Here is a 56947-nt window from a genome sequence, read left to right as displayed (position 1 = left end):
GTCGCCCGACAAGACCAGAATCTCGGTCTTCATGTCGAATGTACCGCGATCGCCGGTGGCTACCTGCGTGTTGGACTTGACGTAAACCTTGTCCTCGACCTCGAGCCGATCGATGTTGGACGAGCCGGTTGCGGCAGAACCGCCATCCTTGGCGTAGAAAACCGTCATCTTGCCCGATTTCAGGAGTGTCGGTCCCTGCACGACGGTAACGTTGCCGCTGAAAATCGCCTTGTTCTCGGATTCGCGAACTTCCAGCTTGTCGCTTTCGATCTGAATCGGGTCTTTGCCCGACAGGTTCAGGCCGGACAGGCGGCTCTGCGTGCTGTCTTGCGCGAAAACCTGACCCGGAGCCAGCGTCATCACCGCAAGGCCCAACACCGCCCCCAGCGGCAGCCTCATTTTATTGCCCCACATTCTGGTCTCCGCTCGCGTTCTCTGCCGTCTTCAACCGGCTGGAATCGATGTTCATGCGCACCCGCTTCTCGAATATCAAAACCTTGCCGTTTTCAAGGATCGTCATCGAATCCGAGTTGATTTTAGCGCCTTTGAGCTGAATATCGACGGGGTCGTCCGTCTTCATTCCACCCTTGCCGATATCCAGATACGCCGATTTGAGCTTCGCCACCATACCGTCAGAGGTGGTAATCGTCATAACGTCGGTGATCTCGAGCGTGTTCTTGTCACGATCGTAGACCCCGTGCGGGGCAACCACTGTCGCCCAGTTTTCAGCATCGACCGGCAATTTCGCGTCAATGCCTTCAAGCTTGACGATGCCCTCGTTCTGGAATTCCTGAATGGCACGCGCCGCGGTCATCTTGTAGGGCCGGTTGTCCTTGGTGAAGCCGTCGAGCTTGGGATTGGCCATCACCAGCTTGCCATCGGAGTAGGCCGAGCCATCGGCGCTGACAGCCACAGTCGCCGGCGTCGACATGTAGGAATATCCAACAAACCCGGTAGCCATCAGGACGGCGAGAACCGGCAATGCGATCTTGAGAAAACGCACCCTGTAGGAATGCCGCTGAGCAGTCTCAAACGCTCCGCGCCGGGGTTGTGATACCCCTGCTGCCGGAAGCGTGGACGCCGGCTGGCCATCGGTCGTTTTTGTCGGTCGCGCCAACATATTGCCTTCTTGTTTTTCCGGTTCGAAGCCGGACGTTGCCGTATCGCGAATATCCTGCGCGAAGCAGGAAGCATCAAACGATTGAAAACCACGGAATTGTGGCACTAAACTTAAAATCTTCTCCGCGTCGACCGGAAGGAATGGTATCCGGAAAGGCGTAAGTCTTCGTGAAACTATAGCAAATCCGGGCCTCGAAGCCCATTGAAACGCATAGTCACCACCTGCCGAAAGGCAGCGCCTCTCAGACCTACACAGCAATATGGTTACTTTAACGTGAAATGCCAGCCCATCCGGCTAACCAAAGCAAAACGAGCCGATCCGCCGCGGTGATGAAACCGGTAGCCCTGGCTGGCCGGTTGGATTAAAACGACGCTTTCCCGCCAACACGAGGCAAGCATGGCAACGAGAGCCGACGATCTGATCGACCGCCGTCATTTGCGGCGCAAGCTGACCTTCTGGCGCATCGCCGCGATCGCCATTGCAGCGATCTGCATCGCGGCAGCGTCCATGTGGTTTTACGACGACGAGTTCGGCGGCACTGCGGCCAACCACATAGCCAAGGTTAAGATCGAGGGCACGATCACCGAGGACGAGGAACTGCTCGAACGCCTCGAAAAAATCCGCAAGGCAAAATCGGTGAAGGGCGTCATCCTCTCGATCGATTCTCCGGGCGGGACTACGGCCGGCGGCGAAGCGATCTTCGACGCCGTCCGGGCGCTTGCCAAGGAAAAGCCGGTCGTAGCGCAGGTCGGCACGCTTGCCGCATCCGCAGGTTACATGATTGCTTCCGCCACTGATCACATTGTCGCGCGCAAGTCGTCGATCGTCGGATCGATCGGCGTCCTGATCCAGTATCCGGATGTCAGCGGCCTGATGGACAAGCTCGGAATCAAGCTGGAAGAAGTCAAATCCTCGCCGCTGAAAGCGGCACCGTCGCCGTTCAGACCGACCACGGAAGAAGAGCGCACGATGGTTCGCTCGATGATCCTAGACAGCTACGACTGGTTTGTCGGCCTGGTGGAAGAGCGCCGTTCGATGACGCGCGAGCAGGTTATTGCGCTTGCGGATGGCTCGATCTTCACGGGCAGACAGGCGCTGCAGAACAAGCTGATCGATGAGGTCGGCGGCGAGAACGAAGCAATCGACTGGCTCGGCACCAAGGGGGTCGACGTCGATCTCAAGGTCGTCGAATGGAAGCCGAAGGGCGGCGGCTCAAGCCTGTTCTTCAGCAGTTCCATGATGCAGGCGGCCAGCCGCGCCCTTGGCCTGCCCGACGGCGGCGAAGAATTGTTACGCAAGATCGGCGCGGATCGCTTGTTCCTTGACGGTCTCGTGTCGGTCTGGCAACCTTGAAGCTCCGGCGGGCCGGCTTAAAAACGAATAAAATCATCCGCATACCATTACAAACCATTGGCGGGGACCGCGCTCATGATCAAATCCGAACTCGTGCAGATTATTGCCACACGCAATCCGCATCTTTTCCTGCGGGACGTGGAAAACATCGTCAGCGCCATCTTTGACGAAATCACCGATGCCCTGGCGGATGGAAACCGGGTGGAACTGCGCGGTTTCGGCGCATTTTCGGTGAAAAACCGCCCTGCCCGCACCGGCCGCAACCCGCGCACCGGCGATTCGGTCGAGGTCGAGGAGAAGTGGGTTCCCTTCTTCAAGACTGGCAAGGAACTGCGCGAGCGGCTAAACGCCGGCAAGTAGGGCAAAGGCCGTTTCAATCGGAAAAGGCCGGCCGGCTCCAGGAATAGATATGCTCAATCGCTTCATGCTCATCGTGGTGTTCGTGCCGATCGCCATCATCCTGATCGCGCTGGCGGTGGCCAACCGCGCGCCTACCGCCTTCACGCTGGACCCGTTCAATCCGGGCAACCCGGCGCTGACGCTGCAACTGCCGCTGTTTTTCCTGTTGTTTGCGGCAATTGCCGTTGGCATGATCGTCGGCAGCCTCGCGACATGGCTCAAGCAGGGGCGCTACCGCAAGCTGGCGCGTGTTCGCGGGCAGGAATTGCAGACGATCGCCGATCCGCGCCTCACGCCCGGCCAAACGAACCTGCCGGCGACGAAGCGTTAGCCGCCCGGACTTCGCCGTTTCATGCAAGGACCAGCAATGCAGATGATCTCGGCGGGCGATGTCGACCGCGCCCTCACCTTTTCCGGACTTGTGGAAACACTGCGCAAGGCCTTTCATGACGGCGCGATCCAGCCGGTGCGCCATCATCACACGGTGGAGCGCCCGACGGGCGCGGCTTCGACGCTGCTTCTGATGCCGGCCTGGAGCGACTTCAATGCCGATGGCGTTTCCGACGGCGGCCATATCGGCGTGAAGATCGTCACCGTCTCGCCTGACAACAATGCCATCGCCAAGCCGGCTGTCATGGGGCTTTACCTGCTTCTCGACGGCACGACCGGCGAGCCGCAGGCGCTGATCGACGGGCAGCGGTTGACGCAGTGGCGCACGGCTTGCGCCTCCGCACTCGCCGCCAGCTATCTCGCCCGCGAGGATGCTTCGAAACTGCTGATCGTCGGCGCCGGTGCGCTGGCGCCATTCCTGGCCAAGGCGCATTCGGCAGTGCGGCCGATCAAGCAGGTCAGGATATGGAATCGCACGCCGGCCAATGCCGAAAAGGTTGCGGCAGATTTGCGTGCGGAGGGCATTGATGCCGCAGCGAGCGCCGACCTCGATGCCGATCTGGGCTGGGCCGATATCGTTTCCTCGGCCACGATCTCGACGACACCGCTGATCAAGGGTGCCTTGCTCAAGCCCGGTACACATGTCGACCTTGTCGGCGGTTTTACCCCGACCATGCGCGAAAGCGACGACGATGCCATCCGCCGGGCCCGCGTCTATGTCGATACCCGCGCCGGCGCAACCAAAGAAGCCGGCGATATCGTCCAGCCGCTGGCATCGGGCGTCCTGAAGGCAGAAGACATCGTGGCCGACCTGCATGAACTCGCCCGGGACCAGAAGCGTGGGCGCGAAAGCGACGACGAGATCACGTTGTTCAAGTCGGTAGGTGCCGCGCTGGAAGACCTGGCTGCGGGAATCGCGGTTTATGAGCGCAGCAAGGGCTGAGCGGACGCCATTTCTTGCGATGCGACGGATGCTGTGGCAGAAGCGCGGCTGCCGCATCTGGAGTGTGCATGAAATCTTCGCGTGACAAACGCCGCGACAAGCGCCCGCAGGCCGATCGCTCTTCGCCACCGGCTGGCCGAAGCGAACGCCCGGTCGCGCCGCGCCGCAACCCTGACACTCCCGACACCAAACCTGCCCCCGAGCCGAAGGCCGCACCTCGCGTGCTGAAGCGCCGCGAAGGCGCATTGCCGGCAGAACGGCTGCCGGTCATTCTGGAAGTTTCTCCCAACGCCGACTACGCACTGCTCGACAGCGGCGACGGTGAAAAGCTCGAGCAATACGGTCCCTACCGCATCGTTCGCCCCGAGGGGCAGGCGATCTGGCAGAAGGCACTGCCGGCGAAGGAATGGGCCAACGTCGACGCCGTCTTCACCGGCGATACCGACGAAGAAGGCATGGGCCGCTGGCGTTTTCCAAAAACGCCGCTCGGCGAAACATGGCCGATGCGTCATGACGGCATCGACTATCTCGGCCGCTTCACCTCGTTCCGCCATGTCGGCGTCTTTCCGGAACAGGGCTCGCACTGGGATCACATGGCGAGCCTGATCCGCAACGCCAAGCGCCCGGTCAAGGTGCTCAATTTGTTTGGCTATACCGGCCTCGCTTCGCTGGTGGCAGCGCGCGCCGGCGCCGAAGTCACCCATGTCGACGCCTCGAAGAAGGCGATCGGCTGGGCGCGCGAAAATCAGCTCATGGCCGGCCTCGGCGAAAAGCCGATCCGCTGGATCTGCGAGGACGCCATGAAATTCGCCGAACGCGAGGAGCGGCGCGGCAACGGCTACGATATCATCTTGTTCGACCCGCCCGCCTATGGGCGCGGGCCCAAGGGCGAGGTCTGGCAATTGTTCGAGGATTTGCCGGCCTTGACCGATATCTGCCGGTCCATCCTGACCCCGAAGCCGCTGGCGGTGGTGCTGACGGCCTACTCCATCCGCGCCTCGTTCTTCGCAATCCACGCACTGATGCGCGACACCTTCGCCGGCATGGGCGGCACCATCGAATCCGGCGAGTTGATCATTCGCGAGAAGGCCGCCGGGCGGGCATTGTCGACATCGCTGTTTTCACGCTGGGTGGCCTCATGAGCGAGCATCGCACCGGCGCGCCGGGTCAGGTCAAGGAGGTCACCAGCCTCGCCAACCCGCTGGTGAAAGACATCAAGGCGCTGGCGCTGAAGAAATTCCGCGACCAGCAGAACGCCTTCATGGCCGAAGGGCTGAAGCTCGTCATCGACGCGCTCGATCTCGGCTGGTCGATCAAGACGCTGGTGTTCGCCAAGGCCGGGCTCGGCAATCCGACAATCGAAAAGGTCGCCGCGCGCACGGTAGCTGCTGGCGGAACGGTGCTGGAGGTTTCCGAAAAGGTGCTTTCGGCAATCACCCGGCGTGACAATCCGCAGATGGTGGTCGGGGTGTTTTCACAGCGTTATCTGCCATTGAAGGACGTTCGCCCCAGGGATGGCGACGTCTGGGTGGCGCTCGACCGGGTGCGCGACCCCGGCAATCTCGGCACGGTGATCCGCACCGTGGACGCCGTCGGCGCCAAGGGCATCATCCTCGTCGGAGAGACGACCGACCCTTTCTCCGTAGAAACGGTCCGCGCCACCATGGGCTCGGTTTTCGCCGTACCGGTAGCACGCGCTACGACGGAGGCATTTCTCGCCTGGCGCAAGGGTTTTCCCGGCCTCGTCGCCGGCACGCATCTGAAAGGCGCGGTGGATTATCGCTCTGTCGATTTTTCCGGCCGGCCCGTTCTCTTGCTGATGGGCAACGAGCAACAAGGCCTTCCCGACAGTCTGGCCGAGAGCTGCGACAGGCTCCTGCGCATACCGCAGGCAGGCCGCGCGGATTCGCTCAATCTGGCCGTGGCCACGGGCGTGATGCTTTTTGAAATCAGGCGCGGCGCGCTGACACTCGGCGCGGAGGGCAATGCGTGACCTGGAAATCCTTGGCTCCCTACGGCTTGCTCGCTGCCGTCGCCGTGGCGTTCGACCAATGGATCAAGTTTCTGGTCGAAACCGAGCTCTTCATGCACGACCAGATCAACGTTCTTCCTTTCCTGGCGCTCTACCGCACCTACAACACCGGCGTCGCCTTCTCGATGTTTTCGTCGATCGGCGACAAGGGGCTGATCCTGCTTTCGCTCGCGGTGGTCGCCTTCGTGCTTTATCTGGCGTTTCGGACGGGACCGGGCCAAATTCTGGCGCGGGTAGGCTTCGCGCTGATCATCGGCGGGGCAATCGGAAACCTCATCGACCGCACGGTCTACGGCCATGTCATCGACTACATATTGTTCCACACGCCGGTCTGGTCGTTCGCGATCTTCAACCTGGCCGATGCCTTCATCACCGTGGGTGCCGGGCTCGTTCTCCTCGATGAGTTTTTCAGCTGGCGCCGCATGAAATCGGCGCCACCGTCGAGTGACTGATTTCGCGCAATACGCGTATTTTCGCGGCGAACGCTAAAATTCGAACGATCCGCCAAAAGTTTCCCTAAGGCTTCCTGTCTAGGGTCGACGCATGAGCGTGGATTCCGTCGAAACCGAATTGCGAAGCATCGAGCGCGGCGCGGAAACCGAACCGTCGCAGGCGTTGCGTCGGAGGCAGATCGTATCGCCGCCGATCGCCCCGGAACTGCCGCGGCGCGCTTCCCGTGTGCTGATCTATGCGACGTTTGCCGTCGTGCTCATATTCGCAGCACTCGCCAAGCTGGAAGGCGCCTCGGATTTCATCAGCGCCGGTCTTCTCGTCACCGGTGCCGTTGGCCTTGCCATCCTCACCAGGGCTTTTCGCAACGAACGCAGGGCGGTCTCGCTGGTCCGCGAAAGCACGGCCCGCAGCCGCGCCGAAATCGAGACCCTCGCTGACCGGATGTGGGAGCTGCAGGAAAGCGAGGAGCGCTTCCATGGGCTTATCGATGCCCTTGGCGATCTCGTCGTCCATCGCGACCGTGAGGGACACATCGTCTACGCCAACAAGGTTTTCGCCGAACTGATCGGCTCGGATCTGCGTAAAATCTCCGGCCACACGCTTTCGGAACTCGGCATCGAGGTCGGCATCGTGCCGGATGCGGCCTTCTCCGACGGTGAATGCCTGAGTTCGACTGATGTCGCCATCCGCGCGCCGGGCGGGCCGCGCTGGTTTTCGTGGATCGAACTTTCGGTGCGCGACAAGGAAACCGGCACCGTGTCCCACCGGGCTATCGCGCGCGACATCACGGCCCGCAAGCGCGCCGAGACGGCGCTCATCAATGCGCGCGAGCGCGCCGAATATGCCAGCCAGGCCAAGTCCCGGTTTCTGGCGACTGTCAGCCACGAAATCCGCACACCTATGAACGGCATCATGGGCATGGCCAAGCTGCTTGCCGACACCGGGCTCACGCCGGAACAGCGAACTTATGTCGGCGCCGTCTCGACATCGGCCAGCGCGTTGCTGGCGCTGATCGAGGATCTGCTCGATTATTCGAAGATCGAGGCCGGGCGGTTTGATCCGGAACCGCAGCCCATGTCTCCGCGCGATATCGCCGACAATGTCGTCGAGCTTCTGGCTTCCCGCGCATTCGCAAAAAACATCGGACTGGGTTGTCATGTCGCGCCCGAAGTGCCGCAGATGATCACCGCCGATCCCGGCCGTGTCCGTCAGGTTCTGCTCAATCTCATCGGCAATGCGATCAAGTTCACCGACGCAGGCGGCGTCCTTGTGACCGTTACGCGGGTGACCGACGAGAATTCCGACATGATCCGCTTCTCGATTGCAGACAGCGGCCAGGGCCTTCGCAAAGGCGACATGGAGCGGATCTTCGACGAGTTCGAGCAGGCCGACGGCACCTCAACGCGAACGCATGGCGGCGCGGGCCTTGGCCTGGCGATCTCCAAGCGCATCGTGCAGTCGATGGGCGGGGCGATCTCGGTGGAAAGCAGCTACGGCAAGGGGTCGGAATTCTCCTTCACCATTCCGGCTGCCGACGCAATCGACGGCGGCAATGTTCGCGGCATGGTTCTCGCGGGACGCCGCGTCGTCATCCTCTCGTCCAACCGGGTGGAGGCCGAGGCCATCGCTCGCTCGATCAGGGCGCATGGCGGCATGGTCGAGATCGCCGAGACACAGTCGCAGGCGATCGCGCTGGCCAAGAGCTGCGATACGCTGCTGATCGATGCCGCGCTCGAGAGAAACGACGGGCGCTTGCTCAAGCGGTTGCGGCAGGCCGGTTTTGACACCTGCCAGGCTGTCACGCTGATTGCGCCAACCGATCGCGGCATGCTCGGCGATTTCAGGAACAGCGGCTATTCGACATTCCTCGCCCGCCCGGTTCGTGGCGAAACCTTGCTGCGCGTTCTGCTGACCGCCGGTTCGGGCGCACTCGAGGCCTCGGCAGCCCCGAAACGCCGGGTGCCGTCCAAGCCGGGAAACAAGCGTCAGGTCGGATTGTCCATTCTGATCGCCGAGGATAATGATATCAACGCTATGCTGGCACGTGCCGCCTTGCAGAAGGCCGGCCATCGCGTCGATGTGGTGGGAAATGGCAAGGCCGCCGTCGAAGCAGTGACCGGCGGCACGCAAAAACACCGCTACGATGCGGTGCTGATGGATCTTCATATGCCTGTCATGGACGGTCTCGACGCGATTGCAGCAATCCGACGCCATGAAGAGGAAACCGGGACGACGCCGGTGCCGATCATGGTGCTTTCGGCGGACAGCCAGGAAAAAACCCGGCATGCGGTTCTGGCCCACGGCGCCAGCGGCTTCGTTACGAAACCGCTTGATCCGGCGGCATTGGTGCAGGCGGTGAGCGAACACGCCGCAGCCTGACCGTGCCAGGATTTGGCCACGCCAACCCAATCACTTAGCCGGCTTTGTTCTTTCCGAACGCACGGCAATGATTGCCCTTGATGACCGTTCAAGCTACAGTCACAATCCTGTTGCACTCCCCCTTTATCCCGCACATGTGGGATGGCTCGAAGGAGAATCACCCGTGCAGACAGCGTTGCCGGAGCGGGATACATTTCTGAACGCCAATGGCGCCGCGATCATCGCGCGGCTGGCCGATGACGTTTTCCGAAGCGAAGCCTTGGGCCGAATAGGCAATCTCGAAGTTCGCCTCGCGCGCGATCCGGCGGAAATCGCTGCGGCGCAGGAAGTGCGTTATCGCGTTTTCTACGACGAACTCGGAGCCAAGCAGAGCGTTGCGCATTCGCTTGACAGGCGCGATGCCGACCGTTTCGACGCGATTTGCGATCACCTCCTGGTGCTCGACATGTCGCTTCCAGGTCCCGCCCACAGCCGTATCGTCGGAACTTACCGGCTGTTGAGGCAGGAAAGTGCCGTTGCTGCCGGCGGGTTCTATTCCGAAGACGAATTCGAGTTGAAAAAGCTCATTACCCGCCATCCCGGCCAGCGTTTTCTTGAGCTCGGCCGCTCCTGCGTGCTGCCCGAATATCGGTCCAAGCGCACCATCGAGGTGCTCTGGCAGGGCATCTGGGCCTATATCAATCACTATGACGTTGGCGTCATGGCCGGTTGCGCCTCGTTCCACGGCACGGTGCCTGCGGCCCACAGCGAGGCGCTGTCTTATCTGGCTCATCATTGCCGGACCAGCAGCGCCTGGGACGTGCGTGCCATTCCCAGCCGCTATTGCAGCATGGACCTGATGCCCGCCGAGGCGATCAACGTCAAATCGGCGATCGCGGCCATGCCACCGCTGATCAAGGGATATCTGCGGATCGGAGCCCGGATCGGCGACGGTTGCGTGATCGACGAGGATTTCGGCACCGTCGATGTTTTCATCGTCATGCCGGTGAAGGAAATAAGCGCCCGCTACGTCAACTATTATGGCGGCGAGGGCCAGCGCTTCGCTGCCTGATCAACCGTGACGGCTTGATCAGGGAATGTCTTCCGGGCGGCGTCCGGGACGGCTTTTGTAGGCTGGGAAGGCCCAGCCAAATTTGAGTGCCCCTGCCCGCACGATGAAGGCGGCCGCAAACGCCAGCAGCGCGGAGACGGGCAGTGGCGCACCCGCCACGTCGGCAAGCGTGAACACAGCCGCTCCTGCCATCGCCGCCGTCACGTAGATTTCCGGGCGCAACAGCACCGAGGGTTCGCCGGCAAGAAGATCGCGCAGGATGCCACCCAAGGTGGCCGTGAGCATGCCGGTGACGACCGCGACGGTCGGAGAGCCAGTCACCGCCATGCCCTTTGCCGCCCCCATAGCCGAATAGGCCGACAGGCCGAGCGCATCCAGCCAGAGCAGGAGCTTGTAACGGGATTCGACCATGTGGGCGGTGAAGAAGACAAGTACGCCAATGACAGCGCAGATCAGCACATAGTCGGGATTGCGGACCCAGAAGACCGGCGCGCCGAGTATCAGGTCGCGGAACGTGCCGCCGCCTATGCCGGTTACGCTGGCCAGGAAGAGAAAACCGATGATGTCGAGCTGCTTGCGGGACGCTGCGAGCGCGCCGGTGGCCGCAAATACAGCCACGCCGGCATAGTCGAGAAGCAGAATCGGGTTCATCGCCACCGCCGCCAATATTTTGCCGGAGCATGGTCGATCCCGAAACGCCATGCAACGTCCGCGCCGACTTATGTTCTACGGCGTCCCGCGCGCATCCGATCGGCGCGGAGCGGTGTTCATGCACTTAGAGCGTCGGAACCGTTCTTTGGAACATCCAACGCTCTTATACTGCCAGGATCAGGCGTCTTTTTCGGCCTGCTCGTTTATCGGGCCGGGTTCAGCCTGCCCATCGGCGGAGCCGGTTTCGGCCTTGGCCTCAGCGGCAGGCTGCTGCTTGGGGCCACCCTTGGCAACGCCGACCATGGCAGGGCGCAACACGCGCTCGCCGATCGAATAGCCCGGCTGAACGACCTGAACCACCGTATTGGCCGGCACGTCGGGGTTCGGCACCTCGAACATCGCCTGATGGAAATGCGGATCGAACTTCGCGCCCTGCGGCTCCAGCTTCTTCACGCCGTGGCGTTCGAGAGCCGAAAGCATGGCGCGCTCGGTCATCTCGACGCCTTCGATCAAGGCCATGAAGCCCGCGTCTCCGGCAGCTTTCGCTTCGGCCGGGATGGCGTCCAGCGCGCGGCTGAGGTTGTCCGAAACCGACAGCATGTCGCGCGCGAAATTGGCCACGGAATAGGCTCGCGCATCCTGCACGTCGCGGGCAGTACGCCGGCGCAGGTTTTCCATGTCGGCGGCAATCCGCAGAGCCCGCTCCTTGAGCTCTTCGTTTTCCTTCATCAGCCGGACAAGCGCTTCATAGTCACCCTCATCGCGCGATTCGGCAGCAGCCTCGAGAGCTTCGTTCTCTTCGGGCGCACGTTCTTGTTTTTCCTGGTCGCTCATCGCCATGTCCCGTCATTCTCATAGGTTCGGAAGTTGGGCCCGATATCGAGGTTTGACAGGCAAAAATCAAGGGGTAAGGCCGTTGGAGGACACCCCGGAAGCGGTTTCGCCGGATATTCCAAGTCAGTCCTTCCATTGATTCCATTTTAATTAAACCTTTACCCTACCGATCGACGGCGGTTGCATAAGACCATCGATGGGGGAACCATTCCAACGCACAGGGAGTTCTTCACCCAACAAAAGGTATTGGGACGATGGCCCGCAGTGACGATGAAAAATACAGCGCCTTGGCTTTGGAGATCAGACGCCAGCTTGGAACCGAGCCGGTGAAAAGGTTCGTGCGGTCCTTGCCGGCGTTTGCGCCTGAACAAGAGGCTCCGCGCAAGCTTCGTGATCTTCTGGGCAGGCTGGAGCGCGCAGAGGCTGTGGCAGGCACCGCGACACGCCGCCGCTAGCGCCATCGCGCGCCACTTAAACTTCTTGCAACCGGCGCGGCGGCCTGTCTATGGTCGCCGATGAACATTGCCCCCGATCTCCATACTCGCTCCGGCGAACGCGCCTGGCTGAAAATTCTAGCTCGCTACAAAAAGCCTGACAGACGGCGAAGTGCTTTCGAACTCGCCGTTACGGCAATTCCTTTTGCCGGTTTATGGGCGCTTTCGTGGGCTGCGGTGCATTATGGCCATTGGTGGGGCCTCATTTTCATCATTCCGGCTGCCGGTTTTCTGCTGCGGCTATTCATGATCCAGCACGATTGCGGGCACGGTTCTTTCTTCGCTCATCGTTCTTCCGACGACTGGACTGGCCGGGCGATCGGCGTCCTGACGCTCACGCCCTATGATTACTGGCGCCGCGCGCATGCCGAGCATCATGCCTCTGCCGGCAACCTGGACGAGCGAGGCGTCGGCGACATAACGACGCTGACCGTTTCCGAATATCGCGCCCTGTCGAAGAAAGGCCGCCTCGCCTACCGGCTATACCGCCATCCTATCGTGATGTTCGGCATCGGCCCGATCTGGCTTTTCCTGTTCAAGCAGCGGCTGCCTTTCGGCATGATGCGGGCCGGCATGCTGCCGTGGGTTTCGACCATGGCGACCAATTTCGCGATCGCGGTTTTGTCAGCGGGCCTGATCTGGCTGATCGGCATCGTCCCGTTCCTGATCGTGCATCTGCCCATCGTCGTACTGGCGGGTGCGGCCGGCATATGGCTGTTCTATGTCCAGCACCAGTTCGAGGACACCCACTGGTCGGAAGGCCAGGATTGGCAGTTCCAGCATGCCGCGCTGCATGGCTCCTCGCATTACGATCTGCCGCGCGTTCTGCGCTGGCTGACGGGCAATATCGGCATCCACCATGTTCATCATCTGTCCAGCAAAGTGCCGTGCTACAGGCTTCCCGAGGTGCTGCGGGACTTTCCGGAACTGCGCAGCGTCGGGCGCATCACGATCATGGAAAGCTTTCGCTGCGTGAAACTGGTGCTGTGGGACGAGAACCGGAAGAAGCTCATTTCCTTCCGGGAAGCGCGCGCGGTCGCCTAAGGCATCAAGGCAAAAAGGCCGCTGCGGAATACACAGCGGCCTAGAATAAACCAATTCAAGCCGCTTGCCGCGTCTCCCTCATCATGGTCTTGCCGTGGGTGACTTCGCTGCCGAGAACTTTCAGACACTCACGCATGAAGGCTGCAAGCCCCGGCCAACCCTTGGCTGAAACGAGATTGCCATCGACATGCGCGCCATTGGGCGCGACGTCGATATAGATGCCGCCGGCCAGGGTCACTTCCGGCTCGCAATACTGCAGCGCCGCGACCTCCCTGCCGCGCACCACGCCGTCAACGGCGATCAATATCTGCACGCCATGGCAGATGGTGAAGATCGGCTTCCCGGTTTCGTGGAAATGGCGGACCATCGCCTGCACGCGCTTGTCGATGCGGATGTATTCCGGACCGCGGCCGCCGGCCGCGTAGACCGCGTCGTATTCGTCCAGCTTCACGTCCGAGAACGTCTTGTTGAGAATGTAATCGTGGCCGAGTTTTTCGGTGTAGGTCTGGTTGCCCTCAAAATCGTGAAGCGAGGTCTTTATCGCCTCGCCCGCTTTCTTGTCGGGACAGACGACATGCACCGTGTGGCCGACCGCATGCATCGCCTGTTCGAAAACAAAGATTTCGTATTCTTCGGAGAACTCTCCGACCAGCATCAGTATCTTCTTGCCCGGCATTGGTTTCCTCCCTGTGCCATCGATTTATTTCGTTGCTCGAAATAATGCCAGCATCTTAGGACGCGACCAGCGAAAGGAAAAGCCCAAATCACTCAACTGGTCGGACCAAGCATTTGAGGAGGTAGCGTGATCAGGTATTTCCCGGCAGGATCAGCCCGAAACGAGTCTAAGTGGTAAGGCCAATCAGGTGCCGGCTCTAATCATGTCCGCCGCCTTTTCGGCAATCATTATGGTCGGCGCATTGGTGTTGCCGCCGATGAGCGTCGGCATCACGGAAGCATCGACAATCCGCAACCGATCGAGCCCGCGAACACGAAGCTGCGGATCCACCACCGCCATATCGCCCTTGCCCATGCGGCACGTGCCGACCGGATGATAGATGGTGTCGGCACGGCTTCTGATCTGCTTCATCAACTCGGCGTCGTCGTCATTATCCACCGCATGGAGCGGCTTGTGCCTGTATCGCGCAAGCGCAGGCGACCCGAGGATTTTCTGCATCATCCTCGTGCCCTTGAGGAGAAGCGCTGCATCGCGCTCGTCCGACAGGAATCGCGGATTGATGCGCGGCGGCGCCATCGGATCGGTGCCGACAAGCCCGACCTCGCCGCGCGAATGCGGCCTGAGCACGCAGACATGGCAGGAGAAGCCAAAGCCATAACGCAGCGTGCGGGCGTGGTTTTCGACAAGCGCGACGACAAACTGCAGTTGCAGGTCCGGCCGATCCAGTGATGGGTCCGACTTGAGGAACGCCCCACCTTCAGCACCTGGCGAGGCGATCATGCCTGTTCCGTCACGGCGCCATTGCAGCATGTGCCGGATAAAACTCACCGCACCGCTAGGGCTCATGCCGAGCATGTCGGTCTGCCTCGACCGCCAGCCGATGACGAAATCGAGATGGTCCTGGAGGTTCCGGCCGACGCCGGGCAATTCATGGACCGTCTTTATGCCGTGAAGGGCAAGCTCGTTGGCCGGGCCGACACCGGACAGAAGCAGAAGTTGCGGAGACCCGAAGGCGCCGGCTGAAAGAATGACCTCCCGTTTTGCCGAAGCGACTTCTTCGCGGCCTTTGATGCGATAGCGAAGACCGGTGGCGCGCTTGCCTTCGAACACGATGCCGGTTGCATGAGCGTGCGTGATGACCGTGAGGTTGGGCCGATCCATCGCCGGATGCAGATAGGCCGCAGCAGCCGAGCAGCGTTCGCCGTTGCGGGCGCCACCGGCGAACTGCGTTACCTGAAAGACGCCCGCGCCCTCCTGCTCGGCACCGTTGAAATCGCCATTGGTGCGTATCTGGTTCTCGGCACAGGCTTCGATGAAAGCGCTGGTGATCGGACGCGGCGAGCGTTGGTCCGACACTTTCAGCGGGCCGTCGCCACCATGCAAGGCATCAGTGCCCCGCTCATTGCCTTCTGAACGCCGGAAATACGGAAGCACTTCGTCCCAGGACCAGCCGTCGCAGCCAAGCTCGGCCCATTCATCGTAATCGCGGCGATGGCCGCGAATGTAGAGCATGGCGTTGATGGCGCTTGAGCCGCCAAGCGCCTTGCCGCGCGGCTGATAGCCCTTGCGCCCGCCAAGGCCCTCCTGCGGCACGGTCTCGAACGCCCAGTTGTTGATCTTCGGCCTTCCCGGCAGCAGGGCTACAATGCCGGCGGGCGCGCGAACGAGAATGTCATTGCCGGCGCCGCCTGCCTCGATGAGGCATACCTTGATCGACGGGTTTTCGCTCAGTCGCGCCGCAAGCGTCGCGCCGGCGGAGCCGCCGCCGGCGATGACGTAGTCAAAGCCCATGGTGTTCTCCCTCGTATCCGGCGGATATTTCCGTCCGGCAACGAAAGAGAATGCCTAATCATCAAGGTTGTAAAGACCGCGCAGGACTACCGCAGCGTCAGCTGGCAGGCACGCGCCGCCAGGAATATTTCGGGCCCTTTTCGGCCGGCTTTGCGGTCGGCTGATAGTAAAGCGGGATGCCGCCCGTCTGCCCGGCTTCGATCCGCGCGATCAAGGTCGGGTGCGACACCTCGAATTCATTGAAGCCAAGCCGCAGCATATGCGGCAGCTGGTCGATGAGGACCTGCCCGGTGGCGCGGACGGCGCCTTCGAACTGATAGCGGCTTCTCAGCAGTTCGGCCTTGGAAAAACTGCGGCCATCGTTGAATGCCGGAAAGGCCAGCGCCACCAGTGAAAGCTGGTCAAGCAGATCGACGATCGTCTCGACGGCATCGCCGGGCTGCAGCAGCACCCCAAGGCGCTCCTTGGCTGATTTCCGCACTTCCGGATCGAGATCGAGAAAGGCCTGAAGCGGCAGGATGAAGCGGCCATTAGCCGACAGTGCCTCCGCACCTTCGGCATGGCTCCATTCTTCCTCGCGAAAGCCTTCAGGCGTCCACAGGCGCGTTTGCGCGTTGGTTTCGATCATTCAGGCGGTTCCTAAAGCGAAGAACTGTTCAGCGTCTGGTCGAGGCCTGGCAAATGAATGCCACATTCGGTTTTTGCCTGTCCAGCCCAGCGGCCACTGCGTGCATCCTCCCCCGGCTTGACAGGCTGCGTGCAGGGAAAGCAGCCGATCGACAGATAGCCATAGGCGACGAGTGGATTCTCGCGCAGTTTGTGGCTGCGCATGTAGTCGGCCAGATCACTGGTGGTCCAGCGCGCCAGCGGATTTATGCGGATGCGCGGGCCAACCGCCTCAAAGGCCGGCAGCGCCTGCCGGGTGGCAGCCTGAAACCGCTTGCGGCCGGTGAACCAGGCATGGAAAGGCTCGACGCCGCGCGCCATCGGCTCGACCTTGCGGATGGCGCAGCAGGCTTCCGTGTCGGACTGGTGAAGCAGGCCGGAAGGGTCAAGGCGGTCGAGTGCTGCCTGCTCCGGCGTGATGATGCGCACGTCGGTCAGGCCAAAGTCGGCGACCAATGCGTCGCGGTAGTCCAGCGTCTCGCCGAAATGCTTGCCGGTATCGAGGAAGATGATCGGAACGGACCGGTCGACCTCGGCAATCAGGTGCAGCAGCACGGCAGAATCCGCGCCGAACGACGACACGGCGGCGATGCCGCCCGTGAAATGCTCGCCAACAGAGTGCTCGATGATCTCGTGCGGCGTCAGTTCGCCATAGAGCCTTTCGAGCGAGGCAGCCGTGGCTTCCGCGTCAAGCGGCCTTGGCTTCGCTGCCATAGAGCGCCTCCTTGAACGGCGCGGCACCAACACGGCGATAGGCGTCGATGAACTTTTCAGTCCGGTCGTTCCGGATGCGCAGATAGGTGTCCACGACCGTTTCGATCGCGTCGGTGATCTCCTCCGGGCCGAAGCCACGGCCGACGATTTCGCCGATCGAGGTGTGTTCATCGCCGGAGCCGCCGAGCGTCACCTGATAGAGCTCCGCGCCCTTCTTCTCGACGCCGAGGATGCCGATATGGCCGACATGATGGTGGCCGCAGGCATTGATGCAGCCGGAAATCTTGAGCTTCAGTTCGCCGATATCACGCTGGCGCTCCAGCGAGGCGAAGCGCAGCGAAATCTGCTGCGCGACGGGGATCGAACGGGCATTGGCGAGTGCGCAATAATCAAGGCCGGGGCAGGCGATGATGTCGCTGATGAGGTTCGAGTTTGCCGTCGCCAGATCGATCTCGACCAGAGCGTCATAGACCGCCTTGAGATCGGCGCGGGCGACATGCGGCAGGATCAGGTTCTGCTCGTGGCTGACGCGCAGTTCGTCGAAACCGTATTTCTCGGCGATGTCGGCAACGGCCTCCATCTGGCTGTCGGTCGCATCGCCCGGCACTTCGCCTATACCTTTCAGCGAGATCGTCACCGCGGCATAGTCCGGGTTCTTGTGGGTGAGAACGTTCTGGTCGAGCCACTCGCCAAAGCTGCGGCTATCGAGACGCGCGGTCTTTACCGCCTCGTCGCCTTCCGGCCGAGCGACCAGTGCCGGCGGAGCGAAATAGGCCTCGATGGCGCGGACATCTGCTTCCGGCAGCTTGAGCTCGCCGTCCTTCAGTGCCTCCCACTCGGCCTCGACCTGGCGGGTCAGTTCCTCGACGCCGGTCTCGTGGACGAGGATCTTGATGCGCGCCTTGTATTTGTTATCGCGGCGGCCGTTGAGGTTGTACACGCGCAGGATCGCCGTCGTGTAGGACAGCAGATCCTCTTCTGGCAGGAAGTCGCGGATTTTCTTGGCGATCATCGGCGTGCGGCCCTGCCCGCCGCCGACATAAACGGCAAAGCCAAGCTCGCCCGCAGCATTCTTCTTCAGGTGCAGGCCGATATCATGAACCTGGATGGCAGCGCGATCACGCTCTGCGCCCGTCACCGCGATCTTGAACTTGCGCGGAAGATAAGAGAATTCCGGGTGCACCGACGACCACTGGCGCAGGATTTCCGCATAGGGGCGCGGATCGGCAACCTCATCGGCGGCAGCGGCAGCGAAATGATCGGCAGTGACGTTGCGAATGCAGTTGCCCGAGGTCTGGATGGCATGCATCTCGACGCTTGCCAGATCGGCAAGGATCGCCGGCATGTCGGACAGCGCCGGCCAGTTGTACTGGATGTTCTGGCGCGTGGTGAAGTGGCCGTAGCCCTTGTCGTATTTGCGCGCGATATGGGCCAGCATACGCAGCTGGCGCGAATTCAGCGTGCCATAGGGGATCGCGACACGCAGCATATAGGCGTGGAGCTGAAGATAGACGCCGTTCATCAGCCGCAGCGGCCGGAACTGATCCTCAGTGATTTCGCCGGCCAGACGCCGCTCCACCTGGTCGGTGAACTCGGCGACGCGGGCTTTCACGAAATCGTGGTCGAACTCGTCGTAACGGTACATCGTCTTCGTCTTTCAGGGCCCGTCGGCCCGTTCCATCATGCGGCGCGGGAAACTGCCGGGCGTGCCTGCTTGCCAAGATCGTTGCGGTTTGTCGGGCCGGCGGCCCTGATCTGCTCGCGCAGGCGCGTCGGGCGAATTTCGCCGTCGACCAACTGCACGTCGATCAGATTGACATCGACCACCTCGTTGTTGGCGAGGCCGGCATGACCGATGGCTTCAAGCCTCTCCTCGCCCGCCTTGTCGCTGGCGATCTCGGAATGATCGATCGTCTCGGCCCAGCGATGGTCGGTCGAGAACCACACGGCCTCGCCGTCGGTGAGGCGATTTGCGGTGAGTATCTTCATGCTACGGTCTCCCCGGTTCTTGCGGCCGCGCCGATATGGCGCTGTGCGGCGAGCGGTTCAGATTTCTCGAAATTGGCCCCGGCAACGGCATCGCCGATGATGGTCATGACCGGCCCGGTCAGGTCAGTGCGATCTTCCAGCGACGGCAGGTCGGCCAGCGTGCCATGGAATTTGCGGCGGCTGGTAAGGCTGGCGTTCTCCACCACGGCAACTGCCGTATCGGGAGAAAGCCCGGCATCGATCAGGCGCGATGCAACATCGGCAGCGACCGAACGGCCCATGTAGACGGCAACCGTCGCGCCGGAGATCGCGAGCTTGGCCCAATCCGGCAGCGACTTGCCCTTGAGGTCGTGGCCTGTGGTGAAGACCATCGACGAGGTGACGCCGCGCAATGTCAGCGGCAGTTCGAAATCGGCGGCAGCAGCGAAGGCGGCGGTGACGCCCGGAACGACCTCATAGGAGATTGCGGCATCGCGCAGCGCCTGCATTTCTTCGCCGGCGCGCCCGAACACCAGCGGATCGCCGGACTTCAATCGCACGACGCGCTTGCCTTGGCGGCCGAGGCTGACCAGCAGAGCGTTGATCTCTGCCTGCGACTTGGAATGGCAGCCCTTGCGCTTGCCGACCGGCAGGCGCTCGGCATCGCGACGGCCCATGGCAACAACCGCCTCCGGAACCAGCGCGTCATAGACGATGACGTCGGCTTCCATCAGATGGCGATGCGCGCGCAGCGTCAACAAATCTTCGGCACCGGGGCCGGCGCCAACCAGCGCGATGTGGCCTTCGGTCGGCTCCTGACGGCGGAGCAGCGCGGAGGCAACCTCTCGCGCTTCCTCCGGCTGTCCGTTTTCGAGCGCGCGTGCAGGTGCGCCGGAAAAGAACTCGTTCCAGAAACGGCGGCGCGGGTTGCCTTTCGGCAGAAGCTTTTCAGCACCCTCGCGAAACGAAGCGGCCAGCACCGCCAGCGAACCAAGCGATGGCGACAGCATGCGGTCGATCTTCGAGCGCACCATCTGGGCAAGCACAGGCCCCGCCCCTTCCGTGCCGATCGCCACCGCAAGCGGGGCGCGGTTGACGAGAGCGGGCGTGAAGAAATCGCACAGTTCAGGCCGGTCGACCGCATTGACCGGAATGCCAAGACGACGCGCGTCGTCAGAAATCACCCGGTCCTGCCCGGCATCGCCGGTGGCGGCGAAGACCAGAACCGCGCCTTCGAGATAAGCGGAATCGTAGAGCGCGTTTATGTGGCCGGCATTGTTGGCGGCTATCCAGTCGGCCAGCTCCGGCTCGACATGATCGGAAACGATCACCAGCCTGGCGCTCGACTGACCGAGTAAGCGCGCCTTGGCCAACGCCTCATCGCCACCGCCGACGATGACCACAGCTTCGCCCTCGACCCGCATGAAGACGGGGAATGCGTTGAGCTTGGCAGACGGCTGCGACATGGTGATCGGGGTGTCCTGAATTATGCTCTAGATATTTAGCGCTCAGGGCCGAAATTCAGAAGGAATGCACTCGCGTAGCCAATCCAGAGAAGCAATCTCTTTTCTGCCAACCTGCTTATCGGAAGAAAAATAATCCTCGGCTTTTGGACGGTATCGCCGGCGGCGGCGACTTTGCCGAACGGCAAGCTTCGTGCTCGCACCCTGTCTTTCTCCGACCGATATTAGAAAATAAATCTTGACGAGTAGGATTACTGGAAGATTTTTTCCAATGATCCCGCAGTCAAACGCACTGGATGTGACGTCCCTCCGCCGGCAAATGAAATGGCAACATTCTAAATTCTACCTTTTTTATAGAATTTAGAGAGCCGTCGTGACGCTGCGGCTGGTTCTTCGAACCGCGCCGAGCTTTCAACATGCATTTCAGCGCGACGAGACCCACTCCGCATTTTTCTCCAAAAGTTCTATTTCAGAGAAGATTCATGGACTTGCGGGGTTGCACGAAAGGCATCCGCTCACCCATATTGAAATCGGAGCGGCTTTCGCCGTCCCACCCCCATTTTGTTTAATTTTTTTGGAAGGCGCCCTCCGAACAATGCCGCATGACACGCCCCTCATCGCAACTATCGTCACCGGTCTGGGGCTGGCATTTGTTTTCGGCGCATTGGCAAATCGATTTCGCATCCCGCCTTTGGTCGGTTATCTCATCGCCGGCGTTCTGGTCGGCCCGAACACACCCGGCTTCGTAGCCGACCAGAGCCTGGCGCTGGAACTCGCCGAGATCGGCGTCATCCTGCTGATGTTCGGCGTCGGCCTGCATTTTTCGCTGAAAGACCTTCTCTCCGTCCGCGCCATAGCGGTGCCGGGCGCAATCGTGCAGATCGCGTTTGCAACCGCGCTGGGCGCAGCACTTTCATGGCTGATGGGTTGGACGATCGGCGCCGGGCTGGTTTTCGGTCTGGCGCTGTCTGTCGCCAGTACCGTCGTTCTGCTGCGTGCGCTGCAGGAACGGCGCATGATCGAGACGGAGCGCGGACGCATCGCCGTCGGCTGGCTGATCGTCGAGGATCTGGCGATGGTTCTGGCGCTGGTGCTTCTGCCGGCGCTGGCAGGCGTTCTGGGCGGGCAGGAACAGGCGGCTGAACACGCCAGCAGCCTTCTCTCGTTGCAGTTCGATCTCGGCCTTTGGGGCGTGGTCGGCCTGACGTTGGCCAAGGTTGTGGCCTTCGTGCTGGTCATGGTCATCGTCGGCCGCCGGGTCATTCCGTGGATCCTGCATTACGTCGCCCACACCGGTTCGCGCGAACTGTTCCGGCTTGCGGTGCTGGCCATCGCACTGGGCGTCGCCTTCGGTGCCGCAAAGCTCTTCGGCGTATCGCTGGCGCTCGGCGCGTTCTTCGCCGGCATGATCATGAGCGAATCCGAACTCAGCCATCAGGCGGCGGAAGAGTCGCTTCCGCTGCGCGACGCGTTCTCGGTGCTGTTCTTCGTCTCGGTCGGCATGCTGTTCGACCCGGCCAGCCTGATCGAGAATACCTGGCCCATTCTGGCGACGCTGTTCATCATCGTCATAGGCAAGTCGGTCGCGGCCTACCTTATCGTCATCGCTTTCGGCTATCCGATCGCGACTGCGCTCATAATCTCAGCCAGTCTGGCGCAGATAGGCGAATTCTCCTTCATCCTTGCCGAATTGGGGGTTGGACTGGACCTTCTGCCCGAGCAGGGCCGAGACCTGATCCTGGCCGGCGCGATCCTGTCGATCGTGCTGAACCCGCTGGTCTTTGCCGGCGTGGAGAGGCTGAAACCCTGGCTGGAGAAGCGCTCCGGCAAGACGCCAGCCGCAACCGAAACCAAGCCGATCGGTCCGGCGACGGAACCCGGTGTCGTTGCCACCGCCGCGCCAGTTTCAGCCAAGGCGGATGCGGACCTACCCCCGGCAACCAAGCTTACCGACCATACGATCCTGATCGGCTACGGCCGTGTCGGCAGCCTTGTCGGCAAATCCCTGAAGGAGGCGGGCCTCCCGTTCCTGGTCATCGAGGATGCGGACAAGACACTGGCCAAGCTCCACGCCGAAGGCATCGAAACCGTTGCAGGCAATGCCGCAAACAGCAACGTCTTCGCTTCGGCCAATGCCGCCGGTGCAACGCGGCTCATCCTGGCCATTCCCAACGCTTTCGAGGCCGGTCAGATCATCCTGCGCGCGCGCGCCGCAAATCCGGAAATCCGGATCATCTCACGCGCGCATTCCGACGCCGAGGTCGATCACTTGACCGGACTGGGTGCCGATGTCGTCATCATGGGCGAGCGCGAGGTCGCACGCGGTATCGTCGAGCAGGTCGTGAAGGACTCGACCAAGGACGATCCGCGCCCACCGCTGGCCGGCCCGTTGACCTCGGACAGTCCATTGACCGAGCTGAAAGGCTTGAAGCCAAGCGACGACGCTGAAGCGAGCGAAGAGTCTTCTACCGAAGACAAGCCGAAGGCTTAAGCCTCGGCACTCTTACCCATGGCGGTCAGACGTGCTGGCCGCCATTGATGTGGATTTCCGAGCCGGTCACGTAGGACGCCTGCGTCGAGCACAGGAAGAAGATGATGTCGGCGATTTCCGATGTCGAGCCTAGCCGGCGCAACGGTATCGTCTCGACGATCTTCTCGGTGCCCGGAGACAGGATCGCCGTATCGATTTCGCCGGGCGCGATGGCATTGACGCGGATGCCGTGCGGGCCAAAATCATGCGCCATCTCGCGCGTCAGCGAGCCAAGGGCTGCCTTCGACGTGGCGTAGGACGTGCCCGCGAAGGGGTGCACGCGGGTGCCGGCGATCGAGGTGACGTTGACGATCGAGCCCTTGGCCGCCGCCAATTCCTTGAAAAGTCCGCGCGCCAGCATGATCGGCGCGAAGAAATTGACCTGGAAGACATCGCGCCAGACATGCATCGGCGTGTCGATGGAGTTCATGCGGCTGCCGTCTTTCAGCTTGGGCGAGATGCCGGCATTGTTGACCAGCGCATGAAGCTGCCCGCCATGGGCTTCGAGCCGATGGCGGATTTCCGACACGGCGATGCCGACATCTTCCTGGTCGGCGAGATCGACCTTGATGTGGTCTTCCGGCCCGGCCGGCCAGGGGCAATCCTCGGCAAAGGCCTGGCGCGAACAGGTGATCACGCGCCAGCCCTCGCGCGAAAAACGCTTGACGGTGGCGTGACCGATCCCGCGGCTGGCGCCGGTCAGAACGATTGTCTTTCGTGTATCGGCTACAGCCATTGCGTGATCTCCAAGCCCGCTATGTAATGGATGAAGATCGCGCTGGCCAGCGGCGACGTGGCCGCAGGTGAATGATCGGCGAAGATCAGTTGCCCATAATCACGTCGAGGATCGAGGTCTGCCGCCTGACCACCGGTCCACCCACGTCAGCCTGCGGAACAGGTCGTCGGCCGATCGAAGCGGTTGGCGGTTCCTGCGGCATCGGCACGAAGCCTGCGTCGCCATCTGCAGCCCCGACATCGTCCATGGGAAGGTTGCGGCTGACGGGCGCCGCCGCCGGCGCAGCTGCCGGATGGTCCGGCTCCTCGATGCTCGCCATCGGCACCGAGCCAGGTTCTGCCTGCGGCGCGGATTTCCATGTTCCCGGCAGCGGCGCGATCGGAACGCCCTCGTGGGCTGCCACCATGAATTCGTGCCACGCCTGAGCCGGCAGCGCGCCGCCGGTTACCTTCTTCATCGGCTTGCCGTCGTCGTTGCCGAACCAAACGCCGGTCGTCAGATTGGCGGTGTAGCCGACGAACCACGCGTCGCGCGAGTTCTGGCTGGTTCCGGTCTTGCCTGCGGACGGCCAGTTGAAGGCAGCCTTTTTGGCGGTGCCGACCTCAACCGTTCCGGTCATCATCGAGTTCATCATGCCGACGATTTCCGGCCTGACGACGCGCGGTGCGTTGCCGCCGGCGCCTTCATAAAGCACGTCGCCGCCAGTCGTGGTGATGCGCTGGATGAAATGGACCTCCGGCTTGTAACCGCCATTGGCAAAGGGCACATAGGCCGCCGTCAGTTCCAGCGGGGTCACCTCGGAGGTGCCGAGCGCGATCGAGGTATTCGCCTGAAGCTGCGATTCGATGCCCATGCGATGGGCGACTTCGATCACCGCATCAGACCCGACTTCCATGGTGAGCTGGGCGGCAACCGAATTCAGCGATTTCGCCAGCGCGGTTGCCAGCGTCACGCGGCCAAAATACTTGCCGTTGTAATTATCGGGTTTCCATTTGCCGATGCTGATCGGCGCGTCGTTGCGGATGCTGTCGGGCGTGCGGCCGGCTTCAAGGGCGGCCAGATAGACGAACGGCTTGAAGGCCGAGCCGGGCTGGCGGCGCGCTTCGGCTGCACGGTCGAACTGGCTGTTGGCATAGTCGTAGCCGCCGACCATGGCGCGCACAGCACCCGAATTGTCGATCGAGACAAGCGCGCCCTGGCTGACGCTCAGCTTCTGGCCGTTTTCGTCGATCAGGCGGCGGATGGATTTTTCCGCGAGGTCCTGCAAGGTGAGATCGATCGTGGAATCGACGATGATATCCGAGCGCACCTCGCCGATGAGGTTTGGCAGTTCTTCCATGATGCGGTCGGCGACGTAGTGTTCGGAGCCGGTCCAGTAGGAGGCGGCGCGGGTTGCCGGCGCGCTCATCGCGGTCGCCAGTTCCTTCTCGCCGATCATGTTTTCGTCGCGCATGGCGGCCAGCACCAGCTGCGCCCGCGCCTCGGCGGCTTTGGGGTCGCGCGCCGGGGAAAGCCGTGAGGGGGCCTTGAGCAGGCCGGCAAGCAGGGCTGCTTCCGACAAGGTCACGTCGCGGGCCGACTTGCCGAAATAGCGCCGCGATGCGGCCTCCACGCCATAGGCGCCCGAGCCGAAATAGACCCGGTTGAGATACATTTCGAGGATTTGGTCCTTGGTGTGCTTCTGCTCCAGCCACAGCGCCAGAAGCACCTCCTGCACCTTGCGCTCGATGGTGCGGTCAGGCTTGAGGAACAGGTTCTTGGCGAGCTGCTGGGTCAGCGTCGAACCGCCTTGCGAGAAGCGGCCGCTGGTCAGGTTGCCCAGCAGCGCACGGCCAAGACCCATCGGATCGATGCCGAAATGCGAATAGAAGCGGCGGTCTTCGATCGCCATCACCGCTTGCGGAATGTAGGGCGACATTTCATGCAGACCGACTGCTTCGCCACCGGTCATGCCGCGATTGGCGAGCAGTTTTCCGTCAACGGAAACGATCTTCACATTGGGCGGACGATCCGGAATAGCCCACGTCGTGGCGCTCGGCATCTGCGCACCGTAATAGATGACGATGCCGGCAGCGGCGATGCCGCCCCATAGCGCCAGCACGAAGCACCAGTAGACGGCGCGCGTCAGCCCGCCAAAAAATCCGCGCTTCGGCTTCTTGCGGCTACGACGGGACGGCTGCCCCCTCTCCGCCTTCTCAGCCTTGCGCTTCGCGGCAGGCTGCTTCTTAGCCGAGGGCATGACACGATCATCTTCGCTGACGGAAAACCCGCCCGAGGCCTTGCGCTCGGCGGGTCCGTCGAAAGTCGGTTCGATGCGTGTCGTGGTTCTTTTCGCCATACCGTCCGCTGCTGCCCATTCCCCAATTGCGCGAGGGCTTCGAGTGAACAGTAAATGCGGCGATTTAAGGAGCCCTTAAGCGGGTTTTGGGCGGGAGTGTTATTGAGCAGTGGCCAAGCCGACTGCATTTTTCCGGAACGCAGTGTCGAGATTCATGAGTTTCACGAGACGCCGCTTGGTCTGCTCGGTCAAATTCCTGCGGATGTGATTGTTGTCTCGATAAATGAACTCGTCGCCGATAAATGAATGGCATCTTCCATTTTCGCAGAGGCCGTCGTCGACCGCCACAAGAGAAGCGCCCTTATTTCTGGCGACAACTTCGCGCAAAACCCGATCCGTCGCGCCTTGCCGTTTATGCATATCCGCTTCAGTGATAATCAGGTCGCGATCCTTGCACGGACGCCGCAAAAGCCCTGAAACACGACTGAACGCGCAGAAACTGGGATTTTTCTCGAAAGGCGGAACATCGCTCAAAATGACAACGGACCGCTCCTTAGGATCGATATCCTTTATCGTTTTCAGCAGGCCTGCCCTCATAAGCTCAGCCCCACGTTTTGCATTCCGCCTTTCAGGCGACTGCTGGTAGAGCGTACCCGGTATCAGCGACCAGGACGCCGCCAGAACCGCAATGTCGGCATCATTGTCCTTCATCCATTTCAGTGCCTGCATGCGGCTTTCAGCACATTCGGACGAATAGGCCGGGTCGTTCCTGACCAATCGCTTCACCACCTCGTTGTCGATAAAAGGCGGGCAGGCATGCCAGACCACCAATGCCACATTCTGCCGCCGAGCCGCCAAGTCCAGAAGGGGCGCGAAGTGCAGCACATGGCTATCGCCCCATAAAATACCTTTGCGCTCAGCTTTCGCCCACGGCGCGCCGAGGACACAAAGCGGCTTATTCCCGAGGCCTGGCGTCTTTATGTTCTGCGGGCAGTTCCATTCCCACATGACCTCAACGCTTCGCATCGGCATTGCGGCAGGCGGAAGCCTGTTGAGGAATCCGGCCGTGGAGATCAAGACAAGCCCCAGACAGGCGGTGGCAAGCATTGATACAGCGCCGGTGCCTATCACGATCAGAGGCTTGCGCGGCTTGCGCAATGGCTTTTCGACGTAACGCCAGCTTGCATAGGAAACCACCCCAACGAGCGCGATGAGTGCAAGGGCTTCACCCGCGGTCGGGGCCGCACCATTGGCATAGTTGCGGAAGAAAACCAGGATCGGCCAGTGCCAGAGATAAAGCGAATAGGAAATCAGGCCAATGAATACCACGGGGCGCAACGACAGAACCCTGGCGACAAACGTATCGCCCACCTTTGGCCAGATGATGAGCGCCGCCCCAACGCAAGGATAGAGCGCATTCAGACCCGGGAAGGGATCGTTCTCGCTCAAGGCGAGCATTCCGTAGGCAATGAGCCCGACACCCAACAGGCCAGACGCTTCGGCGGCCAAGCGATTTTCCTGCTTCGGCAAGAAGACCAACAAGGCGCCTAAAGCGAGTTCCCAAGCCCGCGTATGCAGCATGTAGAAGGCGACGCTAGGATTTTTCTCTACCGTATAGATCGCCAGACCAAGACTTATCGCGATCAGAAGGCCAAGGAATGCCGCGATGGCGCGCTTCGACTTGCGAAAGATATAGGCCATAGCCGCCAAAGCCAGCGGCCAGACCAGGTAGAATTGCTCCTCCACGCCGAGCGACCACATATGCAGGAGCGGCTGCATTTCCGCCGCCTGGTCGAAATACCCGGTATGCCAAAGAAAATAGAAGTTGGCCGCGCCGAAAGCGGAGTAAATGCTGCTTCGGCCTAAATCCTCATAGTCGCCGGGAACAAGGATGAAATACCCGACCACCATCGAGACCAGCAGGACGAGCAACAGCGCCGGCACGATCCGGCGGATTCGCCTGTTGTAGAACTCAACCAGCGAAAACCGGTCGGCATCTACCTCTTTGGCCAGAGCCGCCGTGATCACAAAACCGGATATGACGAAAAACACGTCGACACCGGTAAAGCCGCCGGAGAGTGCCGAAAAACCATAGTGATAGAAAAGTACCGACAGTACTGCGACGGCGCGCAGGCCATCTATATCCGCGCGATAGTCAAATTTCATGCTCAACAGACAGCCTATCCCAACGATGGCCCGTCAATTGCATATCAGATGGCAATTTTCAATCTAAGGTCACGGACCCTTCCGAGAGGCGCCTTCGATTTGCGTGAGGCGTGACTTTTATAGCACCGCTTGAAAACCTACCCGGCGCTACCTCACGACCAGAACCGGAACGGCGCTGTGGGTGAGGACCTCGAATGTCTGGCTGCCGAGCAGCAGGCGGCCGATGCCGCGGCGGCCGTGCGAAGCCATGACGATGAGATCACTGCCTCGTTCCTTGGCGGTCGCGACGATGGCGTCGGCCGGGGTGCTGTCGTCGATATGCAGGACTTCAGCCTTCACACCTGCCTTGTCGGCAGCGGCCTTGGCTGCAGCAAGAACCTTTTGCGCGAATTCCTTGCTGCCATTCTGGTAGCTCTCGACATCGGCGGGGCTGCCGACCCAGCCGAACTCACCGGCCATGCCATAGACCGGGAAGGGTTCGGTCACGGTGATGATCGTGACCTTGCTGCCGAGGCTTTTCGCCAGCGCAAAGCCATGGCTGACGCCCTTCTGCGCCAGTTCAGAACCATCGGTGGCGATGAGTATATGCTTGTACATTTCGGCGTCCCTTTCTGCTTTGGCATTGCTGAGATGGCTCAACGCAAACGAGCCATCTTTGATCCCTTTCAATCTAGATGGGAACGCCCGGAAGGCCGGTCATTATGCCAAGCCGGGCAGGACGCCGGTTCAGCTGTGAGCGAAAATATCGTCTTCGGGCCAGCCGAGAAGGTCGAGCTTGGACCGCGTCGGCAGGAATTTGAAGCAGGCATCCGCCTCGCTGGTCCTGTTCTCGCGGGCAAGACGGCCAACAAGAACATCGCGCAACCGGTGCAGGTAAAGAACGTCGGAAGCCGCGTATTCGAGCTGTTCCGGCGACAGCGTCTCGGCAGCCCAATCGGACGATTGCTGCGCCTTGGACAGGCTGACGCCGAGCAGTTCGTTGCAAATGTCCTTCAGGCCATGGCGGTCGGTGTATGTGCGGGTCAGGCGCGAGGCGATCTTGGTGCAGAACACCGGCTCGGGCATGACGCCGAACGCATGATAGAGCACGGCAAGGTCGAAGCGGCCGAAGTGGAACAGCTTGGTGATCTTGTCGTCGCCCAGCAGCTTGACCAGATTAGGGGCCATTTTCTGACCCTGCGCGATCTGGATAACGTCGGCGGTGCCGTCGCCCGGCGATATCTGGACGACGCAAAGGCGGTCGCGATGCGGGTTCAGGCCAAGCGTCTCGGTGTCGATGGCGACGGCGTCGACATTGTAGTTCGAAAGGTCCGGCAGGTCGTTCTTGTGAAAGCGGATGGTCATTGTATTTGCCCCAGAATTAACGTGTCAGCGCGTCGAGAATGCGCGCCCAGGAGCGTTGCCCCTTGTGGAATGATGACAGGTCGTATTTTTCGTTCGGCGAGTGGATGCGGTCGTCGACCAGCGCGAAGCCGGCAAGCAGCGATTCCATGCCCAGAAATGTCTGGAAATCACCGACGATCGGGATCGAGCCGCCCATAGCAAGCATCACGGCAGGCTTCGGCCATTCGTCGGACAGCGCCTGCTTGGCCTTGATCAGAAACGGCGAGTCATAGGAAAGCTGGATCGCCGGCGAGCCGCCATGTTCGTGGAATTCCACCGAACAATCGGCCGGAATCCGGGCGCGAACGAAATCGCGGAAGGCAGCGCGAATCCTGGCCGGGTCCTGCTTGTGGACCAGGCGGAACGAGACCTTCGCAGAGGCCTCGGCGGCGATGACCGTCTTGAAACCCTTGCCGGTGTAGCCGCCATTGATGCCGTTGAACTCGGCGGTCGGGCGCGCCCAGGTGAGTTCAAGCACCGACCGGCCTTTTTCGCCCGATGGAATGGACAAGCCGACTACGCCGAGAAAATTTTCGTCCGTTTCGCCAAGTGCTTCCCATGACTTCAGTATCTGCGACGGGGTTTCCTCAACACCGTCATAGAAGCCGGGAATGGTGACGCGGCCGGTGTCGTCGTGCATGTCGGCCAGCACCTTTGACAGGATGCGGATGGGGTTTGCGGCGGCACCGCCGAATTCGCCCGAATGCAGGTCGCGATCGGCGGCATGGACGGTAATCTCCTCGCCCACCAGGCCGCGCAGGCCGACGCAGATGGCCGGCGTATCCCGGTCCCACATGCCGGTGTCGCAGACCATGGCGAAGTCCGCCTTCAGCTCGGCCGCATTGGCTTCAAGGAAGGGTTTCAGCGACGGCGAGCCGGATTCTTCCTCACCCTCGAACAGGATCGACACCTTACAAGGCAGCTTGCCATGCACCTGCTTGTAGGCACGGCAGGCTTCGACGAAGAGCATCAACTGTCCCTTGTCGTCAGAAGATCCACGCCCGGTGATGACTTTGCGGCCGGGTTCTATTTCTTTCAGCGCCGGATCGAACGGGTCGCTTTCCCACAGGTTCAACGGATCGACGGGCTGAACGTCGTAGTGACCGTAGAACAAGACATGGGGGCCTTCCCCGTCGTGATGCGCAACCACCATCGGGTGGCCGGGCGTGTCGCGAACGCTTGCCTCGAAGCCGATCGACTTCAGGTCTTCGGCCAGCCATTGCGCAGCCTTGCGGCAATCGGCCTTGAAGGCCGGATCGGTGGAGATCGACTTGATGCGCAGAAGCTCGAACAGGCGTTCGATGCTCTGGTCGAGATTGGCGTCGAGTTTGTCGAGGACGGGTGCGAGAGCGGACATTGGGGGAGCCTTTCGAATCTGCGGCGCCACCCTAAAGCGCCAGTGAAAACAAGGAAACCCCGGCAATGTTGGACCAGACGCCCACCACGGCACAAAAAAATGCCGCCGTGGCTGGAGGGGGACCACGGCGGCGGTACTTCAAAAGGGGGCGGCAGCCCGGAGAGGGGGATTAGGCTGCCGCTTGGTCCGGTCTAGGCGGGGGACGGGCCTTAATCCGGACTCGGCTATAAAGCCGATGACTGACATTTGGAGATGCGAACGTGGCGATTCAAGGGCACGAAAATTACAGTTTTGTAACAAACGCGTGAGCGGCATTTCTGTCAGGTATCGGCAAGACAAGCCCGGCCTTTGCCTGTTTGCAATGGACAGTTTCAGGCCTCCGCGTTAGGGCTTACGCCATGAAAAAAGGCGATCACCTCTTCCTTGTCGACGGCTCCGGCTACATCTTCCGCGCATACCATGCGCTGCCCCCGCTGAACCGCAAGTCGGACGGGCTGCCGACGGGCGCGGTTTTGGGCTTCTGCAACATGGTGTGGAAGCTGATGCAGGATTCGCGAAACACCGATGTCGGCATCACGCCGACGCATTTCGCCGTCATATTTGACTATTCCTCCAAGACCTTCCGCAACGACCTCTACCCGGAATACAAGGCCAATCGCTCTGCGCCGCCGGAAGATCTGATCCCGCAATTCGGGCTCATTCGCGAGGCGACGCGCGCCTTCGACCTGCCCTGCATAGAGATGGAGGGTTTTGAGGCCGATGATCTGATTGCCACCTATGCACGGCTGGCCCGCGAGGCCGGCGGCGACGCCACCATAATCTCGTCGGACAAGGACCTGATGCAGCTCGTCGGCCCGAGCGTCGGCATGTACGACCCGATGAAGGACCGCCAGATCGGCGTTCCCGAAGTCATCGAGAAATGGGGTGTGCCGCCGGAAAAGATGATCGACCTGCAGGCGCTGACCGGCGATTCCGTCGACAATGTACCGGGCGTGCCGGGCATCGGCCCGAAGACAGCAGCGCAGCTTCTGGAGCAGTTCGGCGATCTTGATACGCTTCTGGCGCGGGCTTCCGAAATCAAGCAGGACAAGCGGCGCCAGTCGATCATCGACAATGCCGACAAGGCGCGCATTTCGCGCGATCTCGTGACGCTGAAGATCGACGTGCCGGTCAAGGAAGGGCTGGATGATTTTGTTCTCCAGCCGCCAAACGGGCCAAGGCTGATCGGCTTCCTCAAGGCGATGGAATTCACCACGCTGACCCGCCGTGTCGCCGAGGCGACCAGCACCGAGGTGGCAGAGGTGGAAGCTGCATCCCTTGTCATCGAGCGTGCCGACGCAGCCCACGGACCGGATGTCGGCTTTCCATCCACGCCGGCCGCCAGATCGTCGGCGGCGAAGGCTGCCGGGAACGGTGCAGCAGAGCCTGCTGGAGGACCGGATAGCGCCAACAAGGATGGCACCACGCCTTCGTTGCTCTCGGCTCTTCGTGCCGAGGCTGCCGTTGCCGAGAAGATCAATGTCGATGCCTATAGCTGCATCCTCGATCTGCCGACATTGCAGGCCTGGGTCGCCGAAGCCAGGGAAGCCGGCCTCGTCGCCTTCGACACGGAGACAACCTCCCTCGACCCCATGCAGGCGGAGCTGATCGGCTTTTCGCTGGCAACGGCACCGGGCCGGGCTGCCTATGTGCCGCTCGGCCACAAGAGCGGGCGCGGCGATCTGCTTGGTGGCGGGCTGCTGGAGGGGCAGATCCCCGTTCGCGATGCGCTGGCCGCACTCAAGCCGCTGCTGGAGGACAAGTCGGTCCTGAAGATCGCGCAGAATCTGAAATACGACCTCGTCGTGATGAACCGGCACGGGATCGACGTCGTTTCCTATGACGACACCATGTTGATCTCCTACGTGCTCGATGCCGGCACGACCGGCGGCCACGGCATGGACGACCTTTCCGAAAAGTGGCTCGGCCACAAGACGCTGAAATTCAAGGACATTGCGGGCTCCGGCAAGCGATTTGTCGGCTTCGATCAGGCCGATCTCAAGCAGGCCACGGCCTATGCGGCCGAGGATGCCGATGTGACGCTGCGTCTCTGGCGGGTGCTGAAGCCGCGCCTTGCCGCCAAGGGCCTTGCATCCGTCTATGAGCGGCTGGAACGCCCGCTGGTGCCGGTGCTGGCCCAGATGGAACAGCGCGGCATTTCCGTCGATCGCCAGATCCTGTCCCGGCTGTCGGGCGAACTGGCCCAGGGGGCCGGACGGCTTGAGGATGAAATTTTCCAGCTCGCCGGCAGCCGCTTCACCATCGGCTCGCCCAAGCAGCTCGGCGACATATTGTTCGGCCGCATGGGACTGCCCGGTGGCTCCAAGACCAAGACCGGCCAGTGGTCGACCTCGGCGCAAGTGCTGGAAGAACTGGCCGCCGAAGGCCATGAGCTGCCGCGCAAGATCGTCGACTGGCGCCAGCTCACCAAGCTGAAATCGACCTATACCGACGCCCTGCCCGGCTATATCCACCCCGAGACAAAGCGCGTCCACACCTCATACGCGATGGCTGCAACCTCCACCGGGCGGCTGTCGTCGTCGGAACCGAACCTGCAGAACATTCCGATCCGCACCTCGGAAGGCCGCAAGATCCGCACCGCCTTCATCGCCGACAAGGGCAACAAGCTGGTCTCGGCCGACTACAGCCAGATCGAGTTGCGCGTGCTCGCCCACATGGCCGATATTCCGCAATTGCGGCAGGCCTTTGCCGACGGCATCGACATTCATGCGATGACGGCTTCGGAGATGTTCAGCGTGCCGGTCGAAGGCATGCCTTCGGATGTACGTCGCCGCGCCAAGGCGATCAATTTCGGCATCATCTACGGCATCTCGGCCTTCGGCCTCGCCAACCAACTTTCCATACCGCGCGAAGAAGCCAGCGATTACATCAAGCGCTATTTCGAGCGCTTCCCCGGCATCCGCGACTACATGGACAGCACCAAGGCTTTTGCCCGCGAGAACGGCTATGTCGAGACGATCTTCGGTCGGCGCGCGCATTATCCGGAAATCCGCTCATCCAACCCGCAGCACCGCGCCTTCAACGAACGCGCGGCGATCAACGCGCCGATCCAGGGCTCGGCCGCCGACATCATCCGCCGCGCCATGGTGCGCATGGATAGCGCGCTGGCGGAGGCCAAGCTTTCCGCACGCATGCTGTTGCAGGTGCATGACGAACTGATCTTCGAAACGCCCGAAGGCGAAGTCGAGGCGACGTTGCCGGTGGTGCGTTCGGTGATGGAGAATGCGGCCATGCCGGCGGTAAATCTGGCCGTGCCGCTGCAGGTCGATGCGCGCGCTGCTCATAATTGGGACGAAGCACATTGACCTCAGCTGTGAGCCGATCGGTGGGAGATCACATCCGGCGTCACGCAGATCAATGGTCCTGTCGCATTAGAGACGATATTCACTCCAGCGAGGAAGCAGGTCTTGTGATGGCAACGCCGAACTCATCGTTCATGTACGAAGGACTTGTCCGGCTTTCGTGACACTTTCCACACCAGCGCCGCCACCAGCAGCAGACATGCGATTGCTGTGATGATCACGCCCACAAAGGCCTGATCGAAAGCATATCGAGCAAGGGTCGCTACCTGCAGCGACTGATCGCTTTCCAGTCCGGCGGCCAGCATGAGGGCTTCATCAAGACTGTCGCGCGCTTGCGAAGCTATCGCGATGCCCTCGGGAAGGGTCATTGCGCGCGTATACAGGATCGACATGAGACTGCCGAGCAGCGCGATGCCGAGCGCGCCGCCGAGCTCGTAGGACACTTCCTCGACCGACGCTGCCATGCCTGCCCGCTCTTCCGGAGCCGAAAGCATGATTGCGCTGGAGGCCGCCGTCATCGCCGCGCCGACCCCGAAGCCCATCACCGCTAGCGGGGCAAGCCACACAGCCGTCTGCCCGTTATAGGCGAGAAGAAATCCCGCCAGGCCGAGGCCGGTCAGCACGAGAGCACCTATCAGGATGCGGGTCGGAGCGATGTAAGGCAGAGCCAGTCCCGTAAGCGGGCCAGCGATGAAAGCGGCCAGCGGGATCGGCAGGATCAGCAGACCTGCCTCGAGCGGCGAATAGCCCAGCACGAGCTGGAGCCTCTGGCTGAACACCAGCTCGACACCGACAAGCGCTCCCGATGCCACAAGGGCGGTCGCCACGCCCGACGAGAAACGCGGGTTGCCGAAAAGGGAGAAGTCGATCAGCGGCGCCGCACTCCGGCGCTGCCGGCGTACGAACACGATCATCGCGGCAGCGCCGATCAGGAAGGTAGCCGCAACCATGATCCATGACGGATCGCGTTTGCTGATTTCCTTGACCGCGTAGACGATGCCTATCAGACCGACCATGACCTGTATCGAGCCGACAAGATCCCACGGGCGGCTCGCGTCACCAGGGCGCGTGGCCAGTAGCAAAGCGCTTGCGAGCAGCGCCACGAGTACGATCGGAACATTGATCAGGAAGACCGAACCCCACCAGAAATACTCGAGCAACAGTCCGCCAACGACCGGACCGAGGGCGGCCCCGCCGGACGCGACCGCAGCCCAGATACCGATTGCAAAAGCGCGTTCCTTCTCGTCCTTGAAGGTAAGGCGGATCAGCGAGAGGGTGGCGGGCATCATCATGGCGGCACCGACCGCCAGAAACACGCGCGCCGCGATCAACGCGCCGGACGAAGGCGCGAATGCCGCTGCCAGCGACGCCGCCCCAAAAACCGCAAGCCCTGCCATGAACATCTGCTTGTGGCCTAGCCTGTCGCCAAGGGCGCCCAGCCCCGGCAGCAGCCCGGCCACGACCAGCGGATAGGCGTTCACGATCCAGAGCTTTTCAGTGGCAGTGGCTGCAAGGTCGTGCGTAAGCGTAGGCAGCGCTGTATAAAGCACCGTCATGTCGATGACGATCAGGAAAAGCGCGCTGGAAACTATGCCCAGAACAAGCCATCTGTTTTGGTGCGACATCGGATAGTTCCTTTAACATGCGCGATTGTCGGCGCATGACTGTCGATATAAATACGACCGTATTGAAATGGAAGAGGCAAAATGGCTGGACGTCCGCGAAGCATCGATCGGGAAAAGGTTCTGGATGCCGCCGAGGCGATCGTGGCGCAGACCGGCGCAGCGTCGCTAAGCTTCGAAGCCGTGGCCAAGGCTGCCGATATCACCAAGAGCGGCGTTCAATATTGCTTCGGTACCAAAGAGAATTTGATCCGGTCGATGATCCAGCGCTGGGGCGAATCCTTCGATCGCGACGTGATGGAGCGGATCGGCGCAGACCGGTCAGCGCGATCGATCATCAGAGGACACCTGGAAGCGACACGCGACAGCGACGAGGCGGAATATTCTCGCTCAGCAGTCATGATGACCGCGCTTCTCCAACGGCCCGATCAGGTAGCCGCTTCGCGGGAATGGTATACAAGCCGTCTCTCCGGGCTGGACATGACGAAGAAGGCGGACAGGGATGCGGCCCTTGCATTTCTCGCCGGAGAAGGCGCCTTCATGCTGCGAACGTTGGGGCTGATCGATCTCGACGAGGCGCAATGGAACGCGCTGTTTGCAGATATGCTGTCGATCGTTCGATAACGGCGCGTTGCAGCCCCTACGCAGCCATAGCCGCGCATTTGGCGCAGGTGCCGCGGAACTCTATGACCGCTTTTTTGGCGGCGAAGCCGGTCGAGCCGACCCACTGGTCGAGTTGCTTGCCGACGACCTCATCGGAAAACTCGGACACCTGTCCGCATTTATCGCAGATGGCGAAGGCGATCATGCGGTGGCTGTGGTCGTGCGGCTCGGCGCAGGCAACGAAGGCGTTCATGCTTTCGAGCCGATGGACGAAGCCGGCATTCATCAACCCATCGAGCGCACGATAGACCTGCAAGGGCGCGCGAAAACCCTGTTCGCGCAGGAGATCCAGCAAAGTGTAGGCGCTGAGCGGCCCGGTCGACGCCTCGAGTTTTTCGAGCACGCGCAACTGGTTCTTCGTCAGCGTATCCCTTGCCGCCATGATGGTGCCTTCAATCCGTTTGCCTTGCCTGGCATCTTCGCCTGAAACGCCTGCAATGTCATTCATCAGACATCAAATAGCGATCGGCCACGGATTTTGCCACTGTCTCGATCGGCAAAGCGATGACCGCTGAACGCGCATCACGAAAACGGCAGCGGGATCGCTCCGGCCGCCGCCTGTTTGCCCCTGCCCTCGATTACAGCTTTGTCCAGGCCGCGTTTTTCTTCGACGATTTCACGCAAGCCTCGACGAAGGCAACGCCTTCGACACCGTCCTGCACCGTTGGATAGACGACATCCTTGGCCGGTTTGCCATTCTTCTTGCGCGCCGCGCGAATGGCCCGGGCGGCTTCGGCGTAGATCGTGGCAAAGCCTTCGAGATAGCCTTCGGGGTGGCCGGGCGGCACGCGGCTGACGCGGGCTGCCGCAGGTCCGGCACCAGCACCACCGCGCGTGATCAGCCGCTTGGGCTCGCCGAAGGGCGTGAACCAGAGATAATTCGGGTCGGCCTGCACCCATTCGATGCCGCCCTTGGTGCCGTAGACACGCAGCTTCAGCCCGTTCTCGTTACCGGGCGCGACCTGGCTTGCCCAGATCATCCCCTTCGCACCGCCCTTGAAGCGCAGCATGACGTGAGCGTTGTCGTCGAGCAGGCGGCCCTTGACGAAGGCGTCGAGATCGGCCGACAGGCTGTCGAGTTCAAGCCCGGTAACGAAGCGGGCAAGGTTATAGGCATGGGTGCCGATATCGCCGGTCGAGCCGCCAACGCCGGACTGTTTCGGATCGACCCGCCAGGCGGCCTGCTTCGAGCCAGTGTCTTCCGCCTTTTCAGTCAGCCAGTCCTGCGGATACTCGGCCTGCACCACGCGGATGTCGCCAAGCTGGCCCTTCTGGATCATTTCGCGGGCCTGCCGGATCATCGGATAGCCGGTGTAATTGTGGGTGAGCACGAACACCTTGCCCGACTTTTCCACCAATGCCGCTAGCTTTTTCGCATCGGCCAGCGTCGAGGTAAGCGGCTTGTCGCAGATGACGTGGATGCCGGCTTCCAGGAATGCCTTGGCGGCGGGGTAGTGCATGTGGTTCGGCGTCACGATCGCGACCGCCTCGATGCCGTCCGGACGCCTGGCCTCGGCCTTGGCCATTTCCTGAAACGAGCCGTAGTTGCGCTCGGGATCAAGGCCGAGCTCCGCGCCGGATGCCTTGGCTCTTTCGGGGCTGGACGACAGCGCGCCGGCAACCAGCACGAACTCGCCATCGATGCGTGCCGCAATACGATGCACGCCGCCGATGAAGGCGCCCTGCCCGCCGCCGACCATGCCGTAGCGGATCGGTCCGCCGCCAGATTCGATTTTCGTGCCGCTGACCATGATGTCCTCCTTGACTGTAATGACGCCCCCTCCCCCTTGAGGGGAGGGTCGGACGGCGAAGCCGTCCGGGGTGGGGTCGTCGATGAAAGTCTCGACCTCGCTGTCTCGTTCATCCGGATAAAGGGACGTCGCGCACTGCCGCGGCGACCCCACCCGGCGGCTTTGCCGCCACCCTCCCCTCAAGGGGGAGGGAACCGGCGCTCAAATCCCCATCATCGCCCGCAGCAGCTTCTTGTCGGTCGCTCCGCCGGCGAAATCGTCGAACGCCTTTTCCGTCACGCGGATGATGTGGTGGTCGATGAATGGCGCACCTTCGGCTGCACCGACTTCCGGGTGCTTCAGGCAGCATTCCCACTCCAGCACCGCCCAGCTGTCATAATTGTAGGCGGCGAGCTTGGAGAAGATGCCACCGAAATCGACCTGGCCGTCGCCAAGCGAGCGGAAGCGCCCGGCGCGGCCGACCCAGCCCTGATAGCCGGAATAGACGCCTTGGCGGCCGTCCGGATTGAACTCAGCGTCCTTCACATGAAACGCCTTGATGCGCTCATGGTAGATGTCGATGAAGGCGAGATAATCGAGCTGCTGCAGCAGGAAATGCGAAGGGTCGTAGTTGATGTTGCAGCGCTTGTGGCCGCCGACCGCATCGAGGAACATCTCGAAGGTCACGCCGTCGAAGACATCCTCACCGGGATGGATCTCGTAGCAGAGATCGACGCCGGCATCTTCATAAGCATCGAGGATCGGCTTCCAGCGCTTGCCGAGTTCGCCAAAGGCTTCCTCGATCAGGCCGGCGGGCCGCTGCGGCCACGGATAGAGATAGGGGAACGCCAGCGCGCCGGTGAAGGAAACGCTCGCCTTGAGGCCGAGATTCTTCGACGCCTTGGCGCCGAACTTCATCTGCTCGACCGCCCATTTCTGCCGTGCCTTGGGATTGTTGTGGACCGCGGCCGGCGCGAAGCCGTCGAACTGGCTGTCATAGGCCGGATGCACCGCGACCAGCTGGCCCTGAAGATGCGTCGACAGTTCGGTGATCTCGACGCCAGCCTCGGCGCAGGTGCCTTTCACCTCGTCGCAATATGTCTTGGACGACGCAGCCTTCTTGAGGTCGAACAGCCGTCCGTCCCAGGTCGGTATCTGCACGCCCTTGTAGCCGAGCCCGGCGGCCCATTCGGCAATGCTCTTCAACGAATTGAAGGGGGCTGCATCTCCCGCAAACTGCGCCAGAAAAATCCCCGGGCCTTTCAATGTGGTGGCCATTTTGTTCCTCCCTCTCCTCAACCGCGCAACGTATCCACAGCCGCAGGTTACATCAAACCATCGGCCAGTTCGCGCAAATGTCTTTGTCTATCAACAGCCTCTCTGGTAATACCAAATTGATTTTTTTGGTCAAGTCGAGCATTCAAAACCACCGGACATCCATTTTTTGCAGGACTCGAAATTATACCTTTTTATATCAGCATGTTAGTTGAAACCGCAGTTGATTTTCGTCACCGTCTTGCGGGCTTTTTGGAAATCGTCTAGTAAACCTCTCATACCCAATTGGTCGAACCAGTTTGCAAAACTGCGCGCCTTGTGGGGAGGAGAAGTTGTTTCGCCTTTCGGCGGGGCTGATTGCAGGCGAATGTTTGAAAAGGAACGATCATGCATCTTTCGACGCATAACTGGATGCGCGCCGAGCCGCTGGCCAAGACGCTCGCGCGGATCAAGAAATACGGCTACGAGAGCATCGAAATCTCCGGCGAGCCGACGCAGTACGACGTCAAGGAAACGCGCGCCCTGCTCAAGGAGCATGGCATTCGCTGCTGGGGTGCGGTGACGCTGACGCTGGGCGAGCGCAATCTTGCTGCCAAGGACGAAGGCCAGCGCGCGCGTTCGGTCGATTACGTGAAAAGCGTCATCACCATGGTCAGCGAGCTCGACGGTGAGATCATCACGCTGGTGCCTGCGACCGTCGGCAAGGTGGTGCCGGACGGCACCGAGGAAGAAGAGTGGAAATGGGTGGTCGACGCCACCCGCGAGTGCTTCGCCCATGCACAGAAGAAAGGCGTGCGGATCGCGGTCGAGCCGCTGAACCGCTTCGAGACCTATTTTTTCAACCGCGCGTCCCAAGCCCTGGCGCTGGCCGACGCGGTAAGCCCTGAATGCGGCGTCTGCCTCGATGCGTTCCACCTCAATATCGAGGAAGAGAACATGTATGACGCGATCCGGCTCGCCGGAAAGCGCCTGTTCGACTTCCATGTCGCCGACAACAACCGCTTTGCCGCAGGACTCGGCCAACTCGACTGGCCGAAGATCATCGGCACGCTGAGAGAGATCGGCTACGACGGAGCCGTCACCAACGAGTTCGTCGCGCCCGTCGACCGCACGCCGGCCAACAAATACCCGACGATGGTGGAGCGCAATCCGGTCGACATACCGCCGGAGCAGCTCAAATTCATTCAGGACCACGGCTCAAGCCTTCTGACCGAAGACTTCTATGCCGACCAGATGCGCATTACGGCGGAAACCATTCTGCCGCTGATCAAGTAGGACGCCGGCAGACCGGCAATTTTGAGCCCTTTCGCCCGGACACGGCGGAAGGGCTGGGGAGAATTATGCGCATAAAGCACGTACAGGCATGGTGGGTCCGCATACCCATCGCAGCAGATCGCCAGCACCGCAGCGACTTCGGGCAGGTTCAAACCTTCGACGCCGCGATCCTGCGCATCGAGACCGACGATGGTCTCGTCGGCTGGGGCGAAGGCAAGAACGCCGCCGGCAGTGCCGGCACGTATGGCGCGCTCGTCCATATGCTCAACCACGAGATCGGCCCGCAACTGATCGGTCGCGAGGCCGGTGACATCGGCGTGATCTGGGAGATGCTCTACAACGGCGTGCGGCACGAATCCGCTTCCGCGTCCGGCCATGCAATGCCGCAGCTGGCGCGACGCGGCCTCTCCATCGCCGCCATCAGCGCCGTCGACATTGCGCTTTGGGATATTCTGGGCAAGTCGCTCGGGCAACCGGTCTGGCGACTGCTCGGCGGGCGCAAGCTGGAGCGCATGCCGGCCTATGCCTCCGGCGGCTGGGCGAATGCGGAGACAATCGGCGACCAGCTCAAATCCTATATCGACCGCGGCGGGTTCAAGGCGGTGAAGATGCGCGTCGGCGCCATGGACGGGGCGCCGCATATTTCGGCAGCGCGCGTGCGAGCTGCCCGCAAGGCGCTCGGCCCGGATGTCGAGATCATGGTCGATGCGCATGGCACCTACACGGTGGCCGAGGCCAAGCGTTTCATCAACCTGGTTTCGGACTGCGACCTCGCCTGGTTCGAGGAGCCGGTGATTGCCGACGACAAGCAGGGCATGGCGGAGGTTCGCGCGGCTGGTTGCGTGCCGATCGCGACCGGTGAAAGCGAGGCGACGCGCTATGCCTTCCGCGATCTCGCCGTGCTCAAATCGGCCGATATCTTCCAGCCTGATCCCGCCTTTTGCGGCGGCATCAGCGAGGCGATGAAGATCGGCACCATCGCCAGCGCCTTCAATCTGCGCTTCGCGCCGCATCTGTGGGCCGGTGCGCCCTGCTTTTTTGCCGGGCTTCACGTTTGCGCCGCCTCGCCCGCCAGTTTCACCATCGAATATTCGCTTGGCGCAAATCCGATGATCCATGATCTGATCGAGGAGACGGTTGAGGCAAGCGACGGTATGATCGCCATCCCCGATTCTCCCGGTCTGGGGTTCACGGTCTCCGAACGGTTCCTGGAGGCCCACGCACAGAGCACCTGAAGATGAAAGAAAAAAACCTGCTGGCGGATCTCGCCTCCTACCTGTTCTCCTGCTCCAACGCAGAAAGCGGGCGCACGCCCTCGGAGCGTGAACTGGCCGAGCATTTTGCCGTCAGCCGCGGCCAGATCCGGGAGTCGCTGGCGATTCTGGAAGCGATGCGCATCGTCGAACGGCGGGCGAAGTCCGGCATCTATCTGACAACGCGGCAGGCCAGCGTCGAGGCGATGGCGCTGTTTGCCAAGGCCGGCCTGCCGCTCGACCCGATCCAGATCTACGAGACGGTGGAACTGCGCAAGATCCACGAGATCAAGGCTGCAGAACTCGCCTGTTCGCGCGCAATAGAAGAGAATTATGAGCGGCTGCGCGAAATCCTCAAAGCGTCCGAAGACCGCCTCGCCAGCGGCGAACCGCTCGGAAAGCTCGACCGGGATTTCCATCTCGAAATCGTGCGGGCGACCCAGAACAGTGTCTTCCACAAGATCTGCAGTGTCTATTACCTGATGGGCGAGGAGCGCCTGCCGATCTATTTCAGCGACCCCGAACGTGGCCGCCGCTCGCATGCCGAACACATCCAGATCTATGAAGCGCTGCTGCGCCGCGACGGCAATCTCGCGCAGGCGTTGATGAGCGCGCATCTGCAAGGCGCCGAGAGCTACTGGAAAGACCTCATCGACGGCGTCGAGGCCGGCGACGCCGAGCGAAAGCCGGAGCAGGTCTGATCTGTGGCGACGATCTTTTCCACCCATGCATTGCATCCGAAGGCAACGGCAATGCTCGCCGAACATGGCGATCTGGTCATCGCGTCGGCGCTGGATGATGCGACTTTGGTGCGTGAAGCGGAAAATGCCGACATCGTCATCGTGCGCGCGCCGCTGCCCCCTGCCCTTTTTGCGAACGCACCGAAGCTGCGCGCGGCGATCCGCCATGGCGCCGGGCTCGACATGATTCCGGTGGACGTAGCAACCAAGGCCGGCGTGCTGATCGCCAACGTGCCAGGCGTCAATGCCCGCTCGGTCGCCGAGCATGTGGTCTTCGTGACGCTGGCGCTGCTGCGCCGGTTCCGTGCCGTCGACACCGACCTGCGCGCGCAAGGCTGGCTTGCCGGGCGCGAACACGCCAACTTCGCAGGCGAGCTTGCCGGCCGCACGATGGGTATCATCGGCATGGGCAATGTCGGGCGGGCGGTCTTTTCCATTGCCCGCGATGGCTTCGGGATCGACGTGATCGCCAACAGCCGCAATCCGAAAAGCCTGCCGGAGGGTGCGCGCTTCGCCACCGTCGACCAACTTGTCCAAGAAAGTGACATCATCGTGCTCTGCTGCCCGCTGACGCCGGAAACCACGGGCCTGCTGAGCCGCGAGCGCATCGGCCGTATGAAGCCGGGCGCCCTGCTGATCAATGTTTCGCGGGGACCGGTGGTCGACGATGACGCGCTGATCGAAGCGCTACGCGACGGCTCTATCGGAGGTGCAGCGCTCGATGTGTTTTCGACCCAGCCGCTGCCGCCGGACCACCCCTATTTTTCGTTCCCGAATGTGATCATCACCCCTCACATGGCCGGCATCACCGAAGAGAGCATGGAGCGCATGGGCACGGGTGCCGCGGCGGAGGCAATCCGCGTGCTTGGCGGCGAACTGCCGGTCAATCTGCGCAATCCGGAGGCGGTGGAGGCCTATCGGCGACGGTTTGGGGGGTGAAGCGGCGGCCTCTTCCTTCTCCCCTTGTGGGAGAAGGTGGATTGGCGCGCAGCGCCAAGACGGATGAGGGGTGCTGGAAGAAACTCCAGCGTCTGCGATCCGTCCAACACCCCTCATCCGACCTCCCCTTCGGGTCGGCCACCTTCTCCCACAAGGGGAGAAGGGAGAGGCGCGCTTCATCATCGCCACGCCTGCTTTCGCATCTGGCCATTGTCAAAGATCGGGAAGCGGGACGCTTGGCCGTGCCTTCCTAGTGTTTAGTACGTGGCGCGACTTCCGCGCCCCGCTCGTTAGTCACTCGAAAAGCCAAATCGTTGGCTTTTCGTCCGCTGCGCGGACCGTTCCTAACCTGTCCCGAAGTCGGCCGGTCACAACGCCCGCTCCATGTACATTCCATGGACAAGACGCCGCGGGTTCTCCGCATCCTGCGCGATCTGCCCTCGATCCTTCCGCCACAGGCTTGTGCCTGCAGCTTCCAGCCAGGGCATGCGGCCGCAGGACGCCGGCCTGTGTCGGGCCCTCGGGTTCCTGGCTACCACACCAGGGCGGGAGGTCACCGCCACTCCCCCTTGATCCCGGTTCCAGAACCCGGTCCCGCAAGAGCGATGGGGGGATTATGGGTGAAGGCTGATGGGGTGGGGAAAAACAAGGCGCGAGAAAATTTACTGGGTCAATGAAAACAAAGGGTCGAGTGGAAGCTGGGTGAAATCTTTTCCACTTTCAACGTCGATCATCCTGCACCGCAGTGGCCTTCACAGATATTCAGGCATTGATCCCGGGTCTCCGCATTCGCTTCGCCCGGGATGACGAATGGCATGTTTGGCCTTCGCCAATCGTCAGCGCTGGCGCCCGGCAATTGCGTCTCTGGCCTTAAACAACGTTTGCGATTAGCGGCGACACCCCTTTCCTCGTCATCCTGGGCGGAGCATGCGCGAAGCGAATGCGCAGACCCGGGATCCATGCCGGAATTGCGGAGAGCTTCGTCGGTGCAAAACCGCGTCGACGTCAGGGCCGAGCCGAGTCCGACGATGCGCTGACCAATAGATCCCGGATAACCTTCGCTTCGCTGCGGTTTCCGGGATGACGATCTCGTTAATCTCCCAGCGCAGCCTCCACAGCCGCAGCAATGGCAAGCAGGCGGCGGTCGTGGCCGTGGCGGGCGAAGAGCATCAGGCCGGCGGGTAAGCTCATGCCGGGCATGGGCAGCGAGATGGAGGTCAGGTCGAACTGGTTGGCGACCTGTGGGTTGCGCAGCAGAAGGCCGTCCGCGCGGTCCTGAAGCGCGCGGTCACTTTCGAGCAGCGCGATCTCGGGTGCGATGATCGGCACCGTCGGCAGCGCCAGGACATCGAGGGGAGCGAGGCGCCCATCCATGGCGCGGGCGAGTTCGCCGCGCCGCTTGATGAGCTTTATGTAAGCGGAGGCGGACACGGACAGGCGGCGCGCCAGCGGTCCGGCGACGCGCGGATCGACCCGTGCTGCCAGTTCGGGGTCGGCCAGCCAGTCGGCGTGAACCGATGCTGCCTCGATGCCTGCTATGGTGCCATCTTTGGTGGCGTCGATCATGGCGCTGACGAGATCGTCTATTGCGTGATCGATCAGGCGCGCGCCGCCTTTCTCCAGCAGGTTCAGGGATCGTTGGAAGCCGCTTGCTACGGCAGGTTCCAAGCCTTCGAGGAGGCGGCCTTTCGGTACGCCTATGCGAAGACCCGCCAAGGGCAGAGGAACAAGCGGGACGGGTTCGCCGCCGGCCATGATCGCGTCGGCCAGCACGCAATCCGCGACAGTCTTGGCCAGCGGACCGACCGAATCCAACGTGAAGGACAGAGGGAAAACGCCGTCGAGCGGGATCCGGCTTGCCGTCGGCTTGAAGCCGACCACACCGTTGAGGGCTGCCGGGATGCGCACTGAGCCGCCGGTGTCCGAGCCGATGGCGATTTCGCTGGTGCCTTCAGCTGCAGACACGCCGGCACCGGAAGACCAGCCGCCGGGAATGCGGGTCGGATCGGCGGCGTTGCCCGGCGTGCCGAAATGCGGATTGATGCCGACGGCGGTGAAGGCGAATTCGGTCATGGCCGTCTTGCCGATGATAACCGCGCCGGCCTGGCGGAGGCGGCGCACTATGAGCGCGTCCCGCTCTGCCGCCGGTACATCGCGGCGGATGGCAGAACCGGCAAGGGTGGGCTCGGCGGCGACGTCGAACAGATCCTTGATCGAGACGATTTTTCCATCCAGCGGCCCGAGCGAGACGCCGGCCTTGTCGCGCGCATCCGAGGCATCGGCGGCTGCGCGTGCGGCTTGGGGATAGAGCTTAGTGAAGACACGCTCTTCGGCGGCGCGCGTGAACAGGCGGGCAAGCGTGGCTTCGAGGCGGTCGCGTGATGACGGCATGGCTCTCCCGGCTTGCTTCGGCCCCCAGCTGCTCGATACAAGAGCGCAGGCGCGCCATAAGGCGCACAGGCCGCTCTTCGATTCAACCGGGGTTCGCGAAGAATCGATTGTGGCAAGCGGAGCGCCGGGCAGGACAAACGCCGCAACAAAACGGGAAGCGTGATGCAGAAGACGATCGAGACGATAAAGGGCAATGACGACGCGATAAGCTATGAATTTCCCGTCTTTCGCATTGCCGGCTCATCGCCGGACGCGCCGTCGGCCTATATCCAGGCTGCGTTGCACAGCGATGAGTTACCCGGCGTGGTGGCGATCGACGCGCTGATGCCGAAACTGCGCAAGGCGCAAGCCGAAGGCCGGATACGCGGCGCGCTGACCATCGTGCCGCGCGCCAATCCAGTCGGCCGGTCGCAGCAGTTTTTCGGCGCACCCCAGGGCCGTTTCCATCTCGGCACGCGAACCAATTTCAATCGCGATTTTCCCCTGATCGGCCGGCCGGACGCCGGCCTGCTGCCCGGCGACGACAGACCGATGCATGCGGACCAGCGGCTGAAGGCCCGGCTGTTGAAACTGTCGCTCGGCCACGACATCGTGCTCGACCTTCACTGCGATGACGAGGGCCTGCCCTATCTCTACGTGCAAAAGGAACTTTGGCCGGCGATGGCCGACTGCGCGGCCTGCATGGGCGTCGAGGCGGTCATTTTGTGGAGCGATGCTTCCGGCGCCTCCTTCGACGAAGCGGCCCTCTACCCCTATCTGCAACTTCCGGCCGGCGAAGCAAGGCTGGAGCGTCGCGCCGTGACCACGGTGGAGTATCGCGGCATTCTCGATGTGGAAACCGGCCTTGCCGGAGCCGACGCCGAGGGGCTCTATCGACTGCTGGTGGCGCGCGGCGTGGTCGAGGACAAATCGGTGACTACGCCCAAGGAATTCAAGGGCGAGGTCGCGCCGATCGATCATATCGACATGGTGCCCTCGCCCTGCGCCGGTGCAGTCCTCTACGACGTCAAGCCGGGCGACCGGGTTGCGGCAGGCCAGCGCATTGCGACGATCGTCACGGCGCCGGGCGAGGAAGGCGGGCGCGTGGAGGTGCTTGCGCCGCAGGCGGGTTTCATCCTGACGCGGCGGTCCTCACGCGCGACACTGGCGGGGGGCGATCTGGTCAAGCTGGTGGGCGACCGTCGCAGCGCTGATGCACGATCGGGCGCGCTGGAGGCGTAAAACTAGAGCATGAACCCGAAAAGTTGCAGACTTTTCGGACAAGATCATGGCTCAGAATCAATACGCTAGAGCGAGATAGCGATTCAACGAGAAATCATCTCGCTCTAGCCGGCGTGGCGCAGGCTGACGCCGCTGGCGCGATCGAACAGCACGACCTTGTTCGGGTTCCAGGCAAACCGCACCGCATCTTCGAGCGCGACGTCGGTGCGGGCCGGAACGGTGGCGCGCAGCATGATGTCGCCGACGCGCAAGGTCAGGATTTTTTCGACGCCGTGATTTTCGACGTCGTGCACCTTGGCCTCGACCGGTGCGCCGGCTTCCAGATGCAGGTCCTCCGGGCGGATACCGAAGACGAGCGGGCGGTCCCCTTCCGCCGCGCTCGTCCCGGTCGCCCCCGTAAAGGGCAGTTCGAAATTCTTCTGCGTCATCACGGCCTTGCCCGAACGCAGTTCGCCCTCGATCAGGTTCATCGGCGGCGAGCCGACGGAGCGGGCGACGAAGGTGTTGAGCGGGTTGTTGTAGATCTCGTTCGGCGTGCCGACCTGGACCAGATGGCCTTCGTTGAGAACGCCGATCTTGTCGCCCATCGACATCGCCTCGATCTGGTCGTGGGTGACGAACAGGAAGGTCGCGCCGAGATTGACCTGCAGGTTCTTGAGTTCGGTGCGCAGCGCCTCGCGCAGCTTGGCGTCAAGCGCCGACAGGGGCTCGTCCATGAGGAAGACGCGCGGCTTGCGCACGATCGCGCGACCGATGGAAACGCGCTGCATCTCGCCGCCGGAGAGGCGGTCGGTCTTGCGGTCGAGCAGATGCTCGATGCGCAGTGTCTTGGCGACGCGGTTGACGCGCTCATCGATCTCGGCGCGCTCGAGGCGGCGGATTTTCGCCTTCAGCGGGAATTCGAGATTTTCGCGCACGGTGTAGCGCGGATAAAGCGAATATTGCTGCAGCACCAGCGCCACGTCGCGCTCGGCCGCGCCCCATGGACCGACATCGACGCCGTCGATGAGGATGTCGCCCTCGGTCGGCGTTTCGAGCCCGGAGATGAGGCGCAGCGTCGTCGTCTTGCCGGCACCCGTCTGGCCGAGAAGGACGAAGAACTCGCCGTCCTGGATTTCGAGGTCGAGGCCCTTGAGCGCGGTGTGTGCGCCGAACTTTTTCGTGATGTTCTTCAGCTGGATATGGGCCATCAGAGCCGAACTCCGAGCGAATTGCCGCTCTTGGTGTCGAAGAAATGCGCCTGGGTCGGGTCGATGCGGGCGAAGACCTTGTCGCCGGCGCTGGCGACGAAGCCGCTGCGCGTGCGGGCGCGCAGCATCTGCGAGCCGAGCTTCAGGTCGACGATATCGTAGGAGCCGAGCGGCTCGATGATCTGCGCCTCGACCGGCAGAAAGCCTTCGCGCGCCTGATGCTCGACCATGACGCCTTCCGGGCGGATGCCGAGCGCCAGGCTGCCATTGGCGCCCTTGAGGCGGTCGATCTTGCCGAGCAGTTCATTGGGGAAGGCAAAACCCTTTTCGGCGCCGTCGACGGTGACGCGGGCCGAACCCGCCTCCTCCGAGACCTGGGCCTTGGCGATGTTCATGACCGGGCTGCCGACGAACTGGGCGACGAAGAGATTGGCCGGGTAGGAATAGACCTCCGATGGGCTACCCACCTGCTGGAGAATGCCTTCATGCATGATGACGATGCGGTCGGCGAGGCTCATCGCCTCGACCTGGTCGTGGGTGACGTAGATAGTGGTCGAGCCCTGCTCCAGATGCAGGCGCTTGATCTCGGCCCGCATCTCCTCGCGCAGCTTGGCGTCGAGCGCACCGATCGGCTCGTCCATAAGCATGGCTTTCGGCCGGCGAACGAGCGCACGGCCGATAGCCACGCGCTGCATGTCGCCGCCGGAAAGCGCAGACGGTCTGCGGTTCAGGAGGTCGGTGATGCGCAGCACGCCGGCGATGCCACGCACCGCCTTGTCCACTTCGCTGCGGCTCATGCGTGTCGCCCGCAGCGGAAAGGCTATGTTCTCGTAGACCGTCATGTGCGGGTAGAGCGAGAAGGACTGGAACACCATGGCGATGTCGCGGTCCGAGCATTTGAGATGCTGCACCGCCTGGCCGTCGATGAGGATATCGCCCTCGTCGATCGTCTCCAGCCCGGCAATGGCGCGCAGCGTCGTCGTCTTGCCGCAACCGGATTGGCCGAGCAGCACGATGAATTCATTGTCCTCGATCTTGAGGTTGAGGTCCTTGATGACCTGAACGGCGCCGAAGAATTTCTGGATGCCGCGAAGCTCGATCTGGGTCACGAGTGGCCCTCCTTGCCGCGCGGGCCTTCCACTTCGGTCACCACCTTGGAGCCGAACCAGTTGGTGCACATGAAGGTTATCAGGCCGACAATAATGACGGTCAGTCCATAGCGATGCAGGAACAGGTTCCACGGCTGGCACAGGGCGATAATGCCCAGCACCATGACGATCTCGGCTATGCGCTGAAGAGTATCGCTGCGGATCATTTGCGGATCGCTCCGAAGGACATGCCGCGCAGCAGGTGGTTGCGCAGGAGGAATGTGAAGATCGCTACCGGCAGCAGGAACAGGAAGGTTCCGGCGGCGATCACCGTCCAGTCGGGCAGGCCGGAACCGACCTGCGAGGGAATGAAGGGCGGCGCGGTCTGGGCGCGGCGGTTGGTCATGATCAGCGCGAAAGCGTATTCGTTCCATGCCGTGATGAAGCAGAACACGGCAGTGGCTGCGATGCCGGTGGCGGCTTCGGGCAGGACGATCTTGAAGAAGGCCTCCATGCGCGTGTAGCCGTCGACAAGGGCCGCCTCCTCATACTCCTTGGGTATCTCGTCGATGAAGCCCTTCATGAGCCAGACCGAGAAGGAAAGGTTGAAGGCGGTATAGAGGATGATCAGGCCCCAATGCGTGTCGTTGAGGCCGACCGCGCGGTACATCAGGAACATCGGGATGGCCACCACGACGGGCGGCAGCATACGCGTCGACAGGATGAAGAAGAGCAGGTCCTGCTCGCCTTTCACCTTGAAGCGCGAAAACCCGTAGGCGGTGAAGGTGCCCATGCCGACCGCGAGCACGGTCGACGTGATGGCCACGATGAGCGAGTTCATGAAGCGGCTGGGATAGCCGGAAAGCTGGACCTCGCCCTTGCCGGAACGCACGACCTTTTCGCCGCCGTCGAAGACGAGACGCTCCCACCACGGGGCGGCGGCATATTCTTCAGGCGTCGGGGCCGAGCGCAGTTGTGCACGCTTGGTGAAGAGCTTCACGAAGGGCGAAATCTCGGGCTCGAAGACCACAGTCGGCGGTATCGTGGTCGCCAGATTGCGCGGCTTGAAGGCGGTCGAGGTGATCCAGTAGATCGGCGCCAGGAAGATCAGCGTCACGATCAGGACAATGACGACGGCAAAGCGGTTGAGCGCGATTTCGCTGCCGGTGCGAACTGCAGCCATCTCAGCGCTCCTTCACTTTGTTCAGGTACTTCACGTAGATGTTGGTGATGGCGATGACCATGATCAGCACGATGTAGGCGAGCGCGCAGGACCGTCCGGTCTGCCACTCCTGGAACGCCATCTTGTAGAGCCGGATCGATATGACCTCGGTGGTCGGCTGGCTGGTCAGGATGTAGGCCAGATCGAAGGTCTTGAAGGCTTCCATGGTGCGGAAGATGATGGCGATCATCAGGATGGGTGCTACCAGCGGCAGCGTGATGCGGAAGAAGGTGTAGAACGAGCCGGCGCGGTCGATGGCGGCGGCTTCGTAGAGATGCTTTGGCACCGCCGACAGGCCGGCGAGCGACAGCAGCATGACGAAGGGCGACCACATCCAGATATCGGTGATAGCGACCGCGTAGAGCGCCATCTTGGGATTGGCCAGCCACTCGAAATTGCCGAGGCCCAGCGCATAGTTGATGACGCCCCATGACGGGTCGTAGAGCAGCTTCCAAAACAGGCCGACGACGGCCATGGACAGCATCATCGGCAGGAGCAGCAGCGTCGTGATCAGCCCCTTGAAGGGGATGTCGCGGTTGAGCAGCATCGCCACGCCGAAACCGACCAGCACCTGCCCCGTGACCGAGACGATGACATATTGGGCGGTGATGGCGAAGTTCGACCAGATGAAGGGGTCGTTCAGAAGCTCGCGATAATTCTGCAGGCCGACGAAATTGGCCGGCGCGTTGGTGGAAGCACGGAAATCGGTGAAGGAATAATAGAGCGAGTAAAGCAGCGGAAAGATGTTGAAGACGATCAGAAACAGGATCGTCGGAATGATGAACAGGTTGCGGATCGAGATGTCGCTCATGCCGCGGCTGGCTGCACGCGTGCGCTGATCGAGCGTGGTCATGACTGCTGTCGCCAAGAAACTCTCCTCCTCCGAGAGGCTTCCGATATTTTATCCGCCGGACCTGCGCTGTTGCCGCGCCTCGATGGATCTGGCGAAAGAAAAGGAGGAGGCGCTTTAGGCACCCCCTCCAAGGGGTATAGGTGTTTACTGACCGCGGCCGTATTTGGCGAAGGTCGCTTTCCAGTCGCCGGCCAGCGCGTCGAGCACTTCCTTCGACGAGCCTTCGCCGCCGACGATGTGCGGATAGAGACGCTGGTTGAGCTGCTGGAGCAGTTCGGCATATTCCGGCACCGCCCAGAAATCCTTCACCTTGAACATGGTCTCGTAGAAGGCCTTGTTGTAGGGCGTGGCGTTCTGGAATTCGGCCGATTCAAGCACGGCCTTCGAGCAGGTGTAGCCGCCGAGTTCGGCCCACTTCTTCTGGGTATCGTCCTTGATGAACCATTCGAGGAATTTCAGCGCCTCTTCCTGGTTCTTGGAATAGGACACGATCGAAATACCCTGTCCGCCAAGGGCTGCGAACTGGTCGCCATCCGGCCCCGGAGGGTTGGCGAAGAAGCCCGTGTTCTTGGCGTGCGGATTGGTCGCCTCGTTCAGCAGCGAGGGGAAGAAAGCAAAATAGTTCATGCTCATTGCCGCCAGGCCTTCGGTGATGGCCTGGTTGTTTTCGACGAAGAAGGTCTTGGCCCAGCCCGGAGGCGTGAACTTGTAGAGCTCCTTGTAGGCGTCGAGGGCAGCGACCGCCTTGTCCGAGTTGATGATGCCGTCGACCTTGTAGGTCGTGTAATCACCAAGCTCGCCGCCATAGCTGAACAGCGCGTTTTCGAAGCCCATCGCCATCGCGTCATAGGAATTGTCGGTGTAGATGGCGATGCCGTAGCGCTTCTCGTCCGGGCGATAGAAGAACTCGGAAATGTCGCGCAGCGCCTTCCAGTCCTTCGGCACGTCGAGCTCGTAGCCATATTTGGCCTTGAAGGCTTCCTTCTCCTTCGGGTCCTCGAACCAGTCCTTGCGATAGGACCAGCCGACGGCGTCACCCTCGAGCGGGATCGCCCAGTACTTGCCGCTATTGCCGGGATATTCGGCATAGGACTTGACGGTGGCGGGCGCCATGACCTCGCCGAGATTGTGCTTCTTGAAGAAGTCGGTCAGGTCGACATAGTGACCGCCGGTCGAGCCGGCGCCGAGCCATTGCGAGTCACCGACGACCATGTCGTAGGCATCGCCCTTGGCGTTGAATTCGGTGAAGGTCTTGGTCTGGAAATCGGCCCAGGGCGTCGTTTCGACGGTGACCTTCACACCGGTTTCGGCTTCATACTGGTTGACCAGTTCCTGAAGATAGTTGGCCGGATCCCATTCCGCCCAGAATATGGTCAGTTCCTGTGAAAAAGCCGAAGTGCTGCAGGCTAGCGATAGGCCGATACCGGCAAGCAGGCCGGTCAATGTCTTGCGCATTATGCGTTCCTCCCGTGGTGCGCAACTCTACCTCTTGGTCGGGCAGCGCGCGGCGCTGCTCCGGGTAGTCTTTCAGTGCTGCTGCTTTGGGGCGCGGTCCTCCTCGACCTGCCCTGAACCGATTTAGGCGACAATGCCCAATCCGCTCCTCCTGTCCATCTGGTATTACCAATTGGCGCTTTGCCGTCAAGTGCTTTCTTTGATGGAGCCGGGGCTAACCTGACACGGCTTCACAAGAATTTTATATTTATTCCGGCTTCTGCATGTCAGAAACCGATAGAAATCCGTTATAGACATAGACCACTAGCGACACAGCAAAACATCAAATCTGGTAGAACCAGATTTGCACGCCTGCTTGCGCAGACCAATGCCGCCTCTTCTATGCCGCACCACCCTCGCTGATTGCAGCGCGCACAAGCGCTGCAGCTGCCCATTGCGCGACCGAGCGGGTTTCCTCGCTGCCCAAACCCCACATATCCTTCAGCACGATCAGCACCTCGACGCCGAAAACGAGCGACAGCGACTGCGCCAGCCGCTCGCTTGCCGCGGGCGAAATCAAACCACCGAGCGGAGCGATCGCCTCGCGCAGAAGCTCGACGCGATGACCGCGCGTGAGCTGCGGCTCGGCGCCCAGCGTGCCGGCCTGGCGCCGGGCCCACTGGTCCAGCGACAGCTTCAGCGCGGCCTTGAAGGTCGCCTCGAATTCCTCGATGCGCGGCAGCGATGTGCCGATGAGATCGGCGACGCGTTCGCCTGTGTCCTTCGAATTTGAACGCCAGTCGAGGATCGGGCCAAGCCCCTCGTCGACCACGGCCTGCACAAGGGCGGCCTGGCTTGGGAAATAACGATAGGCCGTCGCGCGCGACACGCCGGCTGCTTCCGCCGCCTCGCTGACCGAAGGCGTCGCGCCGGCCTGCATCAGCCGGATTGCCGTATCCAGCATGAGCCGGCGCGTGCGCGCCCGGGGGCCGCGCTCGGCTTCTTCGACGATTTCGGCTTGTTGACGTGAGACTGCCATATCAATACGATACGCGCGTCTCAAAAATTTGCAATGGTTGAATCAGCCGTTCGGAAACATGACGGAGACAGGCTGCGACGGGGGAAAATGGTCGCGGCAGGAGGGACCGTGAAGCGCATCTATGTGGTCGGCACAGCCGACACAAAGGGCGAGGAGCTCGACTACCTCGCAGCACGGATTGCGGCACTGGGTGCGGCGCCGGTGCGGGTCGATGTCGGCACGACGCCTGCCGGAATCGACGCCGAGATTTCCGCTGCCGAGGTCGTGCAGCATGGCGCGGACACGACCCAGGCGGAACTCGCCAGCGGCGACCGTGGCCGCGCGGTTGCGGCGATGGCGAATGCCTTTTCGCGGTTCATCACCAAGCGCAACGACATTGCCGGCATCATCGGCATCGGCGGGGGTGGCGGCACCTCGATCGTGACCGCCGGCATGCGCGAACTGCCGCTCGGCCTGCCCAAGATCATGGTCTCGACGCTCGCCTCGGGCGACGTCTCGCCTTACGTCGGCGTCTCCGACATCGTCATGGTGCCGTCGATCACCGACCTCGCCGGGCTGAACCGGATCAGCCGCGTGGTGCTGTCGAATGCCGCGCAGGCAATCGCCGGCATGGCCGCCAACCCCGCCAAAATCGAGGATGGCCGGCCAGCGATCGGGCTGACGATGTTCGGCGTCACCACGCCTTGCGTGACGGCGATTTCGGAGCGGTTGCGCGACCGCTATGACTGCCTCGTCTTCCACGCCACGGGCACCGGCGGGCGGACGATGGAAAAGCTGGTAGACAGTTCGATGCTCGCCGGCGTCATCGACATCACCACGACGGAAATCTGCGACCTTTTGTTCGGCGGTGTATTGGCTGCCGGCGAGGACAGGCTGGATGCCATTGCGCGGACCAGACTGCCCTATGTCGGCTCGGTTGGAGCGCTCGACATGATAAATTTCTGGGCGCCGGAAACCGTGCCGGTGCGCTATCGCGAACGGCTGTTCTACAAGCACAATTCCAATGTGACGCTGATGCGCACGACCGCGAATGAATGCCGCCAGATCGGCCAATGGATCGGCCAAAAGCTCAGCGCCTGCGAGGGGCCGGTGCATTTTCTGATCCCCGAAAAAGGTGTTTCCGCGCTCGATGTCGAGGGCGGTGCCTTCTTCGATCCCGAAGCTGACGAAGCACTCTTTGACGCCATAGAGACGAGCCTGAAGCCGGCGCCGAACCGGCGCATCGAGCGCCTGCCGTTGCATATCAACGATCCCGAATTCGCGCAGGCGGCAACCGCTGCCTTCCTTGCCATCGCAAAACAGTGAGACCCAGATGCCGGTCATTCCCCGCAAGAAGATCCTCGAAAAATTCCGCGACATGATCGAACGCGGCGTGCCGATCGTCGGCGGCGGGGCGGGCACCGGCCTGTCGGCCAAGGCCGAGGAAGCGGGCGGCATCGACCTCATCATCATCTACAATTCGGGCCGCTACCGCATGGCGGGTCGTGGCTCGGCAGCGGGGCTGCTCGCCTACGGCAACGCCAACGAGATCGTTAGGGAAATGGCGGTCGAGGTGCTGCCGGTGGTCAGGCACACGCCGGTTTTGGCCGGCGTCAACGGCACCGACCCGTTCATCCTCATGCCGCGCTTCCTCGCCGAATTGAAGGATATGGGTTTCTCCGGCGTGCAGAACTTTCCGACCATTGGCCTGTTCGACGGCAATATGCGGCAAAGCTTCGAGGAAACCGGCATGGGCTACGGCCTAGAGGTCGACATGATCGCGCTGGCGCATGGGCTCGATCTCCTGACCACGCCTTACGTCTTCAACCCCGACGAGGCCCGCGCCATGACCAAGGCCGGCGCGGACATCGTCGTTGCGCATATGGGCGTGACCACCGGCGGCTCGATCGGCGCGACTTCGGCCAAGACGCTGGACGACTGCGTGAAGGAGATCGACGCGATTGCCGAGGCGGCACGCTCGACGCGCAAGGCTGTCATCGTGCTTTGCCATGGCGGGCCGATCTCGATGCCGGAGGACGCGCGCTACATTCTCGAACGGGCGAGCGGCTGCCACGGCTTCTACGGCGCAAGCTCGATGGAGCGGCTGCCGGCGGAAGCCGCGATTCAAGACCAGACGGCGAGCTTCAAGAGCTTGACGCTGATGCCGGCCGCAAGCCAGAATTGAGGAGGAGTTTGCCATGAGCAAGGAACGCAATTTCGTCTATCCGAAAGACGTGAACACCTTCGCCTTCGACTGGGGCCGGCTGGCGCTGACGGTGGCTCCGGAGGTGAATGGTGCGGCGCGCTTTTCGGGCGGCGTCGTCGACCTGCAGAAGGGCCAGGGCCATACGCGCCACAACCATCCGGGCGCGGAGGAGATCATCTTCGTGATTTCCGGCAGCGGCGAGCAGATGGTCGAGGACGAGGCCGGCAATCCGGTCGTGCAGAAGGTGGGGCCGGGCTGCACCGTCTATGTGCCGGAAAGCCGGTTTCATTCTACCACCAACACCGGCGACGGGCCGATGCAGCTTTTCGTCGTCTATTCGCCCGCAGGTCCCGAACTGGCGCTACGCGAACTGCCCGACTTCAGACTGGTTCCACCGGGCGGGGCCTGACGCTTTCAACCCCGCTTTCGTAGCGATTTCATCGATTGAAAGCGGCCAAAACTGCCGTCACGACTGTGGAGCGTAACAAAACTGACATCGAACTGACACCGCGCCTTCACGTTGGTCCGATAGCCAGTTCCTCCCATGAGGCTGAAACAGCCGAACGGGAAAGTCGCCATGCTCGAAATCCGAAA

At 61.9% G+C, this 56947-nt stretch carries 51 protein-coding genes (2 of these 51 running past the window's edge); 22 read left to right on the top strand and 29 right to left on the bottom strand.

Annotated features, from left to right (window positions below):
• Both G6N74_RS19685 and lptC read right to left on the bottom strand, forming a co-directional pair.
• Positions 1–414, bottom strand: the 5' portion of a protein-coding gene (locus tag G6N74_RS19685) for an LptA/OstA family protein (protein ID WP_165119664.1). It extends 180 nt beyond the left edge of the window; the window shows 414 of its 594 coding nt (coding positions 1–414); its start codon is at positions 412–414; its stop codon lies beyond the left edge, outside the window.
• Positions 401–1378 carry an LPS export ABC transporter periplasmic protein LptC gene (gene lptC, locus G6N74_RS19680; protein WP_246245815.1) on the bottom strand — a complete coding sequence of 326 codons (978 nt, stop codon included), beginning with the start codon at positions 1376–1378 and terminating at the stop codon, positions 401–403. Before lptC ends, G6N74_RS19685 begins: the two co-directional genes overlap by 14 nt.
• 138 nt (positions 1379–1516) lie before the next feature.
• Here lptC and sppA point away from each other — a divergent pair, with 138 nt between their 5' ends.
• The 9 genes from sppA (at position 1517) to olsB (ending at position 10120) form a co-directional block, all read left to right on the top strand.
• Complete coding sequence (sppA, locus tag G6N74_RS19675) at positions 1517–2473, top strand: signal peptide peptidase SppA (protein ID WP_165119662.1); 957 nt, start codon at positions 1517–1519, stop codon at positions 2471–2473.
• Between the two features lie 75 nt (positions 2474–2548).
• Positions 2549–2833, top strand: a complete 285-nt coding sequence (locus tag G6N74_RS19670; RefSeq protein WP_091916534.1) for an integration host factor subunit beta — start codon at positions 2549–2551, stop codon at positions 2831–2833.
• A 49-nt stretch (positions 2834–2882) separates the two neighbouring features.
• Positions 2883–3203, top strand: a complete 321-nt coding sequence (locus tag G6N74_RS19665) for a DUF1049 domain-containing protein (protein ID WP_165119660.1) — start codon at positions 2883–2885, stop codon at positions 3201–3203.
• A 36-nt stretch (positions 3204–3239) separates the two neighbouring features.
• Positions 3240–4205, top strand: a complete 966-nt coding sequence (gene lhpI, locus G6N74_RS19660; protein WP_165119695.1) for a bifunctional Delta(1)-pyrroline-2-carboxylate/Delta(1)-piperideine-2-carboxylate reductase — start codon at positions 3240–3242, stop codon at positions 4203–4205.
• A gap of 68 nt (positions 4206–4273) precedes the next feature.
• Positions 4274–5347 carry an RsmD family RNA methyltransferase gene (locus G6N74_RS19655; protein WP_165119658.1) on the top strand — a complete coding sequence of 358 codons (1074 nt, stop codon included), beginning with the start codon at positions 4274–4276 and terminating at the stop codon, positions 5345–5347.
• Positions 5344–6198, top strand: a complete 855-nt coding sequence (locus tag G6N74_RS19650; protein ID WP_119821088.1) for a TrmH family RNA methyltransferase — start codon at positions 5344–5346, stop codon at positions 6196–6198. The genes G6N74_RS19655 and G6N74_RS19650 overlap by 4 nt, the downstream gene beginning before the upstream one ends.
• The gene (gene lspA, locus G6N74_RS19645) at positions 6195–6689 is read left to right on the top strand and encodes a signal peptidase II (RefSeq protein WP_165119656.1); all 495 of its coding nucleotides are present in this window, start codon (positions 6195–6197) and stop codon (positions 6687–6689) included. The genes G6N74_RS19650 and lspA overlap by 4 nt, the downstream gene beginning before the upstream one ends.
• A gap of 91 nt (positions 6690–6780) precedes the next feature.
• Positions 6781–9069, top strand: coding sequence for a hybrid sensor histidine kinase/response regulator (locus G6N74_RS19640; protein ID WP_165119654.1), 2289 nt, complete (start codon positions 6781–6783; stop codon positions 9067–9069).
• 163 nt (positions 9070–9232) lie between these two features.
• Positions 9233–10120, top strand: a complete 888-nt coding sequence (gene olsB, locus G6N74_RS19635; RefSeq protein ID WP_165119652.1) for a l-ornithine N(alpha)-acyltransferase — start codon at positions 9233–9235, stop codon at positions 10118–10120.
• Positions 10121–10138: 18 nt separating this feature from the next.
• On the opposite strand, the gene G6N74_RS19630 is transcribed toward olsB, so the two are convergent.
• The gene (locus G6N74_RS19630) at positions 10139–10771 is read right to left on the bottom strand and encodes a trimeric intracellular cation channel family protein (protein WP_165119650.1); all 633 of its coding nucleotides are present in this window, start codon (positions 10769–10771) and stop codon (positions 10139–10141) included.
• Positions 10772–10948: 177 nt separating this feature from the next.
• Positions 10949–11605: a nucleotide exchange factor GrpE gene (grpE, locus tag G6N74_RS19625; protein WP_165119648.1), complete on the bottom strand. Its 657-nt coding sequence runs from the start codon at positions 11603–11605 to the stop codon at positions 10949–10951.
• 515 nt (positions 11606–12120) lie between these two features.
• Here grpE and G6N74_RS19620 point away from each other — a divergent pair.
• Positions 12121–13143 (top strand): fatty acid desaturase, encoded by a 1023-nt coding sequence (locus G6N74_RS19620; protein WP_165119647.1) that lies wholly within the window; start codon positions 12121–12123, stop codon positions 13141–13143.
• 55 nt (positions 13144–13198) lie between these two features.
• Here G6N74_RS19620 and G6N74_RS19615 read toward each other — a convergent pair whose 3' ends face one another.
• The 7 genes from G6N74_RS19615 to cysG form a co-directional block, all read right to left on the bottom strand.
• On the bottom strand, positions 13199–13819 hold the full coding sequence (locus G6N74_RS19615; RefSeq protein WP_165119645.1) for a DJ-1/PfpI family protein: 621 nt from the start codon (positions 13817–13819) through the stop codon (positions 13199–13201).
• Positions 13820–14002: 183 nt separating this feature from the next.
• Positions 14003–15610 (bottom strand): GMC family oxidoreductase, encoded by a 1608-nt coding sequence (locus G6N74_RS19610; protein WP_165119643.1) that lies wholly within the window; start codon positions 15608–15610, stop codon positions 14003–14005.
• Positions 15611–15707: 97 nt separating this feature from the next.
• Positions 15708–16238: a DUF934 domain-containing protein gene (locus tag G6N74_RS19605; RefSeq protein WP_165119641.1), complete on the bottom strand. Its 531-nt coding sequence runs from the start codon at positions 16236–16238 to the stop codon at positions 15708–15710.
• An 11-nt stretch (positions 16239–16249) separates the two neighbouring features.
• Positions 16250–16990, bottom strand: coding sequence for a phosphoadenylyl-sulfate reductase (locus G6N74_RS19600; protein ID WP_165119639.1), 741 nt, complete (start codon positions 16988–16990; stop codon positions 16250–16252).
• Positions 16965–18635 (bottom strand): nitrite/sulfite reductase, encoded by a 1671-nt coding sequence (locus tag G6N74_RS19595; protein ID WP_165119637.1) that lies wholly within the window; start codon positions 18633–18635, stop codon positions 16965–16967. Before G6N74_RS19595 ends, G6N74_RS19600 begins: the two co-directional genes overlap by 26 nt.
• Before the next feature lie 35 nt (positions 18636–18670).
• A complete protein-coding gene (locus G6N74_RS19590) occupies positions 18671–18979 on the bottom strand; it encodes a DUF2849 domain-containing protein (protein WP_165119635.1) in 309 nt (102 codons plus the stop codon).
• Positions 18976–20424 (bottom strand): siroheme synthase CysG, encoded by a 1449-nt coding sequence (gene cysG / locus G6N74_RS19585; RefSeq protein ID WP_165119633.1) that lies wholly within the window; start codon positions 20422–20424, stop codon positions 18976–18978. The genes G6N74_RS19590 and cysG overlap by 4 nt, the downstream gene beginning before the upstream one ends.
• Before the next feature lie 592 nt (positions 20425–21016).
• Here cysG and G6N74_RS19580 point away from each other — a divergent pair.
• Complete coding sequence (locus G6N74_RS19580) at positions 21017–22912, top strand: cation:proton antiporter domain-containing protein (RefSeq protein ID WP_165119631.1); 1896 nt, start codon at positions 21017–21019, stop codon at positions 22910–22912.
• 25 nt (positions 22913–22937) lie between these two features.
• Here the strand turns inward: G6N74_RS19580 and G6N74_RS19575 are convergent, their stop codons facing one another.
• From G6N74_RS19575 to G6N74_RS19550, 6 genes are all read right to left on the bottom strand, one after another.
• Positions 22938–23687 carry an SDR family NAD(P)-dependent oxidoreductase gene (locus G6N74_RS19575; protein ID WP_165119630.1) on the bottom strand — a complete coding sequence of 250 codons (750 nt, stop codon included), beginning with the start codon at positions 23685–23687 and terminating at the stop codon, positions 22938–22940.
• 85 nt (positions 23688–23772) lie between these two features.
• Positions 23773–26025, bottom strand: coding sequence for a transglycosylase domain-containing protein (locus G6N74_RS19570; protein ID WP_165119628.1), 2253 nt, complete (start codon positions 26023–26025; stop codon positions 23773–23775).
• 99 nt (positions 26026–26124) lie between these two features.
• Complete coding sequence (locus tag G6N74_RS19565) at positions 26125–28131, bottom strand: acyltransferase family protein (protein WP_165119626.1); 2007 nt, start codon at positions 28129–28131, stop codon at positions 26125–26127.
• Between the two features lie 147 nt (positions 28132–28278).
• The gene (locus G6N74_RS19560) at positions 28279–28728 is read right to left on the bottom strand and encodes a universal stress protein (RefSeq protein ID WP_165119625.1); all 450 of its coding nucleotides are present in this window, start codon (positions 28726–28728) and stop codon (positions 28279–28281) included.
• A 129-nt stretch (positions 28729–28857) separates the two neighbouring features.
• A complete protein-coding gene (locus G6N74_RS19555) occupies positions 28858–29475 on the bottom strand; it encodes a ribonuclease D (RefSeq protein WP_165119624.1) in 618 nt (205 codons plus the stop codon).
• A gap of 16 nt (positions 29476–29491) precedes the next feature.
• Entirely contained in the window at positions 29492–30871 is a 1380-nt protein-coding gene (locus G6N74_RS19550; protein ID WP_165119622.1) for a M20/M25/M40 family metallo-hydrolase, read from the bottom strand.
• Between the two features lie 398 nt (positions 30872–31269).
• Between G6N74_RS19550 and polA the strand changes: the two genes are divergently transcribed.
• Complete coding sequence (gene polA / locus G6N74_RS19545) at positions 31270–34236, top strand: DNA polymerase I (RefSeq protein ID WP_165119621.1); 2967 nt, start codon at positions 31270–31272, stop codon at positions 34234–34236.
• Between the two features lie 122 nt (positions 34237–34358).
• Here polA and G6N74_RS19540 read toward each other — a convergent pair whose 3' ends face one another.
• Positions 34359–35858: an MFS transporter gene (locus G6N74_RS19540; RefSeq protein ID WP_165119620.1), complete on the bottom strand. Its 1500-nt coding sequence runs from the start codon at positions 35856–35858 to the stop codon at positions 34359–34361.
• An 81-nt stretch (positions 35859–35939) separates the two neighbouring features.
• Between G6N74_RS19540 and G6N74_RS19535 the strand changes: the two genes are divergently transcribed.
• The gene (locus tag G6N74_RS19535) at positions 35940–36479 is read left to right on the top strand and encodes a TetR/AcrR family transcriptional regulator (RefSeq protein ID WP_165119619.1); all 540 of its coding nucleotides are present in this window, start codon (positions 35940–35942) and stop codon (positions 36477–36479) included.
• A 16-nt stretch (positions 36480–36495) separates the two neighbouring features.
• Here the strand turns inward: G6N74_RS19535 and G6N74_RS19530 are convergent, their stop codons facing one another.
• The 3 genes from G6N74_RS19530 to G6N74_RS19520 all read right to left on the bottom strand — a co-directional run bounded on the left by G6N74_RS19530 (position 36496) and on the right by G6N74_RS19520 (position 39526).
• Entirely contained in the window at positions 36496–36900 is a 405-nt protein-coding gene (locus tag G6N74_RS19530; protein ID WP_165119693.1) for a Fur family transcriptional regulator, read from the bottom strand.
• A 196-nt stretch (positions 36901–37096) separates the two neighbouring features.
• Positions 37097–38269, bottom strand: coding sequence for a Gfo/Idh/MocA family protein (locus G6N74_RS19525; protein WP_165119618.1), 1173 nt, complete (start codon positions 38267–38269; stop codon positions 37097–37099).
• A gap of 201 nt (positions 38270–38470) precedes the next feature.
• Positions 38471–39526, bottom strand: coding sequence for a sugar phosphate isomerase/epimerase family protein (locus tag G6N74_RS19520; RefSeq protein ID WP_165119617.1), 1056 nt, complete (start codon positions 39524–39526; stop codon positions 38471–38473).
• 384 nt (positions 39527–39910) lie between these two features.
• Between G6N74_RS19520 and G6N74_RS19515 the strand changes: the two genes are divergently transcribed.
• The 4 genes from G6N74_RS19515 (at position 39911) to G6N74_RS19500 (ending at position 43730) form a co-directional block, all read left to right on the top strand.
• Positions 39911–40798 carry a sugar phosphate isomerase/epimerase family protein gene (locus G6N74_RS19515; RefSeq protein WP_165119616.1) on the top strand — a complete coding sequence of 296 codons (888 nt, stop codon included), beginning with the start codon at positions 39911–39913 and terminating at the stop codon, positions 40796–40798.
• A gap of 65 nt (positions 40799–40863) precedes the next feature.
• On the top strand, positions 40864–42033 hold the full coding sequence (locus G6N74_RS19510) for a mandelate racemase/muconate lactonizing enzyme family protein (RefSeq protein ID WP_165119615.1): 1170 nt from the start codon (positions 40864–40866) through the stop codon (positions 42031–42033).
• 2 nt (positions 42034–42035) lie between these two features.
• Positions 42036–42752, top strand: coding sequence for a FadR/GntR family transcriptional regulator (locus G6N74_RS19505; protein ID WP_165119614.1), 717 nt, complete (start codon positions 42036–42038; stop codon positions 42750–42752).
• Positions 42753–42755: 3 nt separating this feature from the next.
• A complete protein-coding gene (locus G6N74_RS19500) occupies positions 42756–43730 on the top strand; it encodes an NAD(P)-dependent oxidoreductase (protein ID WP_165119613.1) in 975 nt (324 codons plus the stop codon).
• Positions 43731–44822: 1092 nt separating this feature from the next.
• Here G6N74_RS19500 and G6N74_RS19495 read toward each other — a convergent pair.
• The gene (locus G6N74_RS19495) at positions 44823–46121 is read right to left on the bottom strand and encodes an amidase (RefSeq protein ID WP_165119612.1); all 1299 of its coding nucleotides are present in this window, start codon (positions 46119–46121) and stop codon (positions 44823–44825) included.
• 162 nt (positions 46122–46283) lie between these two features.
• Here G6N74_RS19495 and G6N74_RS19490 point away from each other — a divergent pair, with 162 nt between their 5' ends.
• Complete coding sequence (locus tag G6N74_RS19490; RefSeq protein ID WP_165119611.1) at positions 46284–47342, top strand: succinylglutamate desuccinylase/aspartoacylase domain-containing protein; 1059 nt, start codon at positions 46284–46286, stop codon at positions 47340–47342.
• 104 nt (positions 47343–47446) lie between these two features.
• On the opposite strand, the gene G6N74_RS19485 is transcribed toward G6N74_RS19490, so the two are convergent.
• The 7 genes from G6N74_RS19485 to G6N74_RS19455 form a co-directional block, all read right to left on the bottom strand.
• The gene (locus tag G6N74_RS19485) at positions 47447–48532 is read right to left on the bottom strand and encodes an ABC transporter ATP-binding protein (RefSeq protein ID WP_165119610.1); all 1086 of its coding nucleotides are present in this window, start codon (positions 48530–48532) and stop codon (positions 47447–47449) included.
• Complete coding sequence (locus G6N74_RS19480; protein WP_165119609.1) at positions 48532–49641, bottom strand: ABC transporter ATP-binding protein; 1110 nt, start codon at positions 49639–49641, stop codon at positions 48532–48534. The genes G6N74_RS19485 and G6N74_RS19480 overlap by 1 nt, the downstream gene beginning before the upstream one ends.
• Positions 49638–49847, bottom strand: coding sequence for a hypothetical protein (locus tag G6N74_RS19475; RefSeq protein ID WP_165119463.1), 210 nt, complete (start codon positions 49845–49847; stop codon positions 49638–49640). Before G6N74_RS19475 ends, G6N74_RS19480 begins: the two co-directional genes overlap by 4 nt.
• Positions 49844–50803 (bottom strand): carbohydrate ABC transporter permease, encoded by a 960-nt coding sequence (locus G6N74_RS19470; protein WP_165119608.1) that lies wholly within the window; start codon positions 50801–50803, stop codon positions 49844–49846. Before G6N74_RS19470 ends, G6N74_RS19475 begins: the two co-directional genes overlap by 4 nt.
• 1 nt (position 50804) lies before the next feature.
• The gene (locus tag G6N74_RS19465) at positions 50805–51710 is read right to left on the bottom strand and encodes a carbohydrate ABC transporter permease (protein WP_165119607.1); all 906 of its coding nucleotides are present in this window, start codon (positions 51708–51710) and stop codon (positions 50805–50807) included.
• A gap of 129 nt (positions 51711–51839) precedes the next feature.
• A complete protein-coding gene (locus G6N74_RS19460) occupies positions 51840–53150 on the bottom strand; it encodes an ABC transporter substrate-binding protein (RefSeq protein WP_165119606.1) in 1311 nt (436 codons plus the stop codon).
• Positions 53151–53529: 379 nt separating this feature from the next.
• Positions 53530–54168 carry a TetR/AcrR family transcriptional regulator gene (locus G6N74_RS19455; protein WP_165119605.1) on the bottom strand — a complete coding sequence of 213 codons (639 nt, stop codon included), beginning with the start codon at positions 54166–54168 and terminating at the stop codon, positions 53530–53532.
• A 108-nt stretch (positions 54169–54276) separates the two neighbouring features.
• Between G6N74_RS19455 and G6N74_RS19450 the strand changes: the two genes are divergently transcribed.
• From G6N74_RS19450 to phnC, 4 genes are all read left to right on the top strand, one after another.
• Entirely contained in the window at positions 54277–55473 is a 1197-nt protein-coding gene (locus G6N74_RS19450; RefSeq protein WP_165119604.1) for a Tm-1-like ATP-binding domain-containing protein, read from the top strand.
• A 7-nt stretch (positions 55474–55480) separates the two neighbouring features.
• A complete protein-coding gene (locus tag G6N74_RS19445; RefSeq protein ID WP_165119603.1) occupies positions 55481–56332 on the top strand; it encodes a phosphoenolpyruvate hydrolase family protein in 852 nt (283 codons plus the stop codon).
• A 13-nt stretch (positions 56333–56345) separates the two neighbouring features.
• The gene (locus tag G6N74_RS19440) at positions 56346–56762 is read left to right on the top strand and encodes a cupin domain-containing protein (RefSeq protein WP_165119602.1); all 417 of its coding nucleotides are present in this window, start codon (positions 56346–56348) and stop codon (positions 56760–56762) included.
• A gap of 168 nt (positions 56763–56930) precedes the next feature.
• Positions 56931–56947: the 5' portion of a phosphonate ABC transporter ATP-binding protein gene (gene phnC, locus G6N74_RS19435; protein ID WP_205826755.1), read on the top strand. It continues 826 nt past the right edge of the window; the window shows 17 of its 843 coding nt (coding positions 1–17); it begins with the start codon at positions 56931–56933; its stop codon lies off the right edge, out of view.

It is taken from the genome of Mesorhizobium zhangyense (assembly GCF_011045115.1).
Classification (GTDB): Bacteria; Pseudomonadota; Alphaproteobacteria; order Rhizobiales; family Rhizobiaceae; genus Mesorhizobium_M; species Mesorhizobium_M zhangyense.
Note: the sequence above shows the minus strand (reverse complement) of the source record. Positions and strands in the feature narration are given on the sequence as shown.

What these genes read in the sequence shown, in the direction of transcription:
- sppA (WP_165119662.1), top strand. Translation starts at nt 1,517, where the DNA reads ATGGCAACGAGAGCCGACGATCTGATCGACCGCCGTCATTTGCGGCGC.
- G6N74_RS19670 (WP_091916534.1), top strand. Translation starts at nt 2,549, where the DNA reads ATGATCAAATCCGAACTCGTGCAGATTATTGCCACACGCAATCCGCAT.
- G6N74_RS19665 (WP_165119660.1), top strand. Translation starts at nt 2,883, where the DNA reads ATGCTCAATCGCTTCATGCTCATCGTGGTGTTCGTGCCGATCGCCATC.
- lhpI (WP_165119695.1), top strand. Translation starts at nt 3,240, where the DNA reads ATGCAGATGATCTCGGCGGGCGATGTCGACCGCGCCCTCACCTTTTCC.
- G6N74_RS19655 (WP_165119658.1), top strand. Translation starts at nt 4,274, where the DNA reads ATGAAATCTTCGCGTGACAAACGCCGCGACAAGCGCCCGCAGGCCGAT.
- G6N74_RS19650 (WP_119821088.1), top strand. Translation starts at nt 5,344, where the DNA reads ATGAGCGAGCATCGCACCGGCGCGCCGGGTCAGGTCAAGGAGGTCACC.
- G6N74_RS19640 (WP_165119654.1), top strand. Translation starts at nt 6,781, where the DNA reads ATGAGCGTGGATTCCGTCGAAACCGAATTGCGAAGCATCGAGCGCGGC.
- G6N74_RS19630 (WP_165119650.1), bottom strand. Translation starts at nt 10,771, where the DNA reads ATGAACCCGATTCTGCTTCTCGACTATGCCGGCGTGGCTGTATTTGCG.
- grpE (WP_165119648.1), bottom strand. Translation starts at nt 11,605, where the DNA reads ATGAGCGACCAGGAAAAACAAGAACGTGCGCCCGAAGAGAACGAAGCT.
- G6N74_RS19620 (WP_165119647.1), top strand. Translation starts at nt 12,121, where the DNA reads ATGAACATTGCCCCCGATCTCCATACTCGCTCCGGCGAACGCGCCTGG.
- G6N74_RS19615 (WP_165119645.1), bottom strand. Translation starts at nt 13,819, where the DNA reads ATGCCGGGCAAGAAGATACTGATGCTGGTCGGAGAGTTCTCCGAAGAA.
- G6N74_RS19610 (WP_165119643.1), bottom strand. Translation starts at nt 15,610, where the DNA reads ATGGGCTTTGACTACGTCATCGCCGGCGGCGGCTCCGCCGGCGCGACG.
- G6N74_RS19605 (WP_165119641.1), bottom strand. Translation starts at nt 16,238, where the DNA reads ATGATCGAAACCAACGCGCAAACGCGCCTGTGGACGCCTGAAGGCTTT.
- G6N74_RS19600 (WP_165119639.1), bottom strand. Translation starts at nt 16,990, where the DNA reads ATGGCAGCGAAGCCAAGGCCGCTTGACGCGGAAGCCACGGCTGCCTCG.
- G6N74_RS19595 (WP_165119637.1), bottom strand. Translation starts at nt 18,635, where the DNA reads ATGTACCGTTACGACGAGTTCGACCACGATTTCGTGAAAGCCCGCGTC.
- G6N74_RS19590 (WP_165119635.1), bottom strand. Translation starts at nt 18,979, where the DNA reads ATGAAGATACTCACCGCAAATCGCCTCACCGACGGCGAGGCCGTGTGG.
- cysG (WP_165119633.1), bottom strand. Translation starts at nt 20,424, where the DNA reads ATGTCGCAGCCGTCTGCCAAGCTCAACGCATTCCCCGTCTTCATGCGG.
- G6N74_RS19580 (WP_165119631.1), top strand. Translation starts at nt 21,017, where the DNA reads ATGCCGCATGACACGCCCCTCATCGCAACTATCGTCACCGGTCTGGGG.
- G6N74_RS19575 (WP_165119630.1), bottom strand. Translation starts at nt 23,687, where the DNA reads ATGGCTGTAGCCGATACACGAAAGACAATCGTTCTGACCGGCGCCAGC.
- G6N74_RS19570 (WP_165119628.1), bottom strand. Translation starts at nt 26,025, where the DNA reads ATGGCGAAAAGAACCACGACACGCATCGAACCGACTTTCGACGGACCC.
- G6N74_RS19565 (WP_165119626.1), bottom strand. Translation starts at nt 28,131, where the DNA reads ATGAAATTTGACTATCGCGCGGATATAGATGGCCTGCGCGCCGTCGCA.
- G6N74_RS19560 (WP_165119625.1), bottom strand. Translation starts at nt 28,728, where the DNA reads ATGTACAAGCATATACTCATCGCCACCGATGGTTCTGAACTGGCGCAG.
- G6N74_RS19555 (WP_165119624.1), bottom strand. Translation starts at nt 29,475, where the DNA reads ATGACCATCCGCTTTCACAAGAACGACCTGCCGGACCTTTCGAACTAC.
- G6N74_RS19550 (WP_165119622.1), bottom strand. Translation starts at nt 30,871, where the DNA reads ATGTCCGCTCTCGCACCCGTCCTCGACAAACTCGACGCCAATCTCGAC.
- polA (WP_165119621.1), top strand. Translation starts at nt 31,270, where the DNA reads ATGAAAAAAGGCGATCACCTCTTCCTTGTCGACGGCTCCGGCTACATC.
- G6N74_RS19540 (WP_165119620.1), bottom strand. Translation starts at nt 35,858, where the DNA reads ATGTCGCACCAAAACAGATGGCTTGTTCTGGGCATAGTTTCCAGCGCG.
- G6N74_RS19535 (WP_165119619.1), top strand. Translation starts at nt 35,940, where the DNA reads ATGGCTGGACGTCCGCGAAGCATCGATCGGGAAAAGGTTCTGGATGCC.
- G6N74_RS19530 (WP_165119693.1), bottom strand. Translation starts at nt 36,900, where the DNA reads ATGGCGGCAAGGGATACGCTGACGAAGAACCAGTTGCGCGTGCTCGAA.
- G6N74_RS19525 (WP_165119618.1), bottom strand. Translation starts at nt 38,269, where the DNA reads ATGGTCAGCGGCACGAAAATCGAATCTGGCGGCGGACCGATCCGCTAC.
- G6N74_RS19520 (WP_165119617.1), bottom strand. Translation starts at nt 39,526, where the DNA reads ATGGCCACCACATTGAAAGGCCCGGGGATTTTTCTGGCGCAGTTTGCG.
- G6N74_RS19515 (WP_165119616.1), top strand. Translation starts at nt 39,911, where the DNA reads ATGCATCTTTCGACGCATAACTGGATGCGCGCCGAGCCGCTGGCCAAG.
- G6N74_RS19510 (WP_165119615.1), top strand. Translation starts at nt 40,864, where the DNA reads ATGCGCATAAAGCACGTACAGGCATGGTGGGTCCGCATACCCATCGCA.
- G6N74_RS19505 (WP_165119614.1), top strand. Translation starts at nt 42,036, where the DNA reads ATGAAAGAAAAAAACCTGCTGGCGGATCTCGCCTCCTACCTGTTCTCC.
- G6N74_RS19495 (WP_165119612.1), bottom strand. Translation starts at nt 46,121, where the DNA reads ATGCCGTCATCACGCGACCGCCTCGAAGCCACGCTTGCCCGCCTGTTC.
- G6N74_RS19490 (WP_165119611.1), top strand. Translation starts at nt 46,284, where the DNA reads ATGCAGAAGACGATCGAGACGATAAAGGGCAATGACGACGCGATAAGC.
- G6N74_RS19485 (WP_165119610.1), bottom strand. Translation starts at nt 48,532, where the DNA reads ATGGCCCATATCCAGCTGAAGAACATCACGAAAAAGTTCGGCGCACAC.
- G6N74_RS19475 (WP_165119463.1), bottom strand. Translation starts at nt 49,847, where the DNA reads ATGATCCGCAGCGATACTCTTCAGCGCATAGCCGAGATCGTCATGGTG.
- G6N74_RS19470 (WP_165119608.1), bottom strand. Translation starts at nt 50,803, where the DNA reads ATGGCTGCAGTTCGCACCGGCAGCGAAATCGCGCTCAACCGCTTTGCC.
- G6N74_RS19460 (WP_165119606.1), bottom strand. Translation starts at nt 53,150, where the DNA reads ATGCGCAAGACATTGACCGGCCTGCTTGCCGGTATCGGCCTATCGCTA.
- G6N74_RS19455 (WP_165119605.1), bottom strand. Translation starts at nt 54,168, where the DNA reads ATGGCAGTCTCACGTCAACAAGCCGAAATCGTCGAAGAAGCCGAGCGC.
- G6N74_RS19445 (WP_165119603.1), top strand. Translation starts at nt 55,481, where the DNA reads ATGCCGGTCATTCCCCGCAAGAAGATCCTCGAAAAATTCCGCGACATG.
- G6N74_RS19440 (WP_165119602.1), top strand. Translation starts at nt 56,346, where the DNA reads ATGAGCAAGGAACGCAATTTCGTCTATCCGAAAGACGTGAACACCTTC.